The organism is Microbacterium zouquanmingi (assembly GCF_052266675.1).
In the GTDB taxonomy this organism is placed as follows: domain Bacteria; phylum Actinomycetota; class Actinomycetes; order Actinomycetales; family Microbacteriaceae; genus Microbacterium.
This window is the reverse complement of record NZ_JBQPRA010000003.1, coordinates 114,280-171,112: the sequence shown is the minus strand read 5'-3', so window position 1 is coordinate 171,112 and position 56,833 is coordinate 114,280. Positions and strand designations below refer to the sequence as shown.

56 protein-coding genes and 2 tRNA genes (2 of these 58 running past the window's edge) are annotated in these 56,833 nt (G+C 64.3%); 23 read left to right on the top strand and 35 right to left on the bottom strand.

What is annotated here, in order from left to right; genetic code table 11:
* Together ACTU6V_RS08255 and ACTU6V_RS08250 are read left to right on the top strand one after the other, a co-directional pair.
* Positions 1–601: the 3' end of a DEAD/DEAH box helicase gene (locus ACTU6V_RS08255; RefSeq protein WP_443468227.1), read on the top strand. Its footprint begins 1,142 nt before the window's first position; the window shows 601 of its 1,743 coding nt (coding positions 1,143–1,743); its start codon lies off the left edge, out of view; it ends in the stop codon at positions 599–601.
* Positions 602–716: 115 nt separating this feature from the next.
* On the top strand, positions 717–1,817 hold the full coding sequence (locus tag ACTU6V_RS08250) for a VIT1/CCC1 transporter family protein (RefSeq protein WP_443468228.1): 1,101 nt from the start codon (positions 717–719) through the stop codon (positions 1,815–1,817).
* A gap of 416 nt (positions 1,818–2,233) precedes the next feature.
* On the opposite strand, the gene ACTU6V_RS08245 is transcribed toward ACTU6V_RS08250, so the two are convergent.
* Positions 2,234–2,316 (bottom strand) — tRNA-Leu (locus tag ACTU6V_RS08245).
* A 110-nt stretch (positions 2,317–2,426) separates the two neighbouring features.
* Here ACTU6V_RS08245 and ACTU6V_RS08240 point away from each other — a divergent pair.
* Complete coding sequence (locus ACTU6V_RS08240) at positions 2,427–3,722, top strand: M20/M25/M40 family metallo-hydrolase (protein WP_443468229.1); 1,296 nt, start codon at positions 2,427–2,429, stop codon at positions 3,720–3,722.
* Positions 3,723–3,755: 33 nt separating this feature from the next.
* Complete coding sequence (locus ACTU6V_RS08235; protein WP_443468230.1) at positions 3,756–4,583, top strand: undecaprenyl-diphosphate phosphatase; 828 nt, start codon at positions 3,756–3,758, stop codon at positions 4,581–4,583.
* Here the strand turns inward: ACTU6V_RS08235 and ACTU6V_RS08230 are convergent.
* Complete coding sequence (locus ACTU6V_RS08230; RefSeq protein ID WP_443468231.1) at positions 4,580–5,434, bottom strand: PAC2 family protein; 855 nt, start codon at positions 5,432–5,434, stop codon at positions 4,580–4,582. The two genes, ACTU6V_RS08235 and ACTU6V_RS08230, sit on opposite strands and share 4 nt — an antisense overlap.
* Before the next feature lie 92 nt (positions 5,435–5,526).
* On the opposite strand from ACTU6V_RS08230, the gene ACTU6V_RS08225 reads away from it, so the two are divergent.
* The 9 genes from ACTU6V_RS08225 (at position 5,527) to lnt (ending at position 15,349) form a co-directional block, all read left to right on the top strand.
* On the top strand, positions 5,527–6,216 hold the full coding sequence (locus tag ACTU6V_RS08225) for an HAD family hydrolase (RefSeq protein WP_443468232.1): 690 nt from the start codon (positions 5,527–5,529) through the stop codon (positions 6,214–6,216).
* Positions 6,213–7,229, top strand: a complete 1,017-nt coding sequence (locus tag ACTU6V_RS08220) for a tRNA (adenine-N1)-methyltransferase (protein WP_443468233.1) — start codon at positions 6,213–6,215, stop codon at positions 7,227–7,229. Before ACTU6V_RS08225 ends, ACTU6V_RS08220 begins: the two co-directional genes overlap by 4 nt.
* A 10-nt stretch (positions 7,230–7,239) precedes the next feature.
* Positions 7,240–8,214, top strand: a complete 975-nt coding sequence (locus ACTU6V_RS08215) for an FKBP-type peptidyl-prolyl cis-trans isomerase (protein WP_443468234.1) — start codon at positions 7,240–7,242, stop codon at positions 8,212–8,214.
* Positions 8,214–9,203, top strand: a complete 990-nt coding sequence (locus ACTU6V_RS08210) for a helix-turn-helix transcriptional regulator (protein WP_443468235.1) — start codon at positions 8,214–8,216, stop codon at positions 9,201–9,203. Before ACTU6V_RS08215 ends, ACTU6V_RS08210 begins: the two co-directional genes overlap by 1 nt.
* Positions 9,203–10,192 carry a helix-turn-helix transcriptional regulator gene (locus ACTU6V_RS08205; protein ID WP_443468236.1) on the top strand — a complete coding sequence of 330 codons (990 nt, stop codon included), beginning with the start codon at positions 9,203–9,205 and terminating at the stop codon, positions 10,190–10,192. The genes ACTU6V_RS08210 and ACTU6V_RS08205 overlap by 1 nt, the downstream gene beginning before the upstream one ends.
* A 33-nt stretch (positions 10,193–10,225) precedes the next feature.
* Positions 10,226–10,489 (top strand): Sec-independent protein translocase subunit TatA, encoded by a 264-nt coding sequence (tatA, locus tag ACTU6V_RS08200; protein WP_443468237.1) that lies wholly within the window; start codon positions 10,226–10,228, stop codon positions 10,487–10,489.
* Positions 10,490–10,551: 62 nt separating this feature from the next.
* Positions 10,552–11,313 (top strand): twin-arginine translocase subunit TatC, encoded by a 762-nt coding sequence (gene tatC, locus ACTU6V_RS08195; protein WP_443468432.1) that lies wholly within the window; start codon positions 10,552–10,554, stop codon positions 11,311–11,313.
* Positions 11,310–13,784 carry a DEAD/DEAH box helicase gene (locus ACTU6V_RS08190; RefSeq protein ID WP_443475400.1) on the top strand — a complete coding sequence of 825 codons (2,475 nt, stop codon included), beginning with the start codon at positions 11,310–11,312 and terminating at the stop codon, positions 13,782–13,784. The genes tatC and ACTU6V_RS08190 overlap by 4 nt, the downstream gene beginning before the upstream one ends.
* Before the next feature lie 11 nt (positions 13,785–13,795).
* Positions 13,796–15,349: an apolipoprotein N-acyltransferase gene (lnt, locus tag ACTU6V_RS08185; RefSeq protein ID WP_443468239.1), complete on the top strand. Its 1,554-nt coding sequence runs from the start codon at positions 13,796–13,798 to the stop codon at positions 15,347–15,349.
* On the opposite strand, the gene ACTU6V_RS08180 is transcribed toward lnt, so the two are convergent.
* The 4 genes from ACTU6V_RS08180 to ACTU6V_RS08165 form a co-directional block, all read right to left on the bottom strand.
* Complete coding sequence (locus ACTU6V_RS08180) at positions 15,346–15,729, bottom strand: RNA polymerase-binding protein RbpA (RefSeq protein WP_443468240.1); 384 nt, start codon at positions 15,727–15,729, stop codon at positions 15,346–15,348. The two genes, lnt and ACTU6V_RS08180, sit on opposite strands and share 4 nt — an antisense overlap.
* 113 nt (positions 15,730–15,842) lie before the next feature.
* Entirely contained in the window at positions 15,843–16,613 is a 771-nt protein-coding gene (locus ACTU6V_RS08175; protein ID WP_443468241.1) for a glycerophosphodiester phosphodiesterase family protein, read from the bottom strand.
* Positions 16,610–17,542: an SPFH domain-containing protein gene (locus tag ACTU6V_RS08170; RefSeq protein ID WP_417511835.1), complete on the bottom strand. Its 933-nt coding sequence runs from the start codon at positions 17,540–17,542 to the stop codon at positions 16,610–16,612. The genes ACTU6V_RS08175 and ACTU6V_RS08170 overlap by 4 nt, the downstream gene beginning before the upstream one ends.
* A 37-nt stretch (positions 17,543–17,579) precedes the next feature.
* Positions 17,580–18,053, bottom strand: a complete 474-nt coding sequence (locus ACTU6V_RS08165) for an NfeD family protein (protein ID WP_443468242.1) — start codon at positions 18,051–18,053, stop codon at positions 17,580–17,582.
* A gap of 124 nt (positions 18,054–18,177) precedes the next feature.
* On the opposite strand from ACTU6V_RS08165, the gene ACTU6V_RS08160 reads away from it, so the two are divergent.
* On the top strand, positions 18,178–18,942 hold the full coding sequence (locus ACTU6V_RS08160; RefSeq protein WP_443468243.1) for an SDR family oxidoreductase: 765 nt from the start codon (positions 18,178–18,180) through the stop codon (positions 18,940–18,942).
* 60 nt (positions 18,943–19,002) lie between these two features.
* Here the strand turns inward: ACTU6V_RS08160 and ACTU6V_RS08155 are convergent, their stop codons facing one another.
* The gene (locus ACTU6V_RS08155) at positions 19,003–19,593 is read right to left on the bottom strand and encodes an HdeD family acid-resistance protein (protein WP_443475399.1); all 591 of its coding nucleotides are present in this window, start codon (positions 19,591–19,593) and stop codon (positions 19,003–19,005) included.
* A gap of 95 nt (positions 19,594–19,688) precedes the next feature.
* Here ACTU6V_RS08155 and ACTU6V_RS08150 point away from each other — a divergent pair, with 95 nt between their 5' ends.
* The 5 genes from ACTU6V_RS08150 (at position 19,689) to ACTU6V_RS08130 (ending at position 25,462) form a co-directional block, all read left to right on the top strand.
* On the top strand, positions 19,689–22,046 hold the full coding sequence (locus ACTU6V_RS08150) for an ATP-binding cassette domain-containing protein (protein ID WP_443468245.1): 2,358 nt from the start codon (positions 19,689–19,691) through the stop codon (positions 22,044–22,046).
* Between the two features lie 459 nt (positions 22,047–22,505).
* Positions 22,506–23,486, top strand: a complete 981-nt coding sequence (locus ACTU6V_RS08145; protein WP_443475398.1) for a GNAT family N-acetyltransferase — start codon at positions 22,506–22,508, stop codon at positions 23,484–23,486.
* 134 nt (positions 23,487–23,620) lie between these two features.
* The gene (locus tag ACTU6V_RS08140) at positions 23,621–23,980 is read left to right on the top strand and encodes a GntR family transcriptional regulator (RefSeq protein WP_443475397.1); all 360 of its coding nucleotides are present in this window, start codon (positions 23,621–23,623) and stop codon (positions 23,978–23,980) included.
* The gene (locus ACTU6V_RS08135; RefSeq protein ID WP_443475396.1) at positions 23,973–24,824 is read left to right on the top strand and encodes an ABC transporter ATP-binding protein; all 852 of its coding nucleotides are present in this window, start codon (positions 23,973–23,975) and stop codon (positions 24,822–24,824) included. Before ACTU6V_RS08140 ends, ACTU6V_RS08135 begins: the two co-directional genes overlap by 8 nt.
* Positions 24,821–25,462 (top strand): ABC-2 transporter permease, encoded by a 642-nt coding sequence (locus tag ACTU6V_RS08130; protein ID WP_443468249.1) that lies wholly within the window; start codon positions 24,821–24,823, stop codon positions 25,460–25,462. The genes ACTU6V_RS08135 and ACTU6V_RS08130 overlap by 4 nt, the downstream gene beginning before the upstream one ends.
* 158 nt (positions 25,463–25,620) lie before the next feature.
* Here ACTU6V_RS08130 and ACTU6V_RS08125 read toward each other — a convergent pair whose 3' ends face one another.
* Positions 25,621–26,322, bottom strand: coding sequence for a winged helix-turn-helix transcriptional regulator (locus tag ACTU6V_RS08125; protein WP_443475395.1), 702 nt, complete (start codon positions 26,320–26,322; stop codon positions 25,621–25,623).
* A 90-nt stretch (positions 26,323–26,412) separates the two neighbouring features.
* Here ACTU6V_RS08125 and ACTU6V_RS08120 point away from each other — a divergent pair, with 90 nt between their 5' ends.
* Together ACTU6V_RS08120 and ACTU6V_RS08115 are read left to right on the top strand one after the other, a co-directional pair.
* On the top strand, positions 26,413–27,243 hold the full coding sequence (locus ACTU6V_RS08120) for a class I SAM-dependent methyltransferase (protein WP_443475394.1): 831 nt from the start codon (positions 26,413–26,415) through the stop codon (positions 27,241–27,243).
* Between the two features lie 132 nt (positions 27,244–27,375).
* Positions 27,376–28,638 carry an MFS transporter gene (locus ACTU6V_RS08115; protein ID WP_443475565.1) on the top strand — a complete coding sequence of 421 codons (1,263 nt, stop codon included), beginning with the start codon at positions 27,376–27,378 and terminating at the stop codon, positions 28,636–28,638.
* Positions 28,639–28,642: 4 nt separating this feature from the next.
* On the opposite strand, the gene ACTU6V_RS08110 is transcribed toward ACTU6V_RS08115, so the two are convergent.
* From ACTU6V_RS08110 to polA, 8 genes are all read right to left on the bottom strand, one after another.
* Entirely contained in the window at positions 28,643–28,903 is a 261-nt protein-coding gene (locus ACTU6V_RS08110; protein WP_443475393.1) for a DUF6458 family protein, read from the bottom strand.
* Between the two features lie 129 nt (positions 28,904–29,032).
* Positions 29,033–29,776 (bottom strand): formylglycine-generating enzyme family protein, encoded by a 744-nt coding sequence (locus ACTU6V_RS08105; protein WP_443468253.1) that lies wholly within the window; start codon positions 29,774–29,776, stop codon positions 29,033–29,035.
* The gene (yczE, locus tag ACTU6V_RS08100) at positions 29,773–30,399 is read right to left on the bottom strand and encodes a membrane protein YczE (RefSeq protein ID WP_443468254.1); all 627 of its coding nucleotides are present in this window, start codon (positions 30,397–30,399) and stop codon (positions 29,773–29,775) included. The genes ACTU6V_RS08105 and yczE overlap by 4 nt, the downstream gene beginning before the upstream one ends.
* The gene (locus tag ACTU6V_RS08095; protein WP_443475564.1) at positions 30,396–31,139 is read right to left on the bottom strand and encodes an SGNH/GDSL hydrolase family protein; all 744 of its coding nucleotides are present in this window, start codon (positions 31,137–31,139) and stop codon (positions 30,396–30,398) included. The genes yczE and ACTU6V_RS08095 overlap by 4 nt, the downstream gene beginning before the upstream one ends.
* 44 nt (positions 31,140–31,183) lie before the next feature.
* The gene (locus ACTU6V_RS08090; RefSeq protein WP_443468256.1) at positions 31,184–32,533 is read right to left on the bottom strand and encodes an MFS transporter; all 1,350 of its coding nucleotides are present in this window, start codon (positions 32,531–32,533) and stop codon (positions 31,184–31,186) included.
* Positions 32,530–33,555: an LLM class flavin-dependent oxidoreductase gene (locus ACTU6V_RS08085; RefSeq protein ID WP_443475392.1), complete on the bottom strand. Its 1,026-nt coding sequence runs from the start codon at positions 33,553–33,555 to the stop codon at positions 32,530–32,532. Before ACTU6V_RS08085 ends, ACTU6V_RS08090 begins: the two co-directional genes overlap by 4 nt.
* A gap of 6 nt (positions 33,556–33,561) precedes the next feature.
* Entirely contained in the window at positions 33,562–35,235 is a 1,674-nt protein-coding gene (locus ACTU6V_RS08080; protein WP_443475391.1) for a DUF885 domain-containing protein, read from the bottom strand.
* 34 nt (positions 35,236–35,269) lie between these two features.
* Entirely contained in the window at positions 35,270–37,903 is a 2,634-nt protein-coding gene (polA, locus tag ACTU6V_RS08075) for a DNA polymerase I (protein ID WP_443475390.1), read from the bottom strand.
* A gap of 60 nt (positions 37,904–37,963) precedes the next feature.
* On the opposite strand from polA, the gene ACTU6V_RS08070 reads away from it, so the two are divergent.
* A complete protein-coding gene (locus ACTU6V_RS08070) occupies positions 37,964–38,368 on the top strand; it encodes a hotdog fold thioesterase (protein ID WP_443468434.1) in 405 nt (134 codons plus the stop codon).
* A 4-nt stretch (positions 38,369–38,372) separates the two neighbouring features.
* Here ACTU6V_RS08070 and ACTU6V_RS08065 read toward each other — a convergent pair whose 3' ends face one another.
* From ACTU6V_RS08065 to ACTU6V_RS08055, 3 genes are read right to left on the bottom strand one after another with little or no spacing between them, the layout of a single operon-like run.
* The gene (locus tag ACTU6V_RS08065) at positions 38,373–38,585 is read right to left on the bottom strand and encodes a GNAT family N-acetyltransferase (RefSeq protein WP_443475389.1); all 213 of its coding nucleotides are present in this window, start codon (positions 38,583–38,585) and stop codon (positions 38,373–38,375) included.
* Positions 38,585–38,779, bottom strand: coding sequence for a hypothetical protein (locus tag ACTU6V_RS08060; protein ID WP_443468271.1), 195 nt, complete (start codon positions 38,777–38,779; stop codon positions 38,585–38,587). Before ACTU6V_RS08060 ends, ACTU6V_RS08065 begins: the two co-directional genes overlap by 1 nt.
* Positions 38,776–39,396 (bottom strand): ANTAR domain-containing response regulator, encoded by a 621-nt coding sequence (locus ACTU6V_RS08055; protein ID WP_298036184.1) that lies wholly within the window; start codon positions 39,394–39,396, stop codon positions 38,776–38,778. Before ACTU6V_RS08055 ends, ACTU6V_RS08060 begins: the two co-directional genes overlap by 4 nt.
* Before the next feature lie 102 nt (positions 39,397–39,498).
* On the opposite strand from ACTU6V_RS08055, the gene ACTU6V_RS08050 reads away from it, so the two are divergent.
* Positions 39,499–39,584 (top strand) — tRNA-Leu (locus tag ACTU6V_RS08050).
* Between the two features lie 49 nt (positions 39,585–39,633).
* Here ACTU6V_RS08050 and pyk read toward each other — a convergent pair.
* The 16 genes from pyk to fmt form a co-directional block, all read right to left on the bottom strand.
* Positions 39,634–41,082 (bottom strand): pyruvate kinase, encoded by a 1,449-nt coding sequence (gene pyk, locus ACTU6V_RS08045; RefSeq protein WP_443468272.1) that lies wholly within the window; start codon positions 41,080–41,082, stop codon positions 39,634–39,636.
* Positions 41,083–41,147: 65 nt separating this feature from the next.
* On the bottom strand, positions 41,148–42,605 hold the full coding sequence (locus ACTU6V_RS08040) for a glutamate synthase subunit beta (protein WP_443468273.1): 1,458 nt from the start codon (positions 42,603–42,605) through the stop codon (positions 41,148–41,150).
* Complete coding sequence (gene gltB, locus ACTU6V_RS08035; RefSeq protein WP_443468274.1) at positions 42,598–47,166, bottom strand: glutamate synthase large subunit; 4,569 nt, start codon at positions 47,164–47,166, stop codon at positions 42,598–42,600. The genes ACTU6V_RS08040 and gltB overlap by 8 nt, the downstream gene beginning before the upstream one ends.
* A gap of 108 nt (positions 47,167–47,274) precedes the next feature.
* Positions 47,275–48,273, bottom strand: a complete 999-nt coding sequence (gene lgt / locus ACTU6V_RS08030) for a prolipoprotein diacylglyceryl transferase (RefSeq protein ID WP_443468275.1) — start codon at positions 48,271–48,273, stop codon at positions 47,275–47,277.
* Between the two features lie 10 nt (positions 48,274–48,283).
* On the bottom strand, positions 48,284–49,087 hold the full coding sequence (gene trpA, locus ACTU6V_RS08025) for a tryptophan synthase subunit alpha (RefSeq protein ID WP_443468276.1): 804 nt from the start codon (positions 49,085–49,087) through the stop codon (positions 48,284–48,286).
* The gene (gene trpB / locus ACTU6V_RS08020; RefSeq protein WP_443468277.1) at positions 49,084–50,301 is read right to left on the bottom strand and encodes a tryptophan synthase subunit beta; all 1,218 of its coding nucleotides are present in this window, start codon (positions 50,299–50,301) and stop codon (positions 49,084–49,086) included. Before trpB ends, trpA begins: the two co-directional genes overlap by 4 nt.
* Positions 50,298–51,095, bottom strand: a complete 798-nt coding sequence (trpC, locus tag ACTU6V_RS08015; protein WP_443468435.1) for an indole-3-glycerol phosphate synthase TrpC — start codon at positions 51,093–51,095, stop codon at positions 50,298–50,300. Before trpC ends, trpB begins: the two co-directional genes overlap by 4 nt.
* Before the next feature lie 2 nt (positions 51,096–51,097).
* Complete coding sequence (locus ACTU6V_RS08010; protein WP_443468278.1) at positions 51,098–51,328, bottom strand: HGxxPAAW family protein; 231 nt, start codon at positions 51,326–51,328, stop codon at positions 51,098–51,100.
* A gap of 47 nt (positions 51,329–51,375) precedes the next feature.
* Entirely contained in the window at positions 51,376–51,966 is a 591-nt protein-coding gene (locus ACTU6V_RS08005; RefSeq protein ID WP_443468279.1) for a Trp biosynthesis-associated membrane protein, read from the bottom strand.
* On the bottom strand, positions 51,963–52,319 hold the full coding sequence (gene hisI / locus ACTU6V_RS08000; RefSeq protein ID WP_443468280.1) for a phosphoribosyl-AMP cyclohydrolase: 357 nt from the start codon (positions 52,317–52,319) through the stop codon (positions 51,963–51,965). Before hisI ends, ACTU6V_RS08005 begins: the two co-directional genes overlap by 4 nt.
* Positions 52,316–53,077: an imidazole glycerol phosphate synthase subunit HisF gene (gene hisF, locus ACTU6V_RS07995; RefSeq protein WP_443468281.1), complete on the bottom strand. Its 762-nt coding sequence runs from the start codon at positions 53,075–53,077 to the stop codon at positions 52,316–52,318. The genes hisI and hisF overlap by 4 nt, the downstream gene beginning before the upstream one ends.
* On the bottom strand, positions 53,077–53,916 hold the full coding sequence (gene hisG, locus ACTU6V_RS07990) for an ATP phosphoribosyltransferase (RefSeq protein ID WP_443468282.1): 840 nt from the start codon (positions 53,914–53,916) through the stop codon (positions 53,077–53,079). Before hisG ends, hisF begins: the two co-directional genes overlap by 1 nt.
* Before the next feature lie 38 nt (positions 53,917–53,954).
* Complete coding sequence (locus ACTU6V_RS07985) at positions 53,955–54,218, bottom strand: phosphoribosyl-ATP diphosphatase (RefSeq protein ID WP_417511882.1); 264 nt, start codon at positions 54,216–54,218, stop codon at positions 53,955–53,957.
* Positions 54,215–54,895, bottom strand: a complete 681-nt coding sequence (gene rpe, locus ACTU6V_RS07980) for a ribulose-phosphate 3-epimerase (protein WP_443468283.1) — start codon at positions 54,893–54,895, stop codon at positions 54,215–54,217. The genes ACTU6V_RS07985 and rpe overlap by 4 nt, the downstream gene beginning before the upstream one ends.
* Positions 54,896–54,899: 4 nt before the next feature.
* Complete coding sequence (locus tag ACTU6V_RS07975; protein ID WP_443475563.1) at positions 54,900–56,258, bottom strand: RsmB/NOP family class I SAM-dependent RNA methyltransferase; 1,359 nt, start codon at positions 56,256–56,258, stop codon at positions 54,900–54,902.
* A 59-nt stretch (positions 56,259–56,317) separates the two neighbouring features.
* Positions 56,318–56,833, bottom strand: the 3' portion of a protein-coding gene (gene fmt / locus ACTU6V_RS07970) for a methionyl-tRNA formyltransferase (RefSeq protein ID WP_443468285.1). It continues 402 nt past the right edge of the window; only the last 516 of its 918 coding nucleotides appear in the window; the start codon falls outside the window, past its right edge; the stop codon is at positions 56,318–56,320.

The window sequence follows — 56,833 nt, the reverse complement described above, 5'->3', positions numbered from 1 at the left end:
GTTCCTGCCGAACGTCCCCGTGCTGATGGGACTCGCCAACGAGCTCGAGAAGCAGCGTGACCATGCGCTGGATCGTCAGACCAAAGACGATGACGGGCTCGAGGATTCTCTGCTCGAGAGCGCCAACCGCGAGGAAGAAGCATCCGACGCGCTCACTCAGGAGTTCAGCTATCAGGCGATCTCCTCACTCGCGCACTTCGACCGTGTCGTGTTCGAAGGGCAGGAATTCGGGCAGCTCGCAGAACCCGGAACTCCTGAAGAGGAGGAGTTCATCGGCATTCCAGGACTCCTCGAGCCGGAGCACGTGCACGAGCTGCTCATGCAGCGTCAGTCTCGTCAGTCTCGCCTGCGGGAGGCTCGAGAGGCTCAGGCTGGCCCTGAGGCTGTCACGACGCTGCCGCAGCCTCTGCACCGCACGCTTCGGGAGCAGCGTCAGCTGCTGAACAGTCTGGTCGGCCTGTACGCACGCCAGGCAGGTGAACCGCACGGCGCGGTCCACGCCGAGCTCCGCCGCATCTGCGGTGGTCCTGCTGTTGCTCAGGCCACGGTGACCCAGCTGCAGTCGCGGATCGAAGTTCTGCGCAAGCGCGTCCGCTCCTGAATGCAGGGGCTCCTTAGGAACCCCGAAATGCTGACAATCCGAGGCTTTCGCGCGTTCGACGACGAATGCGCAAGTACGGTTGAACTCGCCCGAAACACCCCGAACCGGAGGACTCATGAGCGCGCCGGCCACCCCAGAGCCGACCGAAGCAGATCGACGTCGCTGGGCGCGCTACCTCGTTGAGGAGCGCGCAGAGGGTCTCGTCTACCAGAAGCTCGCCTCCCGCAAGAGCGGTGAGGAGAAGGAGATTCTGCAGAACCTCGCGGACGCCGAACGGCGCCACGAGCAGCACTGGCTCGATCTGCTCGGTGAAGAGCCTTCACGGCTTCCTCGCGCAGGGTTTCGCTCGCGTCTGCTCGGATGGATGGCGGGCCACTTCGGATCGATCTTCGTTCTCGTGCTTGCGCAGAGCGCCGAAGCCAGGTCGCCGTACGAAACCGAGAAGTACGCGACTCCCGCGATGCGCGCCGACGAGAAGATCCACTACGAGGTCGTCCGCGGCCTTGCAGCACGTGGCAGGCGACGGCTTTCCGGCTCATTCCGTGCCGCGGTGTTCGGCGCGAACGACGGCCTGGTGAGCAACCTCGCCCTCGTGCTCGGTATCGGCGCAACTGGCGTCGCACCCGCGTTCGTTCTGTTCAGCGGGATCGCCGGGCTCCTGGCTGGAGCCCTCTCGATGGGAGCGGGGGAGTTCGTCTCGGTGCGATCGCAGCGCGAGCTGCTCGCGTCCACTGAGGCGAATGAGGATGCGGCGATCTCCGCTGGCGACCTGGATATCGACGAGAACGAGCTCGCGCTCGTCTATCGGGCTCGCGGCATGGACCAATCCGAGGCGCTGGCACGCTCTCGCCGCGTTATCGCTGCCGCTCAGGAAGGGGCGCGGCGCAGCGTCACTGGCCCGCTCCGCACGCACGCAAACTCTGCGGATCACGACATCGTCGGCAGCGACTGGACCGCTGCACTTTCAAGCTTCTTCCTGTTTGCTTCCGGAGCGATCATTCCCGTGCTGCCGTGGATCTTCGGACTCGAAGGGCTCACCGCTATTCTCGTGGCCCTTCTGCTGGTCGGCGTCGCGCTGTTGGCGACCGGAGCGATGGTGGGCATTCTCTCTGGCGGTCCGCCGCTGCGGCGCGGTCTCCGGCAGCTGGCGATCGGCTTCGGTGCGGCTGCGATTACCTATGTGCTCGGACTCGCGTTCGGTGTCGGCGCGGTGTGAGCGATGAACTCTGCTGATGGGAGAAGGAATTCGCCGGTGATCTTCGCTATTGAGCCCCGAAATCCTTCTTGCGTAGCGAGGATCCGAGGCCGCGTCGATCCGAGCGGCGATGGTCCGTGATGCTTAGTCGTGACCCTTCCCCCGAATGCGACGACGTGCGTGCTATGTGGTTCACGGCTGGTTAAGAATGGTCGCCACGGAGCATCCGCGGTGCGGCGACGTCCGGATGTGATGCGCCGAGAGCAGCTGCGCAGGTTCGTGTCTTGGCTGACCGGCAAGCAGACTCAGCCCTGCCGGCGCCCCGCCACCCAGATCTCCCACGCGGTGTTCGCCGACGGAATAACCCGCCTATAACCCACCCGAGAAGGTTGTGGAGCACGAAAAAGGCCCCCATCTCTGGGGGCCTTTTCTCTGTGTGCGCGGAGGGGGACTTGAACCCCCACGCCCTTGCGGGCACTACGACCTCAACGTAGCGCGTCTACCATTCCGCCACCCGCGCAGGTGGTGAAGGTCGTTGCCGACCGAAGAGAAACATTACCAGGTTTCCCAAGTGCCTTCGAACCAGAGTGCGTCCCGGGCGTGCCGCCCGCGCTTCGATAGCCTGGAGCCATGTCTGAGCCGCAGCATCCGGAAGTCGTGCGCATCGCACAAGACCTCATCCGCTTCGATACTTCCAACTTCGGTGGGGGCAAGGCGAACGGCGAACGCGAGGCCGCTGAGTATGTCGGCGCCTATCTCGAGAGTCTCGGCCTCAGTGCCTCGTACTACGAACCGATCCCGCGGCGCACCAACGTCATGGCGCGCGTGCAGGGCCGCAACCAGAGCAAGCCCGCCCTCGTCGTGCACGGCCATCTGGATGTGGTTCCTGCGATGGCCGAGGACTGGACCGTCGACCCGTTCGCAGGCGAGGTGCGCGATGGGATGCTCTGGGGACGCGGCGCTGTCGACATGAAGAACATGAATGCGATGATTCTCACGTCGGTCGCCGACATCCTCCGGGCGGGGGAGCAGCCGGAGCGCGACCTGATCCTCGCCTTCTTCGCAGACGAGGAGAACGGCGGAGTCGAAGGCTCAGCACTGGTCGTCGAGAATCGCCCTGACTGGTTCGCCGGCGCCACCGAAGCGATCAGCGAAGTCGGCGGGTACTCGATCACGGTCGATGATCGTCGTGCGTACCTTCTGCAAGTGGGCGAGAAAGCCCTCATCTGGATCCGCCTCGTCGCGAAGGGGCGCGCCGGCCACGGCAGCCGCTTGCACGACGACAATGCCGTTGTGAAGCTCGCAGAGGCCGTCGCAGCGATCGGACGCACGCGCTGGCCGCTTCGCCTCACCCCGACGACGACAGCGCTCCTGCAGGGCTTGAGCGACCTCACAGGACGTTCCGTGGACGACCCGGATGCTCTTGCCGCGGCATCCGGACCCGCCGAAGCGTTCTTGCGCTCCACGTTCCGCACGACGACGAACCCGACCATGCTCACTGCCGGGTACAAGCACAACGTCATTCCGGAGCGAGCCGAAGCGCTGATCGACGTACGCGTCATTCCCGGAACTGAAGACGATGTGCTCGCAGAACTGCAGCAGATCGTCGGCGACGAGATCACGATCGAGACCGTCGTGCGCGACATCGGCATGGAAACGCCCTTCGAAGGGGATCTCGTCGACGCGATGGTCGCCTCGCTGGGCCGGCACGACCCCGGCGTACCCGTGATTCCGTACCTGCTCGGCGCCGGCACTGATAACAAGGCGCTTTCGAAGCTGGGCATCACCGGTTACGGTTTCGCACCGCTCCGGTTGCCGGCTGATCTCGACTTCACAGGAATGTTCCACGGAGTGGACGAGCGCGTGCCCGTAGAATCGCTTGTCTTCGGTCAGCAGGTTCTGACCGATTTGCTGCGCTCGTACTGACGCATCTTCTCCGCACAATTAGAAGGCCCCTTCATGCATCTGCTCGAAGCGCTGTTCCTCGGCATCATCCAGGGACTGACCGAGTTCCTCCCGATCTCCTCGAGTGCGCACCTGCGCATCGTCGGCACCTTCACCGGTTCCGGTGAAGACCCGGGAGCGGCCTTCACCGCGATCACGCAGATCGGCACCGAGGCCGCAGTGGTGGTGTTCTTCTGGCGAGACATCACCCGAATAATCGGGCACTGGTTTCGCTCGCTGACCGGCAAGCTGCCGCGCAATGACCCTGATGCCCGAATGGGGTGGCTGATCATCATCGGCAGCATCCCGATCGTGGTGCTCGGGCTCCTGTTCCAGGATCAGATCGAGACCGTGCTCCGCTCGATGTGGATCGTCGCGATCATGCTGATCGTGTTCGGCATTCTGCTCGGAGTCGCCGACTATGTGGGGGCGAAGCGTCGCAAGCTCGACCAGCTCACCTACCCGCACGGAATCCTCTTCGGCTTCGCGCAGGCTCTTGCGCTGATCCCCGGGGTATCGCGCTCCGGCGGCACGATCACGATGGGACTGTTCCTCGGCTACGAACGTGCCGCTGCGGCGCGTTACGCGTTCCTGCTGGCGATCCCTGCGGTGTTCGGAAGCGGCTTCTACCAGGTGTTCAAGAGCTGGGACGCACCTGACCAGTACTTCACGATGGGTGAGACGGTCGCGGCGACAGGGATCGCGTTCGTCGTGGCGCTCGGTGTGATCGCGTTCTTCATGAGCTGGATCTCCAAGCGGAGCTTCCTGCCGTTCGTGATCTACCGGATCCTGCTCGGCGTCACGCTGCTGATCCTGCTCGGAACCGGAGCGATCGCGGCTTAGCGCTTGTGGTCGCCGGGGCCATCGCCCCGGCGGCGCAGGTAGCGCTCGAACGCCTGAGCGATCGCATCCCCGGATGCTTCGGGCGAATCCCACGTGTCGCGGGTGCGCTCGAGCTGGTGGATGTAGTCCGTCATCTCTTCGTCATCCGCCGCGGCCGCATCGATCGACGCCTCCCAGGCTGCGGCATCTGTGCGCAGTCGGTCACGAGGGATATCGACGCCGGTGAGCTCTTCAAGACGATCCAGCAGCGCCAGGGTGGCCTTCGGGGATGGGGCAGCGGATGCGACGTAGTGCGGCACACTCGCCCAGAGCGTGGCAGTGGGGATCCCCGCCGTTTCAGCGAAGTGCTCGATCACACTGAGAATGCCGACAGGGCCTTCGTACAGCGACCGCTCGAGCTCGAGAGCCTCGCGCACGTCCTCGTTCGCACTCGCGGAGAAGATCGAGATCGGCCTGGTGTGCGGCACGTCTGAGAGCATCGCGCCGAGCAGGATGATCCCGGTGACGTCATCGCGCAGCGCGACATCGATGAATTCGTTCGCGAACGCCTGCCATGTGCGGGCCGGCTCAACTCCGGTGAGCATCCAGAACTCGGGCGTTCCCTCGACAGGCGGGGTGCGCGGACGCCACAGGGCGGCTTCTGGCCATCGCAGCTCGCGGCGGCCGGTGGCGTCCATCTTCGACGCGGGTCGCGTGTACTGATAGTCGAAGTAGAGCTCCGGGTCCACCGAGTGCGCAAGTTCGTAATCACCCATCTCGCGCAGCATCTCGATCGCCCCGCTGGCCGCTTCACCGGCATCGTTCCAGCCGTCGAAGGCGACCACGATGATGCGGTTTCCCAGTGCATCCATCCAGATCTCCTTTCGGTGATGGAACGCAAGTGTCCTACAAGGTTAGTCTCGCACCGGGTCAGTGCGGCACAACGCCCGGATAGCATGGACGGGTGAGTCAAAAGCCCCGCGCGGTCCTCTGGGACATGGATGGAACACTTGTCGACACCGAGCCGTATTGGATGGCTGCGGAGACGGCGCTGGTGGCATCCTTCGGCGGCGAATGGACCCACGAGCAGGCGATGCAGCTTGTCGGCAACGGCCTTCATGAAAGCGCTCGCATCCTGCAGGCAGCCGGAGTCGAGATGCCGGCTGACGACATCGTCAACCGCCTCACTGACGATGTGCGCACCGCTCTGGCGACGCAGGGCGTGCCGTTCCGTCCGGGGGCGCAGGAGCTCCTGCGGTCCTTGAAGGCCGCCGGCATACCCTCCGCACTCGTGACGATGTCCCTGCGGCGCATGGCCCGCAGTGTCGTCGACCTGATCGATTTCGATGCGTTCGAGCACATCGTCGCCGGAGATGATGTCGAGCACCCGAAGCCGCACCCGGACCCCTATCTGAAGGCCGCGGAGCTTTTGGACGTCGATATCGTAGAGGCGTTCGTCATCGAGGACTCCGTCACAGGACTGCGTGCCGGTCTGGCATCCGGAGCCGTCACCGTCGGAGTGCCGCACATGCTCCCGCTCGATGGTGCTGGAGCCCACGAACTGTGGCCCACCCTTGACGGTCGGACAGCAGACGATGTCGTCAGTGCTTTCCGCTCCGTGCGCGCAGGACAGCAAGAAGGAGCATCCCGATGAACGCTTACGCACCCCGGGCGACCGGCCCTTTCCGTGAGGGGGATCGCGTTCAGCTGACGGGCCCGAAGAACCGTCTTCACACGGTCACCCTCGAAGCCGGCGGCGAGATGCATACGCACCACGGCGTACTGTTCCACCGTGATCTGATCGGGCTCCCGGACGGCTCGGTGGTCATCAACAGTTCTGGGCACGAGTACCTCGCGCTGCGCCCGCTGCTGCGGGACTTCGCGATGTCGATGCCGCGTGGTGCGGCGATCGTCTACCCGAAGGATGCCGCGCAGATCGTGATGCAGGCCGACATCTTCCCCGGCGCGACAGTCGTCGAGGCAGGCGTCGGTTCGGGTGCGCTGTCGCTCTCGCTTCTGAGAGCGGTGGGTCCCGAGGGGCGCCTGGTCTCGTTCGAGCGACGAGAGGACTTCTCCGACGTCGCCAGAGCGAATGTCGAGACCTTCTTCGGAAGCGCACCACAGACGTGGGAGATCGTCGTCGGCGATCTGCAGGAGGCGCTGCCCGAGACGATGCCGCCGGGGACGGTGGATCGCGTGGTCCTGGACATGCTCGCGCCCTGGGACGTCATGGATGCTGTGGCCGACGCTCTGACGCCAGGGGGAGTGGTGCTGTGCTACGTGGCAACGGCCACCCAGCTTTCGCGTGTGGCCGAGTACATCCGCGGCATGGAGTGCTTCACCGATCCTGATGCCTCCGAGACGATGGTGCGCGGATGGCACGTCGAAGGTCTCTCCGTGCGCCCCGATCACCGCATGGTCGCGCACACGGGATTCCTGCTGACAGCGCGGCGTCTTGCACCCGGAACCATCGCCCCGGAGGTGAAGCGTCGCGCGTCGAAGTCGAGTTACGGTGACGGAGACGTCGAGGTATGGACGCCGGGGGCCGTCGGCGATCGTGAGATCACTGACAAGAACCTGCGCAAGCGGGTGCGTGAGGCCACCAAGGCCGCAGAGGGTGCGCGTCAGGCCGCCGCGTCGCGCGACGCGGACGCATCAGCGCAATAGACTGGAGCGCGTGCGTAAAACCTCAGCCGCTCTGGCCACTCTCGCTCTTGCCGCCGTCGCTCTGACCGGATGCTCCACCGCGCCTGCGTTCGACGGCGCAGCCTGCGAACGAGCATCGTCCGCGAGCGGAATCGAAGACCTCGCGCACATCACCGGTGACGTCGGCAGCAAACCCGATGTCGAGCTGTTCACCCCGATCGGCGATACCGTGAGCGCCTTCGGCGACGTGACCGTCGGAGATGGTCCGACGCTCACCTCCTCCACGCAGAGCGCAGTCTTCGAGTTCTCGCTGTTCTCAGGCAAGACCGGCAAGCCGATCGCCGGCACCGCCTACGACGAAGCCGCCGCACAGCTGGCCAGCGTCGGGTACTGGGCAGGCACCGTTCCCGCGTTCGGCGCCGCACTGGAATGCGCTACCGAGGGCTCTCGCGTGCTCAGCGTCGTCGCACCTGAAGACTTCGGCGCACAGAACCTCAGTGGCTTCGGCCTGGATCCCGATGAGCCTGTCGTCGCAGTGTTCGACGTCGTCAAGGTCTTCCCGAACCGGGCCGAGGGCTCACTGCAGTACAACGATGCTGCCGGCATGCCCACGGTCGTGCGCGCAGCGGACGGCCGACCGGGCATCATCGTTCCCGACAGTGCTGCACCCACCGACCTGAAGGTCCAGACGCTCATCAAGGGCGATGGAAAGAAGGTCGCCGCGGACGACACGATCCTCGTCAACTACACCGGCGTGCTCTGGGACGACCGCACGGTCTTCGACTCCTCGTGGGACCGGGGCGCTGCGACATTCAACATGGCGGGAGTCATCCCGGGCTTCACCCAGGGACTGACCGGACAGACCATCGGCTCGCAGGTGCTCATCGTCGCGCCGCCGGAGCTCGCTTACGGTGAGCAGGGTAGCGGTTCGGTGCCCGCGAACGCGACGCTCGTGTTCGTCGTCGACATCCTCGCAATCGATCCTCCGGCGTCAGCGCAGCAGTGATGGCAGCCCGGATCCCGCCTGAAGAGCGTCAGACGAATCTCGTCGTGGCGTTGATGGCCACGGAGATCGGGCTCACCAAACAGCAGATCCTCGACAACGTCTCGGGCTATCGCCAGCGAGCCGAGACCGGTGCTCGCGTCGATGCGCTCGAGAAGATGTTCGAGCGTGACAAGGATGAGCTTCGCGCTCTCGGCGTTCCGATCGAGACGATCGGCGACCCCAGCGATCCACACGATCTCCGCGCGGCGCGATATCGGATCCCGAAGGCTGAATACGATCTGCCTGCGGATATCTCGTTCAGCCCCGCGGAACTGGCGGTGCTTCAGCTCGCGGGAAGCGTCTGGAGTGCGGAGTCTGCGTCGGCGGATGCTCAGGCAGGCGTGCGAAAGATCCGCGCTCTCGGCATCGACGGTGATGAGCCGATCATCGGCTTCGCACCTCGCATCACAACCAGAACGAGCAGCTTCGCACCTTTGCAGAAGGCGATCGAAGACTGCCGGGTGGTGAAGTTCGATTACCTCAAGCCTGGCGAGCAGGCTCCGCGCAGGCGCACCATGACGCCACTCGCGCTGCTGGATTTCGAGGCTCGGTGGCACGTGTACGGCATCGATCTGGATGCTGATGGCGAACGCACCTTCCTGCTCAGTCGTATCGTCGGCAACGTTGTCATCACCAAACAGGCCTTCGCGCCGGAACTGCGCGACGGTGCCGGTGAGCGTGCACTGCGCGGGCTCACCGAGGTCGCCGAGCGCAACACGGCTCTGTTGGAGATCACTCCCGGCACCGAGGCGGCCCTGCGGCTCGGCCGTCGAGCGCAACAGGAGAGCCAAGGGTTCAGTGTGCCGTTCGTCGACGTTCACATCTTCGCGGACGAGCTCGCGTCCTACGGCCCTGAGGTGCGTGTCGTTGAGCCTGCGGCCCTACGGGATGCTGTGATCGAACGCCTTTCAGCGATCGCCGAGCGCCATGCAGCGGGAGCGGGGGAGTGATGGCCGAGAAGAATAAGCCGTTGCTGGCGACCGACCGGGTTCGGGCATATCTCACGCTCGTTCCGTATCTTCTTGAGCGCGGACAGGTTTCGCTGGCTGAGGCGGCCGAGGAGTTCGACGTTGCCCCCACTCTGATGCGCGAGATGGTCGAGAAACTCACCGTGATCGGCCTCCCCGGGGACAGCGGATACTGGCAGCAGCCCCATGAGCTGTTCGATATCAACTGGGACCTCCTCGACGACGAGGGCATCATCGAGATCACTAATGATGTCGGACTGAGGCGCGTACCCCGCTTCACCGCTCGTGAAGCCGCTGCGCTACTCGCGGGGCTGCAGATGGTGGCCGCTGTGCCCGTTGTCTCCGACTCCGGACTTGTAGCGGGCCTGCTGGCGAAGCTGTCCCGCGCCTCGGCAGATGTCCCGGCCGACGTGGTGATCGCCCCCGGCGCTGTCGATGAGGTGCGTGACGTGGTCGCAGCCGCGTTGCACGCCAGCGTCGCGGTCTCGTTCCGTTACCAGGCGCCGGATGCCGCGCCGACGACGCGCACCGTCGATCCTGTGCAGGTGCTGATCACCAACGGACAGTGGTACCTGCAGGGCTGGTGCCATCTGCGTGAGGCGATGCGCACCTTCCATCTCGATCGTGTCAGTGACCCTGAGCTCACCAAGATCCCCATCACCCATGCGGATGCGGTTGTCACGGACACCTTCGACTCGGTGGATGAGGACATCGAAGTGATGGTGACGCTCCCTCGCCGTCTCGTGCCCCTGCTGGGCGACTACGCGCACGAAGAGAACACCGAGATCGACGGCGATGTCGCGCGTGTTCGCATCAGGCTTTCGGACCCGCGCGGGATCAAGCGCGTCGCTGGTCGCTTCGGCGGATGCCTTGAGGTGCAGGAGCCTCGGACCGCGCGCGTCGCAACGCGTGAGTGGGCGGAGGCTGGACTCGCTCTGTATCGACAGCCCGAATCGAGCCTCGGCAGGTAGACTGCACAGAGACTTCTATCCCTGGAGGGAACTATGGCTGGATTGACCGGTTGGCACCTGCTCGTACTTGTTCTCGTCATTCTTCTGCTCTTCGGCGCGGCAAAGCTGCCTGCGCTGGCCAAGAGCATGGGCCAGTCCGCGCGCGTCTTCAAGGGCGAGATGAAGGCCATGAAAGATGACGACAGCACCCCCGCGCAGACCTCGCCTGAGGCGGCTCAAGCAACGACCGCACCCGAGGCTGTCACCAAGCCCGTGATCGATGGCGGTAACAGCAACAGCAACAACACCACCGCCTGACCACGGTGACCGCGATCGACAAGCAGTCGGCCGCGGGTGATACACCACGCAGTGAACGCCGGATGTCGCTCGGCGCGCATCTCGTGGAGTTGCGCCGGCGGTTGATGATCTCTGCGGCGGCACTCGTCGTCGCGATGATACTGGGCTTCTTCCTTTCAGACCCTGTGATCTGGTTCATAACCGAGCCGGTTCGGCGTATCGCCGAAGCGCGCGGCGACGACCTGGTCGGACTGACGTTCTCGTCGGTGACCTCCCCCTTCGACCTGCGCATGCGCATCGCGTTCTCGCTCGGGATCTTCATCGCAGCCCCGATCTGGCTGTGGCAGATCTGGGCGTTCATCATGCCCGGGCTCACACGAAAAGAGATGAAGTACACGATCGGTTTCGTCTCCGCTGCCGTGCCGCTCTTCTTCGCAGGTTGTTACGTCGGCGCGCTCGTGGTGCCGCACGTGATCGAGCTGATGGCCACGTTCACACCGGAGGGCGCGAACAACCTCTTCGAGGCCAAGCAGTTCTACGACTTCAGCCTCAAACTCATGCTCGTCGTCGGCGTCTCGTTCGTGCTGCCCGTTTTCCTCGTCGCGTTGAACGTCGCCGGCATCATGAGCGGCCGCGCGATCCTCAAGGGCTGGCGAGTGGCCATCCTCATCGCCACGGTGTTCGCGGCCCTCGCGACTCCGGCAGCCGATGTCGTGAGCATGTTGTTGCTCGCCGGCATCCTCGTCGTGCTGTTCTTCGCAGCGGCTGGCCTGTCCATGCTGTTTGACCGGCGCAAGAACAAGCGCCTTAAGGCCGATGGGCTGTTACCGGACGCGGACATATGAGTTCCCCTGCGGAGCGTTACGCGGCAGCGAATGTTGCCGCGTCCCACCCTGAGACCGCGCGGTTCGCTGCCACGCAGGCATTCGAACTCGATCCATTTCAGGTCGAGGGATGCCACGCGCTCGAACGAGGACACAGTGCCTTGGTCGCGGCGCCCACGGGCGCAGGCAAGACGATCGTCGGCGAGTTCGCGATTCACCTCGCGATGCAGACGCCCTCAGATAAGGCGTTCTACACGACGCCGATGAAGGCCCTGTCGAACCAGAAGTTCCGCGAACTCGTCGAAGTGTACGGTGCCGAGAACGTCGGTCTGCTCACTGGTGACACGAACATCAATGGCAACGCCCGGATCGTCGTCATGACGACCGAAGTCCTGCGGAACATGATCTACGCAGGATCCGCAGCGCTCAATGATCTGCGCTACGTCGTGATGGACGAGGTCCACTACCTTGCAGACCGCTTCCGCGGCGCGGTGTGGGAAGAAGTGATCATCCATCTGCCGCCGAGTGTCCGGCTGGTGTCGCTGAGTGCCACCGTCTCGAACGCGGAGGAGTTCGGCGACTGGCTCGACACAGTCCGAGGCGATACCGAAGTCATCGTCTCGGAGATCCGTCCTGTGCCGCTCGAGCAGCACGTCCTCGTGCGCGATGATCTGCTGCCGCTCTTCGATGACCGTGCCGGCGTCGCCACAGCGACAGTTAATCAGGAGCTGATGCGGATTCGCTCGTTCACCGGCTCCCGCTACGACAGCAACCGGCGCGCGCAGTCCTACAACAGTGCTCGGCAGTCCGGCCGGCAGAGTCCTCGTCCCGAGCGGGGCGGAAGACGCCCCGTGCGCGCCTCGAACGCTCAGCGCATCGAACGGATGGATCGCCCCGACGTCATTCAGCTCCTCGAGCGCACGAATCTTCTGCCGGCGATCTTCTTCATCTTCAGCCGCGTCGGCTGCGACGCTGCGGTGCAACAGGTGCGCCGCTCAGGTATCCGACTCACGAGCGCAGAAGAGCGCCGTGAGATTCGCGAGTACGTCGAGGAGCACACCCGCACGCTTCAGGACGAGGACCTGGGTGTCCTCGGATATTTCGAGTGGGTCGAGAATCTCGAGCGCGGTGTGGCATCGCATCATGCTGGCCTTCTGCCCGCGTTCAAAGAAGTCGTTGAAGAGCTGTTCCGTCGCAAGCTCGTCAGGGTGGTCTTCGCCACGGAGACGCTTGCACTCGGCATCAACATGCCCGCGCGCACGGTGGTGCTCGAGAAGATGGAGAAGTTCAACGGCGAAGCGCGTGTCGCGATCACATCGGGGGAGTACACCCAACTCACCGGTCGTGCCGGTCGTCGCGGTATCGACGTCGAAGGCCATGCTGTCGTGCAGTGGACAGAGGGGATGGATCCTCAGGCTGTTGCGGCTCTCGCGTCCAGGCGCACGTATCCGCTGAACTCCAGCTTCCGTCCGACGTACAACATGGCCGTCAACCTCATCGACATGTTCGGCAGGCCGAGGGCCAGGCAGATTCTCGAGTCGTCCTTCGCGCAGTTCCAGGCCGATCGTGCCGTCGTCGGGCTTGCCCGTCAGGTGCGCGAGGCCGAAGAATCGTTGGACGGCTACGTCAAGGCGATGACGTGTGAGCGCGGCGACTTCTTCGACTATGCAGGCATCCGTCGTGAACTGAGCGATCTCGAGAAGAAGAATCGTCAGGATTCCCACGCGCCGCGGGTCGCACGCGATAAGCGGATGAAGAAGATCCAGTCCTTGCGCATGCGGATGCAGCGGCATGGCTGCCATGGGTGTCCGGATCGTGAAGCACATGCGCGCTGGGCCGAGCGCTATTGGAAGCTCAAGCGTCAGACTGACCGCACGCGCAAGCAGATCGAGAGCCGCACCGGCACGGTCGCGCGCGTGTTCGATCACGTCGTCGAGGTCTTGGCAGCGTTGGACTACGTCACCGGCACCGGCGATGATGTGGCTCTGACGGATGCTGGACGCACGATGCGCCGGATCTACGGCGAACGCGACCTGCTGGTCGCCGAGTCGCTGCGACAGGGACTGTGGAACGGTCTCGATGCTCCCTCGCTGGCGGCGATGGCGTGCTGCCTGGTCTACGAACCGCGCAGGGACGAAGCGAACTCGGGAGAGCGCGGATTGCCGCGTGGTGCCTTCAGGGTCGCGTACGAGAAGACGACCACGCTGTGGTCCGAACTCGATGACCTCGAGCAGGACCACAACCTGCCCGGCTCTGAGCCGCTCGCTGCGGGCCTTGCCGGCGCGATGCATGCCTGGGCACGGGGTGCGCTGCTCGATCGCGTTCTCATCGATGCCGACATGGCCGCCGGCGACTTCGTCCGTTGGGCGAAGCAGACGATCGACCTTCTTGACCAGCTCTCGATCGTGGCTGAGGATCTGACTCTGGCGCGCACGGCACGGCAGGCGCTCGACGGCGTGCGCCGCGGCATCGTGGCCTATTCGGCGATGTGAGAATGGGACGGATGTCCACACCCTCCGCCGAGCCATCGCCGGCTCGTTCCCCTCACCGACCACGTGCGATCCTCCCGCTCTGGCTCGCCGTCGTCTGCGCGGCGCTGGCGGGCTGGCTGATGGATCTCGCCTATCCGTCCGTAAGCGCGTGGGGGCTCGCGTTTCCCTCGGTTGCACTGCTGCTGCTCACTCTCATCGGGCGACGAGCTGGGGGAGCGCTGCTCGTTGGTTTCGTCTACGGCGCGGTGTTCTTCTTCCTTCTCGTCTCGTGGACTTCACGTTATCTCGGCGTCATCCCATGGGCAGCGCTTGCGCTGTTGGAAGCGGCGCTGACGGCGACCGCCGTGATCCTGATCTCTCTTGCGTACCGCTGGCTGCCTCGTGCGTTTCCCGGGCGCGTGGGGCGCCTGGTGGCGCTTCCTGCGACCGTGGCGGCGCTCTGGGTGGCGCTGGAGCTATTCCTCGGTTCGTGGCCGTATACGGGCTTCCCCTGGGCCCGTCTGGGCATGACACAGTCGCAGAGCCCACTGGCGACTCTGACGTCATGGGTGGGAGTGAGCGGACTGAGCTTCCTCATGGTGTTCATCGTCGCGATGCTCATCGAGAGCGCGCGTCTTCGCCTGTGGCAGCATCCGCTTCGGCTGGCGGTCCCTGGCGCGATCATTCTCGTCCTCCTGGTCACCCCGGCGTTCCCGACCTCTTCGGCAGGAACAATGCTCATCGGAGCAGTTCAGGGAAATGGGCCGACCGGCTACTTCGATCATCGCGAGCCGTTCTCGGTGATCCAGGCTCAGACTGACGCGACAGAGCCCCTTTTCGGCCAGGACATGGATCTTCTGGTCTGGCCCGAAGGCGGCATCGACGGTGATCCGTTCCAGACCGACGCGATTGCGCGACGCCTGACTCGTGTCACGAACCGCGTCGATGCACCATTGCTTGCGAATGCGGCCACTGCGCGCGGCGACGAGTACTTCAACACCTCGATGCTCTGGACACAGGACGGGACCGCCGAGCAGTCTCATGACAAGCGGTATCCGGTGCCGTTCGGCGAGTACGTCCCTGATCGAGCGTTCTACTACGCGATCGTTCCCGACCTCATCGGACTGATAGGGCGAGAATACTCGCACGGCATTAACCCGCCCCTGGTGGACGTCGACGGCGTGAAGGTCGGTCTCGCGATCTGCTTCGACGTCATCTACGACGCCGTCATCCGTGAAGGGATCATGGGCGGTGCCGAGGTGCTGGTGTTCCAGACGAACAATGCCGACTTCCGCGGCACGGACGAGAACCTGCAGCAGCTGGCGTTTGCTCGTATGCGGGCGATCGAAACCGGTCGGAGCGTCGTGAACATCTCTACCGTCGGGGCGAGCCAGATGATCGGCCCCGACGGCCGAACCACGGCAGCCCTTGACGCAGATGAGGCCGGGGCGATGCTCGAACAAGTCGAACTTCGCTCCGGCCTCACAGCTGGTGTTCTCATCGGCCCCTGGTTGCAGCAGCTGCTGTTCTGGGGCGGGCTGGGAGCGCTCCTCCTCGGGTGGTGGCGCTCCCGTCAGCGGCGTTAAGCCCCGATCTTCGCCTGATCTGGTGACGGAGCCGCTCCGCGTCGTTCACGGATGAACGCGAGGCGCTCCTCGAGGAGCTCTTCGAGCTCTGCGCGGCTGCGTCGCTCGAGCAGCATGTCCCAGTGGGTACGCGCGACCTTCTCGTCCGTCGGGTCGGGCGTGATGGTCTGGCCGTCCACAAACAGCACAGCTTCAGCACTGCAGGCGCGGCACTCCCACTTCTGCGGTGGCTCGGCATCGGCTGCGAACATCAGCGATGTGATGCTGTCGCACGTTTCACACTTATAAGTCGTCTCGCGGCGTTCCATGAAAACGACGCCCTCTTCGCTCTGTAGGCTCTGGGCGCCGAGTCGGATGCCGCGCAGGCTGCGATCTGCCATTTTGTGGTCCTCTCGTCGTCCTCAGGTATATCGCTTGCGCCTGTGTGCAGGCTCAATGCGGCCGAGTTCACGGAGGTATTCACAGTCGAATCTCAGTCCTGTGTGGTTCGCGCTCAGGAGAGGGTCTCTAGAGCCAGATCGGCCCGGTCGGTGATGATGCCGTCGATGCCGGCTGCGATCAGGCGCTCCATGTCGGCCCGCTCGTTCACGGTCCACACATGAACCTCGACGTCGTGTCGATGCGCGGCGCGAAGCAGCGCCGGGGTGAGTACCCGCACCCGCCCGAAGCGCTCGGGAATCTGGAGGGCGTCGAGACCGCGAAGCATCCGGGCAGGCGAGGTTCGAAGTGCAGAAAGCAGTCGCATCGCGATCATGCTCGTCTGGCCGGCCGATGCCGCGGGCCGTGTCATCGCTCCCGCGTCGAGCGTGGCCTGGATGGCTCTGCGGCGCCGGGCATCCGAAAAGCTCGTCAGCAGAACCCTGTGTGCGTGCGGAGCGATCATCGCGCCCAGGGGAGCGGCCGCGGCATCCGTCTTCACATCGATGTTGAAACGCGTCTCGGGAAACGATTCGAGCATCTCGCTGACGGTCAGCAATCCGCCGTGCAGTGCATAGAGCTCTCGGAGCTCCGCGGTGCGCACTTCGTCGACCCGGCGATCGTCATTCAAGAGTCGGCTGAGGGTCTCATCGTGGATGAGGATCACGTCGCCGTCTGCGGTGACCCGGCAGTCCGTCTCGATGTAGTCGACGCCTGCCGCGTGCGCCGCCGCAAAAGCTGCAGCGGTGTTCTCCCATACGCTGTGCGCCGCGCCGGATGCTGAGGCGAGACCGCGGTGAGCGAAGACTCGAGGCCGTGCAGCCTTCGTGAAAAAGGGGTGTGTCACGCGCCGGGCGTGCCCGTCGGTGGTTGCCCGGAGCCCGTGCGCGGCGTGAAGGCGGTGCCGATGCCCTTCAAGGCTTCGGTCAGCTCACTGGGCACGATCCAGAGCTTGCTGGATGCGCTGTCGGCGATCTTCGGCAGCATCTGCAGGTACTGGTAGGCGAGCAGCTTGTCGTCGGGTGCGCCCTGGTGGATCGACGCGAAGACGTTCTGAATGGCTTCTGCTTCACCCTGTGCGCGCAGCACTGCGGCCTGTTTGTCTCCCTCAGCGCGAAGGATCTCGGCCTGACGAGCACCCTCCGCCTCGAGGATCGCGGACTGCTTCGTTCCCTCTGCAGTCAAGATCGCGGCGCGGCGATCGCGCTCCGCGCGCATCTGCTTCTCCATGGAGTCCTGGATGGACAGGGGCGGGTCGATCGCCTTGAGCTCGACGCGTCCGACGCGGATGCCCCACTTGCCGGTCGCTTCGTCGAGGACGACGCGCAGCTGGCCGTTGATATTGTCGCGGCTGGTGAGCGCCTCTTCGAGGTTCAGCCCACCGACGACGTTACGGAGTGTCGTGGTCGTCAACTGCTCGACGGCTCCGAGGTAGTTCGCGATCTCGTAGGTCGCGGCGCGGGCGTCAGTCACCTGGAAGTAGACGACGGTGTCGATCGATACGACGAGGTTGTCTTCGGTGATCACCGGCTGCGGAGGGAAGGAGACGACCTGCTCGCGCATGTCGATCAACGGGCGGAGCCGGTCGATGAAGGGCACGAGGATGTTCAGACCGGGGGTGAGGGTCTTGTGATAGCGGCCCAGACGCTCGACCACACCAGCGGTGGCCTGCGGGATGATGCGGATGGATCGAGCAACGGTCACCACCACGAAGATGATGACGGCGATCGCGAGGATCCAGCCGATCGCGGTGGGGATGAACGAGGAGTCGTTCACGAGTTCTCCTAGTCGGTTGGGGGCTTCGTCTGTCGAGCTAATCGTGTGCGGGGCGCACGATGGCGGTCGCGCCGTCGATCGTCGCGATCGTCACCGGCGCTCCCTGCGGAATCAGGGCCGCGGTCTCAGCACGCGCCGTCCAGGTGTCGCCGTTGCTGACCTTGACTTGTCCGGAGACCTGAGTGATGTCATCGAGTGCGGTGCCACGCAGCCCGATGAGCGCGTCCACGTTCGATTTCGTCGGATCCTCACCGCGATGCAACCGGCGCAGCAGGGGAGGTCTGATGAACAGGATGAAGAGAGCCGCGGCGACTGCTGCGATGATCAGCTGTGCCCACAGCGGCAGGCCGATGAGTCCAACGACGAGTCCGACGATGCTTCCGAGTGCGAGCATCAAGAAGGTGAAATCGAGCGTGAGCATCTCGATCACGAGGAAGACCGCGATGAGGACGAGCCAGCCGATCCAGGCCCATTCCGTAACGAGCGAGATGAAGACGGATGCGTCATCCATGGCGTCCTCCTTTTGTCGTCAACCTATCACGCGACACCTTCATTCAAAGGTGCGCTCGGCCTCGTTGGTAAAGTGATCAGGCCGCGCATCCCGCGGCGTTTCCCCCGCACGACAAGGAGTCACCGTGACCGACGTTCTGCCCGCAGGTTCCCTCGCTGGAAAGGTCGCGCTGGTCACCGGCTCGTCTCGCGGTATCGGTGCCGACACCGTCCGCTACTTCGCCGAGGCCGGCGCGGATGTCGTCATCAACTTCCGCAATAAGGCGCCACGCGCCGAGAAGCTCGCCGCACAGCTGCGTGAGCTCGGCGGCCGTGCGCTCGTCGTCGGCGCGGATCTCACCGACCCGGCATCCGTCTCGGAGATGTTCGAAAGGGTGCGCGCGGAGTACGGAAAGCTCGACGTCCTGGTCCTGAACGCATCCGGTGGCATGGAGGCCGGCATGGCCGAGGACTACGCGCTCGCTCTCAACCGTGACGCGCAGCTCAGCGTTCTCAACAGCGCCCTTCCGCTGCTTGGTGAGGGATCCCGCGTGGTCTTCGTCACGAGCCACCAGGCGCACTTCATCCGCACGACGCCGACGATGCCCGAGTACGAGCCCGTTGCGCTGTCTAAGCGAGCCGGTGAAGACGCGCTGCGTGAGCTCATTCCTTCGCTCGAGGCGAAGGGCATCGGCTTCACCGTGGTGTCGGGTGACATGATCGAGGGCACGATCACCGCTACGCTCCTCGAGCGCGCGAACCCTGGCGCGATCTCTGCGCGTCGTGAGGACGCGGGGCGTCTCTACAACGTTTCGGAGTTCGCCGCGGAGGTGGCTCAGGCTGCTGTCGATCCGGTTCCCGAAGACAACACGCGCCTGATCGGCGACACGAGCGGATTCGTCGCCGAGTAACCAGCGGATATGGCAGATGCCCCGCCGACCGGCGGGGCATCTGTCACTTGTGTGGGGTGGTCAGACCTTTTCAGCGAGGAGGCCCGCGGCCTGCTTCTCATCGCGCCCGAGCGTGATTGCACGGATGATCTGAATGATTCCGAGCACCACGAGAGTGATGCCGAGGACCCACCACAGAGCGACGGCGGCGAGCAGCGGCGAGAACAGCACGATGACGCCGGCGGCGATGCTGAGGATCGCGTAGATGATCGTCCACGCCTTCGAACCGTCTTTGTTCAGGAGGGTGAGCGAGACGATGCCATCGACGATCCAGCTCACACCGAGGAAGATCGCCGTGACGACCGCAAGGGTGATGGTGGCGGCAGCAAGATTCAGGAATGCCACGACACCGGCAACGATGTAGAGCACGCCGAGCGCAATGAAGCCGACGCGCGCCCAGCCGCTCTTCCTGCCAGAGAAGATTCCGAGCCCGACATAGACAAGGCCGGCAATGATCAAGTACGCGGCGATGATGCCCGTGACGATGATTGCGGTTTTCAGGGGCCAGACCAGCAACACGATTCCGGTGATCAGCGCGATCGCTCCGGAGACTCCCAAAGTGACGCGGATCGACTTGAAGAAGGATCTCACCTCGGTGATCGATTCAGACATGGGAAGCAACTCTCTGTGAGGGGCCTGTGAAAGGTGAGTCCAGAGTAGCGCGCGGAGGGTGTTCGTTGTCGGAAGCCCGTGACAAGATTCTTCACATGACTGAATCGCGTCGTCCTGCTGATGCACACGATCTCATCCAGGTGAGGGGAGCCAGAGAGAACAATCTCAAGAACGTCGATGTCGATATTCCCAAGCGGCGGTTGACCGTGTTCACGGGGGTCTCCGGCTCAGGCAAGAGCTCACTCGTGTTCGATACGATCGCCGCTGAGTCGCGACGCATGATCGACGAGACCTACAGCGCCTTCGTTCAAGGGTTCATGCCTTCGGTCCCGCGACCTGATGTCGACGTCCTCGAGGGGTTGACGACGGCGATCATCGTCGACCAGGAACGCCTCGGCGCGAATCCGCGATCGACCGTGGGGACAGTCACGGATGCCAATGCGATGCTGCGCATTCTGTTCTCGAAGCTCGGCACTCCCTACATCGGTGGACCCACCGCGTTCTCGTTCAACATCCCGACGCAGAAGGCCAGCGGGGTGATGACCGGGCCTGGCGGGGAAAAGAAGATCGTCAAAGATGCGATCTATCTCGGTGGCATGTGTCCGCGTTGCGAGGGTCGGGGGACGGTGTCGGATCTTGACCTCGCGCAGGTCGTCGACGAAACGAAGTCGCTCAACGAGGGCGCGATCATGGTGCCCGGATACACGGCTGACGGGTGGATGGTGAAGGGATTCTCGGAGTCTGGTTTCTATCCTGCAGATAAGCCGATCGAGAACTTCACTGAGAAGCAGCGGCATCTCTTCCTCTATGGCGAGGTCACCAAGGTCAAGATTAGCGGAATCAATATGACCTATGAGGGCTTGATCCCTAAGATCACCAAGTCGATGCTGTCCAAAGACCTCGATGCGCTGCAGCCGCACATCCGTGCGTTCGTGGAGCGCGTAGCATCCTTCACCACCTGCCCGGAGTGCGACGGAACGCGGCTGACAGAGGGCGCACGCTCGTCGAAGATCGACGGAATCAGCATTGCCGATGCGTGCCGGATGCAGGTGACGGACCTCGCGACGTGGGCGGGCACCCTCAGCCTCCCGCAGGCCGGGCCGCTCCTCGACGCGCTCAAGGCCAATCTCGACGCGTTCGTGACGTTGGGACTCGGGTACCTGAGTCTGGATCGTCCGTCAGGAACCCTGAGCGGGGGAGAGGCGCAACGGATCAAGATGCTGCGGCATCTCGGTTCATCGCTGACTGATGTCACCTACGTGTTCGACGAGCCGACGATCGGCCTGCACCCGCACGATATCCAGCGGATGAACTCGCTGCTTCTGAAACTGCGCGACAAGGGCAACACGGTGCTCGTGGTCGAGCACAAGCCCGAGACGATCGAGATCGGCGATCATGTGGTCGACCTCGGTCCCGCAGCCGGAAGCGGGGGAGGGGAGATCTGCTTTGAAGGCACGGTCGACGGGCTCCGTGCCAGTGGCTCGATAACGGGGCGGCATCTCGACGATCGGGCGTCGCTGAAAGCATCCTTCAGAACGCACAACGGAGCGATCGAGATCCACGGGGCGTCTACGAACAATCTCAAGAATGTCGACGTCGACATTCCCAAGGGAGTCCTGACAGTTGTGACCGGCGTTGCGGGGTCAGGAAAGAGTTCGCTGATCCACGGGTCGGTGTCGATGCGCGAGGGCGTGGTGTCGATCGACCAGAGCGCGATCAAGGGGTCGCGTCGCAGCAATCCGGCGACATACACCGGAATGCTCGAACCGATCCGCAAGGCGTTTGCCAAGGCAAATGGCGTGAAGCCGGCGCTGTTCAGCGCGAATTCCGAGGGAGCCTGCCCATCGTGCAAGGGAGCGGGCGTCATCATCACCGAACTCGGGTTCATGGACACGATTGAGACGCCCTGCGAGGACTGCGGTGGCAAGCGGTTCCAGGCGGCGGTGCTCCAGTACAAGATCGGCGGTAAGGACATCACGGAGGTCCTCGACCTTCCAGTCTCCGAGGCCCGCGAGTTCTTCGCACAGCCCGACTCGAAGATTCCTGCGGCGGTCGCGATCCTGGAACGTCTCGACGACGTCGGGCTCGGCTACCTTTCGCTCGGCCAGCCGTTGTCGACCCTGTCGGGTGGCGAGCGTCAGCGCGTCAAGCTCGCGATTCAGATGGGGGGTCAGGGCGATATCTACGTGCTGGATGAGCCGACCTCGGGGCTGCACCTGGCGGACGTCGACAAGATCCTCGGCCTGCTCGACCGGCTCGTGGACGCAGGGAAGACGGTCATCGTCATCGAGCACCATCAGGCGGTTATGGCCCATGGCGACTGGATCATCGACGTAGGTCCCGGCGCCGGGCACGACGGCGGTCGCGTGGTGTTCGAAGGCACTCCGGGCGATCTTGTTGCGGCGAAGTCGACGCTGACGGGTGAGTACCTCGCGGAGTATGTGGGCCGCTGAGAGGGACTGCTCTATGGGACGAACACGATCCGCTCTGCGGACGTCGCGTCCCATTCCGGAGCCACCCGCGCGAGCGGTACCGGCTGAGCGCTTCCACGAGTGCGGGGAGCTCGCCGAGCATCTCCTGCACGGTCACAATGACCAGCAGAAACAGCTACTCGAGCCGGTACGACCGCTACAAACGAGTTAGCCGATAATGCACATTATGTCAGGTTAGATCTGGAAGCCACTCTCCCTGAGGGATAGATGCCGGTCTCATTAGTCATGTCAGTTACCTCATCGGTCTTGTCAGCCTCCGGAAATGTGGTCCACATCTCGTCGACTTGTCAGTAGTGGTCGCGTCGATGGGTGAAGACCAATCTGCCCTGGCGCGTTGTTCTCCAGGGGCACATGAATCTCCGATCGCCCCCCTGCCAGCCCCCCGAGCATCGCTCCATGGCGTTGATAGGCTCTCCCCCGATGACGACGCCTGCTGTAGACACAACCGAAGCCGCTGCAAGATGGACCTCTTCACAGATCAAGGACTGGTCGCCGAGGTGGCGGGAGAACTTGGCAGAGTGGTTGGAGCCAGGCCTCGCACTCGTGGGAGATGCCGAATGGGGCGGGCAATTCCGCGACATGGTTCAACTTCCGATCCAGGATCCGCTGGCGTGGGCGAACAGGCGAGTTGAGCTGGCGGATGGCCATTGGGCGATCGTAGGTATTCGGTTCCGTGGGCAAGACATCGAAAAGCCCTTCGTTGACGTCCTTGCGACATCTCTGGCGCCGAATCCAGAAGGGATCGTGGCGCTCAGTGCAGTTATGCCGCACTTCGATGATTTTTCGCCCCTGTGCTTCCGTGTGAACCTGCCTTCCGTTGACGAACGATTTCTGGCGCTTGAAGATTCTGTCGTGGATGCGGGGCACGCGACACCGGATCTACTGATCGTCGCGCGACCAGTAGTGGAGATGCTTGCTCAGTCGCTCGCCCACCGGCATGACGATGTCACCCTCGAATGGTGTGCCCCTGAACGAGCAGCGCAACGTGTCGCCGCAATCTACGCAGAGCTCACCCCGTCACGACCTCAGCTCGATCAGTGGGCCACACCAGCCGATGCCGACGCGCTGGAGGATGCAGCTGAAGAAGGTCTCCTCTTCGACATCTTGGTGGACGGCACCTCAGCGGGCATCGTCGCCGCCGCACGCGAAGATGCCTACGGATTCACTGGTTTTTGCGTGCAGGAGATCGCGATCGACTCAGCACATCGTGGACAGCGGATAGGCATCGCTGCGCTACAACGGCTGTGCCGGGCGGTTCCTGCGAACCCTAATGATCTGCTGTGGGGCCACATCCACCCCGACAACGTCCCATCCCTGCGCAATGCGCAGGAAAGCGGACGAAAGGTCGTGACGGCTCACGTATGGGTCACCCCGAGTGGGTACCCAGGAATGCCTGGATAGCCAGGGCGCTCACCGGCTCACGCCGCGTAGCGGTGCCCGGGGATCCGCAGATCATGATTCGCATCCTCGCCAAAGGTGGTCTACTGTTCTTAATCACCAGAACAGTTGGGAGTGCGATGCGAGTTGTGGTGTCGATGGCCTCGGCTACACCGATCTACGAGCAGATCAGAAGGCAGGTGCGCTCATCGATCCTTTCGGGCGAGGTGCACCCAGGGCAGACCCTGCCGTCGCTGCGGCAACTCGCCGCAGACCTCCGCGTGAGCGTCATCACCGTTACCCGCGCATACAACGACCTCGTGGCGGAGGGCCTCGTGCACAGTCAGCACGGTCGCGGCTTCGTGGTCTTGGACGTCGCACCCGATATCGCATCTGCCGCGCTGCGCGCACGGGTGGATAACACGCTGCGCGAGGTCGTCATCGCCGCTCGACAAGCCCGATTGAGTCTGACCGACATCCACAACCATCTCGATGAGATCTGGAGGAAAGATGACTGATTACGTGGCGAAGATCACGGACCTGCACGTACGACGGCCGACCTTCGAAGTCGACGGCGTCTCACTCACGCTTTCTCGCGGCACCGTCGTCGGCCTCGTTGGCCCCAACGGGGCTGGGAAGACCACGGTCATTCGCGCCCTGCTCGGCCTGTTGATTCCCGAATCGGGTGGGGTCGAGGTCTTCGGGCATCCTGCGGGCGCACCGCATGCGCTCGAGCGCACCGGCATCGTCCTCGATCATCCGACCGCTGCCCCGGAGTGGCGCGTGAACTCACTCGGGCGGCGTCTCGCACCGTTCTACCCACGGTGGAACAGCGAACGGTTCAGTCAGTTGCTCGACCGGCTCTCGGTGCCTCCGGGTCAACGCGTTGGCGACCTGTCGCGAGGGCAAGGTGTGAAGTTCTCGTTAGCCGTGGCGCTCGCACAGTCGCCTGAGCTGCTGATCCTCGACGAGCCGTCCAGCGGCCTCGATCCAGCCAGTCGCCGAATCATCGGGGACCTCATCCGTGAGTTCATGCTCGACCCGTCCCACACGGTGTTGCTCTCGACCCACATCACGACAGAGCTCGACAGCCTCGCCGATGAGCTCGTCGTCCTCGTCGATGGTCGCATCGCCTATCAGGGCGCGCTCCTCGACGCCGTTGAGGAGTTCGCGATGGCCCGGGGTTCCGGCCCCGCGCCCACGGCTCCCTTCATCAGTCTGGAACGCTCAGGCGACCAATGGTCCGCGCTGATCCGACTGTCTGACTCTGCAGCATTCGGCCAGGAGGTGATCATCGATTCGGCAAGCATCGACGACATCGTTATCCACCTCGCGTCCCAGCGACGGGAGGTCGCCGCATGATCGCCGCATTCACTCGACTGGACCTGTCCTCCTGGTTCCCCCGCACGCAGACGACCCTCACCTTGCTCTTCGTCGTCGCGGTGGGCGTGCTGCTTCCCGTACCAGGGATGGCGATCATCGCATCGGCTCTCGTCACATCATTGATGGTGTCGGCGCCGTTCCTCGGCGATGAGCGGGGGCGCTTGGACACTCTCTACGGAGTGCTGCCGGTTTCTCGCAGCACCGTTGTGATCGGACGCACAGTGTCGATCATCGCCTATTACCTCGTGGCAGCAGCGCTGGCAACAGCGGTCACCGTCATAAGCGCGATGGTACGGGGTGGGCAGACCGACACTGAAGTGCTGCTCATCGCCCACACCGTCGCGCTGGCGTTCGTTGGGCTGTCGATGGCACTGCAGCTCCCCGTCCTCTTTCGTATCGGCTACACGCGGGGTCGCCTGATGGCTTACACCCCGGCGTTCGCCGTGGCGGGCATCGCTTGGCTTCTGCAGACGACAGGCACACTCGCTCCCGTTCAGGAGGCTTTCGAACGAGTCCCCGTCGCGGCGATTGGCGGAGGCGGTGCACTGATCGGCATCCTCGGGATCATCTGCGCGATCATCGTCTCCGCGCGGCTCTATCGCACCCGGGAGCTGTGACGGCGCCCTCGCCCAGGTTTCTTCAGCGACGTTCATCAATCACTGACATCAGCCCAGACAGAAGCCCAGCAGGACGTCGCGAGTGGCAGCGGGGCGCCGCGTGGGCCTTCACGGGCGATGCGCCTCGTCTTGGTACTACCGCGATTCGAGTCCAGACGTCACGAGCCGATCACTCCGACGGATCCGATGACGCGTGGCACCGCGGCATATCCTGGTCGAATGAACCAGGACGGGAGCGCATCGCTCAGGTCGCTCGGTCCGAGTATCCGCGCGTCGTCCGAGCCCAATAGAGCCGTCCATTCGACGTCGCCGCGCCAATATCGCGTCAACGAACGCAGCGAACAGCGCACATCGATCGCGATCTCGTATCCGGGGTCTGCATCGCACACGTCCGCCACTCCGTTATGAATCACCAGCCACCATTGACGCTGGCCAGGGCGAGCGTCAGGAAACTGGAGTGCGATGACGGTGCGCGTCAAAGGGGCGGTCGCGCGATCCAGGTTGCGGTGCATGTCCCAGAGGAGAAGCTTCGGGTCGAGGTCGGCGTCGCCCAGCTCCCCGATCCACCGGATGCCCCACATGGAGAGCTGCTCGACGACGGGATGCAACTCTTCGCCGGCCCGGGTCAGCGCGTACCGCACGTCGGCGCCATCGCGCACGCGCTCGATCAGACCTGCGTGCTGCAACTGATCCAGTCGGTGCGACAGCAGCGTCGGCGACATCCGTGGAAGACCACGACGCAGTTCATTGAAATGCGTCGCGCCGAGCAGGAACTCGCGGAGCATCAGCATCGTCCAGCGCTCGTCCAGCAGCTCCATCGCCTTGGCGACAGGGCAGAACTGGTAGTACGGCGCGCCCACGCAACAAACGATAGACCTGGTACAGATCTGATACTAGAGCGGTCACGACCGCCTTCGTAGCGTGAGGAGCATCACAACAAGGAGGACATCATGGAGATCACAACCGCAGAGACTCAAGCCGACGCCAACCTCGCCTTGAAAGCGAAGCACAGGGCGGTATGGGCGCTCGGCGACTACGCCGCCGTCGCCAGAGAAGTGATTCCCGAGCTCGGGCACGTGCTCGTCGCATCCGCCGGGGTCGCTCGTGGGGATCAGGTGCTCGATATCGCGGCGGGAACAGGCAACGCAGCACTCAAAGCAGCTCGCGCCGGCGCATCCGTCGTCGCAAGTGACTTGACGCCGGAACTGCTCGAAGTCGGACGAAGCGAGGCTGAGACGGAAGGCATCGAGCTGGTGTTCGAGCGAGCGGATGCCGAGGCGCTCCCCTACCCGGACGCATCCTTCGACGTCGTGGTCTCCTGCGTGGGCGTCATGTTCGCTCCGCACCATGCGCAGGCAGCGCGCGAACTCACGCGAGTTCTGCGCCCGGGCGGGCGTCTCGCATTGATCAACTGGACGCCGGAAGGATTCATCGGTCAGCTGTTCCGCACACTCAAGGCCTTCGTGCCCGCCCCACCTGCCGGCGTGCAACCGCCACCGCTGTGGGGCGACGAAGGCTATGTTCGCGAACTGCTCGGGAACCGGGTGACGGATCTCACGCTCGAGAGACGTGAGCTGCGCGTTGATCGATTCGCGACAGTCGATGAGTTCCGTGACTTCTTCCGTGATCTGTATGGGCCGACTGCTGCTGCGTATCGCGAGGCAGCGCTGAACGGGCGCACTGCCGAGCTCGACACTGCGATGCGCGCTCTCGCCGAGCAGCACCTCGACGACGGTGCAATGGCGTGGGAGTATCTGCTCGTCACAGCCCGCGGCGTGTGAGTGCCGTGGCCCAAGGCGGTGCGGCGACACCCCGCGCGTAAACTGAGGCGCGTGCGCGCCACTCCCTCCTCCCCTGGTTCCACAGTCGGGTCGAGGGCATGGCTGATTTGGATCGTCGGCGTCGCCGCCTACATGCTCGCGGTCGCCAACCGCACCTCTCTCGGCGCCGTAGGCGTGGATGCGGCAGAGAGATTCCATGCGGATGCCGCGACGCTCTCCCTCTTCGCCGTCGTGCAGCTCGCGGTGTACGGCGGAATGCAGATCCCGATCGGGGTATTCCTCGACAAGTACGGTGCGCGACCGATCATCACCCTCGGGATGGTGCTCATGGCCGCAGGACAGCTGATCATGGCCATCTCCCCGAGCATCGGGATCGCGATCCTCGCGCGCGTCCTGCTCGGTGCGGGCGACGCCATGGTCTTTCCCGCGGTGCTGCGTTTGATCGCGACCTGGTTCCCTGCGCAGCGCGGCCCGCTGATGGTGCAACTGACCGGGGTGATCGGTCAGGCCGGTCAGCTGATCGCGCTGATCCCGGTCGCGGCGCTCTTGCACGCCACGACGTGGACCATCACGTTCGGCAGCATCGCCGGCCTCGGCATCCTGTTCGCGATCCTCGTCTTCGCCCTTATTCGCAACCGACCGCCTGAGATCGACGAGGACGTGACGGTCAACACTGACACCGGCGTCGTGCACGTGGTCACGTCGACGATCGATTCCGGCGTGGGCATCCGTGCGGCGTGGGAGCACCCTGGCACGCGCCTCGCGTTCTGGTCGCATTTCGCAACACCGTTCGCGGGTACGGCCTTCGTCCTCCTTTGGGGAATGCCGTTCTTGACGGCGGGTGAGGGCCTCTCCCCCACTGCGGCGGCAACACTGATCTCGGTATATGTCGCTGTCGGAATGTGTCTCGGCCCCATCCTCGGCGAGCTCTCGCGCCGCAATCCGAACCAACGATCCGTCGCACTCGTGCTGCCGACGATCGGCGTTCAGATGCTCGCGTGGATTGCCGTCATCGTCTACCCTGGCCCAGCACCGCTGTGGCTTCTATATGTCCTCGCGATAGCTCTCGCCACAGGTGGTCCGGCATCTATGATCGCCTTCGATCACGCACGCACGCATAATCCGGCCCACCGGTTGAGCACGGCAACAGGGCTGACGAATGCCGGCGGCTTCATCGCCGCCCTCACCGCAGTATTCCTGATCGGGCTTGTGCTCGATCTGCAGGGTGCAGGAACCCCCGACACCTACTCGCGTGAGGCGTTCCGTCTTGCGTTCCTCACGCAGGTGCCGCTCTGGCTGCTCGGCGTCGTCTTCATCCTCATTGAGCGCAAGCGCACCAGAATCCGGATGGGGCTCGACCCGGAACCGGTGCGCCGCTCACGGTCACGTAGATGAGCGCCTAGAGCGATGTGTCGTCCGGTGCGCTCGTCGACCGGCGAGTCGTCTGCGTGCCAGCCCCGGGGTCGACGGAGGTACGCGTGACGGAGTTCGTCTGCCGACGTCGAGCGACGAGGATCAGACCGATGATGAAGACGACGGCGCCTGCACCCATCAGGATGTATCCGATCAGGTCCAGGTTCACCCAGGACACCTCGATGTTGATTGCGAATGCAAGGATCGCGCCGATCACGAACAGGGCGATTCCGGTACCTATGCTCATCGTCATCCCTTCCAGTGCCGCAGGTCGGCACTCATCCAGGGTCGCAACCCTGCGAGACCTCGATGATCGCAGTAATTCGAATGCTCAGCAACGGGTTGACATGACAGGGCCCTCGGCACTGCTGTGCGGTCAGCGGCGCGGTGTCCACCCTGACGGCAGCCGACCGCTGCCCGACGCTCGCTCTTGATCGGCTGCCGCCGACCATCCCTGCGCAGCGTCCACGCTGTCGAAGCCACCTCGCGCCAGCCGCATCCCGACATCCTCATGGTGCATCCGGGGCGCTCCCCCGCGTCGGACAGACGCACGGACGCTCCAGGCGTCGTCGGCGTATCCCCCACCCCGGAAGACCCGGTACTCGTCGTAGCGGGCAGGATCCAGAAGATCCCAGCACCACTCCCACACGTTGCCGAGCGTGTCGAACAGCCCGTGGAGATTCGGGAGCTTCCCTCCGATGTTCTGTGGGGAGGTCACCCCGTCAGCCGCAGTCCACGCGACTTCGGTGAGCGGGCCATAGTGGGGTCCCACAGAACCTGCACGACACGCGTACTCCCACTCTGCTTCCGTCGGCAGGCGATAGCCGTCGCTGTCGACACGCCAGGCGATCTGCTCTCCATCGAACGAGTAGGCCGAATCCAGACCCTCCCACTCGGATGCTGCGTTGCAGAAACGGATGGCACGCAGCCAACTGAGACCCGTCGCGGGCCTGCGAGGATGCTGGCCGGCGACCCCGAGGATCTCCGAGAACTGCTCCTCGGCGACCGGATACACGCCGATCTCGAATGGTTCGAGATCGACAGTCCGACGCGTCTTTCGACGTGCGTCGCTGAGAGTGACGCTTCCGCCCGGGAGACGGGCCATCTCGATATCGGTCATTCCTCCTGCGCTTTCGCACCCTCTGGCAGTTTCACGTCGAAGATGCGCATGAAGAACTGACAGAGCGGACCGACGAGCAACGCGAATGCGAGGGTTCCGATCCCGACGTTGCCGCCCAGAGCCCAGCCGATTGCCACCACGATGATCTCAAGGCCGGTGCGTACGAGCCAGATCGGCCGCCCAGTGCGGGCATGGAGACCTGTCATCAGTCCATCACGCGGGCCGGGACCGAAGCGCGCGCCGATGTACAGCCCCGTCGCAGCAGCCAAGACGAAGAGTCCGATGACGAAGAACCCGATCCGCAGCCACAGCGGCTGATTGACAGGGATGAGCAGGAGCCCGACGTCGGCAGAAGGGCCAACCAGCAGAGCATTCAGAATCGTACCCACGCCGTATCTCTGACGCAGTGGCAACCACAGGATGAGCACCACCACGCTCGTCAGAATGGTGATGACGCCGAATGACAGCGGCACGTGCAACGCGATCCCCTGTGAAAGCACATCCCATGGCGCAGCACCGATCTCACCGCGCACCATGAAGGCGATGCCGATCCCGTACAGGAACAGGCCGATCAGCAGCTGCACGATCCGGCGTGGAAGCCGCCGACCGCGCACGGAGCTCACTGAGGCGCCCGTTCCACCCACGTCGGATACTTCGCGGCACGCCCATCTCCCGACGATGTGCGAGTGATGCGCCGCCTCATCCACGGACCAACATGTTGACGGTAGTACGCGAGACCCGCTGGGCCATTCGAAGCAGAACTCGGCGCCCACCACACGGCTGGTGGCTCGTAGCCCAGCGCATGCAGCACCCGCGCTGCCACGCGGTGGTGTCCGTTCGTGTTCATGTGCAGCCGGTCTTCAGACCAATAGGCGCCGGCAGACAGCTCGCGGTCGGGCCAGTTCAATGCGCGGACCACGTCATCACGGTCCGCGATTCGGCGCAGCACTGCGGCCGAGAGCTCGTCACCGCGACGCTGAATCAGCGACCCCATCGGAAGCTGGCCCGCGGGGTTCGCACCGGAGAGCAGAATCACGCGGACGCCCTGCTCATCACAGCGCCGCATCACTCGTGAAAAGGTATCGGCGATGTGCTCCACGTTCGTACGTGGGCGGAGCATGTCATTGCCGCCGCCGTTGAACGACAAGTGTGTCGGTCTCAGTGCGAGTGCCGGCTCCAGCTGCTCTTCGATGATGGGCCAGGCGAGCTTGCCGCGGATTGCGAAGTTCGCATACTGGATCGGATGGCCTGCGGCGTCCGCCCAGCCCTGCGCTGCGATATCTGCCCAGCCGCGCACTCGTCCATCGGGCAGCTCATCGCCCACCCCTTCGGTGAACGAGTCCCCGATCGCTACGAACCTCACATCAGCCACTCACTCAGCCTATTGCCGTCGTGCGGCCTGTGACGTCATCGGTCATCGAGAGACTGGCCGCGTCGATCGACCAGGCCCCACGCGGCCACGGCCGCGACGATGAAGAAGAGTGCGAAGACCACGAAGAGCATCGGGGCTCCGCCGAGCCCGAGAACGACGGGAACGAGCAACGGCGCGATGATCGATGCGATCCGCCCGACACCCGCGGCCCACCCCGATCCCGTGCCGCGCATCGAGGTCGGATAGATCTCCGGTGTGACCGCGTAGAGCGCACCCCATGCGCCGAGGTTGAAGAAGGACAGCGCCATGCCGGATCCGATGATCGCCGCATCCCCGCTCGCTGTGCCGAAGAACACCGCCGAGACAGCGGAGCCGACGAGGAAGACCGAGAGCGTGGCCCGGCGCCCCCACACTTCGATGAGCCAGGCGGCCACCGCGTAGCCTGGCAGCTGAGCGAGCGTGATCACCAACGTGAAGCCGAAGGATCGGACAAGATCGTACCCCGCATCCACGAGAATGCTGGGGATCCAGATGAACGCCCCGTAATAGGCGAAGTTGACGCAGAACCACACCAGCCACAGGCACAGGGTTCGCGTGCGGAACTCAGCCGACCAGAGCTTTTGCAACCGAGCACTCGCCGTGATGGCGAGCATCCGCCCCGGCGAGTCGGGGATCTTGGTGGGTGGCGTCACAACCCCGGCATCCGCTTCGAACTTCTCGATGATGCGCTCGGCTTCACCCATCCGTCCCCGTGATGCGAGCCAACGCGGCGACTCCGGCAGACCCCAGCGAACCACGAGAGCGTACACCGCGGGTATCGCGCCGAGCGCGAACGCCCAGCGCCACCCGTCGTCAGAGAGAGGGATGACGAAGTAGCCGATCAGCGCTGCTGCCGTCCAGCCGACTGCCCAGAAGGCCTCAAGGATCACGATCAGCCGTCCGCGGATCCGCGCCGGTGCGAACTCGCTCACGTACGTCGATGCCACCGGGAGCTCGGCGCCGAGCCCGAGACCGACGAAGAACCTCAGCACCAGCAGAATCGCCACCCCGCCGACCAGGGCACTTGCGCCGGTGGCCGCGCCGTAGATCAGAAGGGTGATGGCGAAGACCTGACGCCGCCCGAACCGGTCCGCGAGCAGGCCGCCGAGACTGGCGCCGAGCGCCATCCCGATGAATCCCACGGACGCGATCCACCCGCTCTCTGCCTTGCTGATATCCCACTGCTGGGTGAGCGCGGCGAGGATGAACGAGATGAGACCGACATCCATCGCATCCAGTGCCCACCCGAGCCCTGACCCCGTCAGCAGGCGCGCGTGCCGCCGAGTGAACGGCAGATCATCGAGGCGAGCAGCGAGATTCGCTCTGCTGGGCAACGGGCCGGTCATGACAGCAGCGCACGAACACGCGGGATGACCTCGGTGCCGTAGAGCTCGATGCTCTGCATCATCTGATCATGACCGAGTGTGCCCGTGGCGTACTTCAGATCAAATCGGCTGATGCCGAGTGTGCGGATGGTGTCGGCGATCTTGTTCGCCACCCGTTCGGGAGCGCCGGAGTAGATCGCGCCGGCGGGGCCGACGTCGTTCTGGAATCGTGCGCGGCTGTAGGTCGGCCAGCCGCGCTCTCTTCCGATGGTGTTGTTCATCGCTTCGAACCCGCTGTACGCGGCATCCCACGCCTCTTCGTCGGTGCGTGCGATGTGGCCGGGCGAGTGAACGGCGATCGGATGCTGCGGTGTCCCGAACGTCGAAGTCGCACGGTGATACAGCTCGACGAGCGGCACAAAACGCTCGGCAGGTCCGCCGATGATCGCCAGCATCAGACCCAGACCGTGGCGCGCCACGCGCACGACGGACTCCGGGCTGCCGCCGACGCCCACCCAGGTGCGCAGCCCCGCCTCGGTCTTGGGGAAGACGTCTGCATTCTCCAGGTCTGCCCGCATCGTTCCAGACCAGGTCACCGGCTGCTCCTTCAAGAGCTCGACGAAGAGTTCGAGCTTCTCCTCGAAGAGCGCTTCATAGTCACGCAGCTCGAATCCGAACAGCGGGAAGGACTCCGTGAACGAACCCCGGCCGAGCACAACTTCTGCGCGCCCCGATGAGAGCGCATCGAGGGTCGAGAAGCGCTCGAACACTCGAACCGGATCATCCGACGAGAGCACCGTCACGGCGGTGCCGAGGCGGATGCGCTCGGTACGCGCGGCGATCGCGGCCAACACCATCTCAGGAGCTGACACCGCGAACTCGACGCGATGATGCTCCCCCACGCCGAAGAAATCGACGCCGACGCTGTCCGCGAGTTCTGCTTGCGCGACGATGTTGCGGATCGTCTGGGCAGCTGTCAGAAGCTCCCCATCGGCGCCGCGGGTGATGTCGCCGAAGGTGTCGAGACCGAATTCAAGATTCATGGCGCCCTACTTCACCAGGGCAGAGCGGAGGGTGTCGAGGCCGACCCCTCCAAGGTCCAGCGCGCGCTTATGGAACTCCTTGATGTCGAAGGCCTCGCCCTGCTCTGCACGGCAGGCATCGCGGACCTGCTCCCAGATCCGCTGACCCACCTTGTACGAAGGCGCCTGCCCCGGCCACCCGAGGTAGCGATTGACCTCGAACTGCACGAACTCGTCCGACATATTGACGTTCTGGCGCATGAAGTCCAGCGCATAGTCGGCGTCCCATACTCCGGTGCCGTCCAGACGGCCCTTGCCGAGATGCACGCCGATGTCGAGCACGACACGGGCGGCGCGCATGCGCTGACCGTCGAGCATGCCCAAGCGATCGGCGGGGTCATCGAGATAGCCGAGTTGCTGCATGAGCCGTTCGGCGTAGAGCGCCCAGCCTTCGGCATGTCCTGACGTGCCTGCGAGCAGACGCCGCCAGGAGTTCAGCTCCGAGCGGTTGTAGACCGCTTGCGCGATCTGCAGATGATGTCCAGGGACACCTTCGTGATAGACCGTCGTCAGCTCGCGCCACGTGTCGAACTCGGTGACGCCTTCTGGTACCGACCACCACATCCGACCTGGACGGGAGAAATCATCGGTTGGCCCGGTGTAATAGATCCCGCCCTCCTGGGTGGGAGCGATCATGCACTCGATCGTGCGGATCTTCTCCGGGATGTCGAAGTGCGTGGCGGCCAGTTCTGCCACAGCGCGGTCGCTGGTCTCCTGCATCCATTTCTGGAGCGCTTCGGTGCCGTAGAGCTTGTGTGCGGGGTCTGCTTCGAGATGGGCGACGGCCTCTTCAACGGTCGAGCCGGGAAGAATCTCGTTCGCGATGGCGGTCTGCTCGGTCACCATGCGGGCGAGCTCCTCGCGTCCCCACTCATAGGTCTCGTCGAGATCGATCTTTGCGCCGAGGAATCGCCGGGAGTGCAGCGCGTACACATCGCGGCCCACCGCGTCGATATCGGATGCTGCTGGTGCCAGCGTTCCGGTCAGGAACGCGCGCAGCTCGTCGTATGCCTCTCTCGCCGCAGTCGTGCCTCGGGCGAGGTCGCGCGTCAGCGATTCCGGGATCGCTCCATCGTCGAGCGAAGCACCGTTCGCGAAGGACGCGAAGAAGCCGTCGTCGGCGGCATAGCGCAGGATCTGACCGGCAACCTCGGTGACCTGGCGACGTGCGGGCACGACGCCGCGCGCGAGGCCTTCACGGAGTGTCGCGGTATACCCGCTCAGGGCGTCAGGGATCGCCGAAAGTCGCTTCGCGATGGTCTCCCAATCCGCGACGGTGGAAGTGGGCATGAGGTCGTATACCTGACGCACATCCTGGGCAGCGGACTCGATGACATTGAGGTCACGAAGGTGCCACTGCGCATCGTCGAACTCGACCTCCAGATCGAGTTCACTCAACAGATCTGTCTTGGTGACGTCGTCGACGGCATCAGTCGGGTCGAGTGCGGCCAGGTCGCGCCGGGCCTTGCGCACCGCGGCGATATACCGCTCGTGTCCTTCTGGGCTCAGATCCGAGTAGCGGTCATTACCGGCATCCCGGCCGATGTACGTGCCGAGAGTCGGATTGAGATCTGTCAGCGTGTCGACCCAGTCTTCGGCAACCTTGTCGATCGCGGTGGGTGTGCGCGGGGTATCCGTCATGATGATCAGCGTAGCCGCGCACACGCCGTCGTGGTCAGTGAGCGGCTTCGTTCCAATCGTGTCCGCGGCCGACCTGCACATCGAGTGGAACCGAGAGATCGGCGGCGCCGTTCATGCGGGTGCGCACGATCTGCTCTGTGGCATCCCACTCCCCTGGTGCGACCTCGAGAACGAGTTCGTCGTGGATCTGCAGCAGCACGCGTGAGCGCAGCGCGGCGGCGTTGAGGTCAGCGTGGATGCGGAACAGTGCGATCTTCATGACATCGGCGGCGCTGCCCTGGATGGGAGCGTTGAGCGCTGCGCGTTCGGCATTCTCTCGGAGAACGCGGTTGGGGCTCGAGAGATCGGGGAATGGCCTGCGTCGCCCGAAGATCGTCTCGGTGTAACCCACCTCTTTCGCCTTGATGACGGACGCCCGGAGGTAGTCGCGCACCGCGCCGAAGCGAGCGAAGTACTCGAGCATGAGCTGCTTCGCTTCAGACTGTTCGATGCGCAGCTGCTTTGACAAGCCGAAGGCGCTGAGGCCGTAGACCAGGCCGTACGACATCGCCTTGACCTTCGTGCGCATGGCGGAAGTGACATCGGCGGGTTCGACTCCGAAGACGCGCGAACCGACGAAGCGGTGCAGGTCTTCGCCGCTGTTGAACGCCTCGATGAGCCCCTCGTCGCCTGACAGATGCGCCATGATGCGCATCTCGATCTGCGAGTAGTCCGCAGTCAACAGGGTCTCGTACCCTTCGCCGACCTCGAACGCACTGCGGATGCGGCGCGACTCCTCGGTGCGTACGGGGATGTTCTGCAGGTTCGGGTCGGTGCTGGAGAGCCGTCCGGTCTGGCTGCCTGTCTGCACGTACGTCGTGTGGATGCGGTGGTCATCTTTGATCGCCGTGTCGAGTGACTCAATGATCTGACGCAGCTTCGTCGCCTCACGGTGCTGCAGGAGCAAGTCGAGGAACGGATGCGGGTTGCTCTCCTGAAGATCGGCGAGAACGGCGGCATCTGTTGAGTACCCGGTCTTCGTCTTGCGTGTCTTCGGCAGCTGCAGGTCTTCGAAAAGCACTTCCTGCAGCTGTTTCGGTGAGCCGAGGTTGAACTCTCGTCCTACGAGCGCGAACGCTTCGGTGGCGATGCCATCGGTGCGCGTGGAGAGCTCAGCGGAGAAGGTCGACAGCACCTCGTGGGATACGGCCACACCAGCGAGCTCCATGTCGGCGAGCGTCGTGAGGGTCGGCAGTTCGATATCGACGAGGACGGATGCCACAGACTCGGGCAGATCGTCACGCAACGCCGCAGCAGTGCGCAGCGTGAACCACGCCTCTTGAGAGGGCGTAGCGCCATCAGTCTCTGGGACGAGCTGCGACGGGTCGGAAACAGGGAGCTTCTCGCCGAGGTAGCGATCCACGAGGTGCGAGAGCGTCTTATCGGGAAGACTCGGACGCAGCAGCCAACCCGCGAGCAGCGTGTCGTACGCAAGCCCCCCGAGCCGGACATCTGCCCTGAGCAGGGCTTTGACCTGCGCCTTTGCATCATTGAGCACCTTGGGGCTGTCGGACTCCAACCAGGGGCGCAGCGCTGCAGCAGCGTCTGCTGACCAGTCGGTCTCGCGCAGGTCAGTGAGGTTGGCGAACCCGATGCGGGTCACCTCACCCCCGTGGCTGACAACAGTCAGCGCGAGCTCCCCGTCTTGCGTGTCGAGCCACTCGGCGAGTTCTGCGACGCTGCCCTCTATCGGCACGGGCAGGTCGATGGTCGGCTCGGCGGATGCCGCTTCTTCTTCGCCGCCGATCGCGTCGAAGACCCGCGGAAGCAGAGTGCGGAACTCGAGGCGCGCGAAGATATCGCGGATCGCCTGCACATCAGGAGGTGAGACGGCGAGACCGGCCGGAGCCAGAGGAAGTTCGACATCAGTGAGCAGCCGGTTGAGTCGACGGTTGCGGCGCACATCTTCGAGGTGATCGCGCAGATTTCCGCCGACGACGCCCTTGATCTCTTCGGCGCGGGCCAGAAGGTCATCGAGAGTGCCGAACTGCGTCAACCACTTGACCGCGGTCTTCTCCCCCACCTTCGGAACGCCGGGGAGGTTGTCGCTCGTCTCACCGACGAGGGCCGCGATATCGGGGTACTGCTCCGGCCGAACGCCATAGCGCTCCTGCACAGTATTCGGATCGTAGCGCTTGAGCTGCGAGACCCCCTGAACGGAGGGATACAGCAGCGTCACCTTGTCGTTCACAAGTTGGATCGTGTCGCGGTCACCCGAGACGACGAGCACTTCATAGCCTTCTTCGGAGCCCTGGTGCGCGAGAGTTGCGAGGATATCGTCGGCCTCCACGCCTTCTTTGGTGAGCACTGGGATCGACATGGCGGACAGGCACTCCTGCAGAAGCGGAATCTGCCCGCGGAACTCCTGCGGAGTCTCGGAACGTGTCGCCTTGTACTCCGGGTACTCGTCCGTGCGGAACGAGTGACGCGACGTGTCGAAGGCAATCGCGAGGTGCGAGGGCTTCTCAGCCTTGATCAGATTCACGAGCATCGACAAGAAGCCGTAGATCGCGTTGGTGTGCTGGTGGTCCTTCGTCGTGAAGTTCTCGACAGGAAGTGCGAAGAACGCACGGTATGCGAGCGAATGGCCGTCGACGACCATGAGGGTAGGCTTTGCGGTGTCCGTCACTCTCACAGCCTAACGAGGACGGCAGACACTCGCTGAGGAGGATCCGTGACCGAAACCCAAATGACCGGACTGGAGTGGGTGGGCCAGCGCGGGATGGGCGCACTGGCCGAGAAGATGGGGATCGAATTCCTGGAGTTCTCGGTTGAGCGCACCGTCGCAAGGATGCCGGTCGAGGGCAACACACAGCCTGTCGGGCTTCTGCACGGGGGCGCATACGTCGTGCTCGGTGAATCGCTCGGATCGATGTCCGCGAATCTGGCAGCGGGTCCCACCAAACTCGCTGTCGGTCTGGACATCAATGCAACGCACACCCGCTCTGCGACGTCGGGTTTCGTCACCGGCGTGTGCACCCCGATTCACCTGGGTCGAAGCGTGATGGTGCACGAGATCGTCGTCACCGACGATCAGGATCGGCGGTGCTCCACCATCCGCATCACGAACCTGGTGAAGGACGCGCCCGCCTGACAGATCAGGCGCCTCTGAGGATGCGCTGGAACAGATAGTGGTCCTGCCACTCCCCCGCGATTCTCAGATACTTCGGTGCCATCCCGATGCGCTCAAAGCCATTGGCTGCCAGTACGCGTTGTGACGCAGCGTTGTGCAGTAGCGTCGCCGCCTGCAGGCGGTGAAGTTCTAGAACGGCTGCCGCGTGCTCGATCGCTGATGAGATTGCACGCGTCATCAGCCCTCAGCATCCCGATCAGTGAGGAGCGAAGCGACAAGTCTCTCCTGCTCGCTCCCAGTGAAGAATGCCTGATCTCGGAGGGGATCCCACGGCGCAAGATGCACGCGATTCCGGATGAAGGACGCGGCGAGAGCCACGCCGTCACCTGGTTCGAGCGGTCGGAGGCGGATGCCGCCTCCGAGATCGGTCACGCCTTCTTGGGCGCGAGCTGCTCGATGATCGCCTTGGCGACGTCCTGCATCGTGAGGCGACGGTCCATTGATGCCTTCTGGATCCAGCGGAATGCCTCGGGCTCGCTGAGGCCCATCTTCTCGTTGAGGAGGCCCTTGGCGCGGTCGACCAGCTTGCGGGTCTCGAAGCGCTCGACCATGTCGGCGACCTCAGCTTCGAGCGTGATGATCTGCTCATGGCGGGCCAGTGCGATCTCGATCGCAGGCAGCAGGTCGTTCGGCGTGAACGGCTTGACGACATAAGCCAGTGCGCCAGCCTCGCTTGCGCGCTCGACGAGCTCCTTCTGGCTGAAGGCGGTCAGCAGCACCACCGGAGCGATGTTCGCCTTGTGCAGGCGCTCCGCGGCGCTGATTCCGTCGAGCTGCGGCATCTTGACGTCCATGATGACGAGGTCAGGACGAAGCTCGGTGGCAAGAGCAACAGCCGTTTCGCCGTCACCTGCCTCACCGACGACATCGAAGCCGTTGTCGCGGAGGATCTCAACGATGTCGAGTCGGATCAGCGATTCGTCCTCAGCGACGACAACGCGTCGGGGGGCGGATGCCGTGGGCTGCTCAGACAGTTCTTGCTCGGTCACAGTACCCATTCTAGGGGACGCCCGGTGAGTGCCCGCCGCACACGCCCGTGGTCGCACGGAACAAGCTCCACACTGCGCTAAAGTCGTAGACGCGACATCCGCGCCGGCGTGGCGGAATGGTAGACGCGGAGCACTCAAAATGCTTTGTCCGAAAGGACGTGTGGGTTCGAGTCCCACCGCCGGCACCAATGCGAAGAGGACCACCCCGATGGGGTGGTCCTCTTCGTATTTCGACTTCTACGCGCCGGCCTTGTAGATCGGAGCTGCGCCGTTGACGGCATCCCCGACCTTGTGCACGCGGATATCGTTCGTCGAGCCGACGATGCCGGGAGGGGAACCGGAGATCACGACGACCTTGTCCCCTTCCTTCGCGAGGTCGTTCTTGAGTAGATACTCATCGACCTGCAGGAACATCATGTCGGTGTGCTGGACGGACTCGACCAGTGTCGAGCGGATGCCCCACGTGAGTGCCATGCGGCGGCGAATGCCGGGCTCAGGCGTGAACGCGAGCATCGGAATGCGCGAGCGCAGTCGCGACAGACGACGTGCGCTGTCACCGGACTGCGTGAACACGCAGAGGAACTTCGCGTCGACGAACTCGGCGACCTCGAGGGCTGCGAGAGTGATCGCGCCACCCTGCGTGCGCGGTTTGGTCGTCAGTGGCGCAATTCGTTCGAGTCCGTGCTCTTCTGTGGACTCCACGATGCGCGCCATGGTCTCGACGACCACGATCGGGTACTCCCCCACGCTCGTCTCACCAGAGAGCATCACAGCGTCTGCGCCATCAAGCACAGCGTTCGCGACGTCGGAGGTCTCAGCGCGCGTCGGGACAGGGCTCGAGATCATCGACTCGAGCATCTGCGTTGCGACGATGACCGGCTTCGCGTTGCGGCGGGCGAGCTCGACGGCGCGCTTCTGCACGATCGGCACGGCTTCCAGCGGCAGCTCGACACCCAGGTCGCCACGGGCGACCATGATGCCGTCGAAGGCATCGACGATCTCTTCCAGCGCGTCGACGGCCTGCGGCTTCTCGATCTTGGCGATGACAGGGACCTTCACCCCCTCTTCGGCCATGATCTCGTGCACCCGCGTGACGTCTTCCGCGTTGCGCACGAACGACAGCGCGATGAGGTCGGCGCCGGTGCGCAGACCCCAGCGAAGGTCGTCCTCGTCCTTCTGACTCAGGGCCGGAACGTTCACGGCGACGCCGGGCAGGTTGATGCCCTTGTTGTTCGACACCGCGCCGGCGACGATCACCCGCGTGGTGACGACGGTTCCGTCGGTCTCGACGACCTCGACGCGCACCTTGCCGTCGTCGATCAACAGGAAATCACCGGGCTTGACGTCCTGAGGCAGACCCTTGAACGTTGTGCCACAGATCTCGCGGTTACCGACGATGTCCTCGATGGTGATCTTGAAGATGTCACCTTCGGCGAGCTCGTAAGGGCCCGCCTCGAACTTGCCGAGGCGGATCTTCGGGCCCTGCAAGTCCACGAGGATGGCGACTGCCTTGCCCGCGTCATCCGCAGCACGGCGTACGTTCGCGTAGTTCGCGTCGTGGACGGTGTAGTCGCCGTGGCTGAGGTTCAGTCTGGCAACGTCAACCCCAGCCTCGATGATGGCTCGGACATTCTCATAGCTGGATGTTGCCGGGCCCAGCGTGGCGACGATCTTCGCGCGTCTCAATAGAATTCTCCAGGGTAAGAGGATGGGGGAATTATGGCGACGTTGCCGCCGCCAGCCTACGCGGCCTACAGACCGATTGCGAGATCAGACGGTCGCACCGGCGCTGGCAGGACTGATTCTCCCATAAGGTAACGGTCCACGCTTGCCGCCGCCGCGCGTCCTTCCGCGATGGCCCACACGATGAGCGACTGCCCACGGCCGGCGTCACCGGCGATGAAGACACCAGGGATGGTTGATTCGTAGGAATCTTCTCGAACGAATGCACCGTGCTCGGTGATCTGCGGATGCAGCTCGTCAGTGAAGGTGTCTGTTTCGGGGCCCGTGAACCCCATGGCAATCAGCACGAGGTCCGCGGGGATCTCGCGCTCTGTGCCACTCTTGGGCACGCGACGTCCGTCGAGGTACTCAGTCTCAGCGACACGCAGTGTGCGCACCTCTCCGGCTTCATTCGCGAGGAACTCGACGGTGGAGGCCAAATACTTCCGTTCGCCGCCCTCTTCGTGAGCAGACTGGACCTCGAAGAGGGTCGGCATCATCGGCCAGGGCTGGTGATCGGGGCGCTCATCGCTCGGCTGCTTGCCGATTGCGAGATTGGTGACGCTGAGAGCGCCCTGGCGGTGCGCCGTTCCGATGCAGTCCGCTCCGGTGTCACCACCACCGATCACGATGACATGCTTGCCTTCAGCGGTGATCTGGTTCGCGACCGCGTCGCCCGCGCCTGCGCGGTTCGATTCGACCAGGTACTCCATTGCGAAGTGCACACCGTCGAGATCACGCCCGGGAATGGCGAGATCGCGCGGCACGGTGGCACCGGTGGCGATGACGACGCCATCGTAACGCGCGCGCAGCTCTGCCCAAGTGATATCTTTGCCGATCTCGATGCCAGCGCGGAACCGGGTTCCCTCCTCCTGCATCTGACGAAGACGAGACTCGACGTGACTCTTCTCCATCTTGAAGTCCGGGATGCCGTAGCGAAGCAGGCCACCGATGCGGTCGTCACGCTCGAACACGGCAACTGTATGGCCGGCACGCGTGAGCTGCTGCGCTGCGGCGAGCCCTGCGGGGCCCGATCCGACGACCGCGACGGTCTTGCCCGTCAGACGCTCAGGAGGCTGCGGCTCGACCCAGCCCTTCGCGAAGGCCTCGTCGATGATCGAGACCTCGATCTGCTTGATGGTGACAGCGGGCTGGTTGATGCCCAGCACGCACGCACTCTCGCACGGGGCGGGGCACAGCCGGCCGGTGAACTCCGGGAAGTTGTTGGTCGCGTGGAGCCGCTCGATCGCCGAACGGTCCTCGCCGCGCCAGGTCAGATCGTTCCACTCCGGAATCAGGTTGCCCAGCGGGCACCCGGCGTGGCAGAACGGAACACCGCAGTCCATGCATCGACCGGCCTGACGACGGAGCACGTTCTTATCGCCGGGTTCGTAGACCTCTTTCCAGTCCATGATGCGAACCGGAACAGGACGGCGTGCGGGCAGCTCACGCTCCGTCACCTTCAAAAAGCCCTTGGGATCAGCCACCGGTCACCTCCAGGATGCGGTTCCAGACGGACTCGCCGTCCGGATCGATGCCAGAGGCCTCTGCCTCCTGGCGCATGGTCTGTACAGCTGCGAAGTCCCGCGGCAGCACCTTTGTGAACTGGGATGCCGCAGAGTCGAAGTCAGACAGCATTCGCTCGGCGAGCGGCGAGTCGGTGCGTTCGGCATGTTCGATGAGAAGACCGCGGAGCACTTCGAGATCCGCACGGTCCAGCGGCTCGAGACGCAGCTCGCCGCTGGCGCGCCCCTCCCGGTTCACCTTGTCAGGTGAGAGCCCGTGCACATATGCGACTCCGCCGGACATACCTGCACCGAGGTTTCGCCCGGTGGTGCCGAGAATCACGGCGAGCCCGCCTGTCATGTACTCGAGGGCGTGGTCTCCGACCCCCTCGACGATCGCAGTCGCACCCGAATTCCGTACCAGGAAGCGTTCGCCCACGACGCCCGAGATGAACATCGTTCCGGACGTGGCCCCGTAGCCGATCACGTTCCCGGCGATCACGTTCTGGTGCGGTGCGATGTGCGCCTCGCGCGAGGGTCGAACGACGATATCGCCGCCGGAGAGCCCCTTGCCGACGTAGTCGTTGGCGTCGCCCTCCAGCCGCAGAGTGATGCCGCGCGGCATGAATGCTCCGAGCGACTGCCCGGCAGTGCCGTGCAGCGTGATGTCGATCGTTCCAGGCGCCAGTCCTTCCGCCCCGAAACGAGCAGTGACTTCGTGCCCCAGCATCGTGCCGACGGCGCGTTCGGTGTTGCGGATCGGCAGCTCGATGAACACCGGATCCTGCGCGTGCAGAGCATCCTGCGACATCTCGATGAGCTGAACATCGAAGTGCCGATCGAGCTCGTGTTCCTGTGCGCGCCCATGCCTGCGCGGTTCGGATGCCGGGAACTGGGGGCCCTCGAGGATCGGCGAGAGGTCGAGCCCCTCGGTCTTCCAATGCGCGATCGCGTTGTTCGCCTCGATGAGGTCGGCGCGGCCGATGATCTCGTCGAGAGAGCGGAACCCGAGTTCGGCGAGAATCTCGCGCACCTCTTCGGCGATGAACTCCATGAAGTTGACGACGAACTCCGGCTTGCCGGCGAATCGCTCGCGCAGGACGGGGTTCTGAGTCGCAACGCCGACTGGGCAGGTGTCGAGGTGGCACACGCGCATCATTATGCAGCCGCTGACGACGAGCGGTGCGGTCGCGAAGCCGAATTCCTCGGCCCCCAGCAACGCGCCGATGATGACGTCGCGGCCGGTCTTGAGCTGACCATCTACCTGCACGACGACCCGATCGCGCATGCCGTTGAGCATGAGCGTCTGCTGCGTTTCCGCGAGCCCCAATTCCCACGGCGTGCCGGCGTGCTTGAGGGAGTTCAGCGGGCTGGCTCCCGTTCCACCGTCATGACCGGAAACCAGAATGACGTCGCTGAGCGCCTTCGCGACTCCCGCCGACACCGCGCCGATGCCCGACTGGCTGACGAGCTTGGTGTGGATGCGGGCATTCGGATTTGCACGCTTGAGGTCGAAGATCAGCTGCTTGAGGTCTTCGATGGAATAGATGTCGTGATGCGGTGGAGGCGAGATGAGTCCGACGCCCGCCGTCGCATGCCGGGTCCTGGCCACCCAAGGGTAGACCTTCGCCGGCGGCAGCTGACCGCCCTCACCGGGCTTGGCCCCCTGCGCGAGCTTGATCTGAATGTCGTCAGACTCGGTCAGATACAGGCTGGTGACACCGAAGCGGCCGGAAGCGACCTGCTTGATCGCGCTGCGTCGCTCCGGGTCGAGCAGGCGATCGACGTCTTCGCCGCCCTCCCCCGTGTTCGATTTGCCGCCGATGCGGTTCATCGCGATCGCCAGGGTCTCGTGGGCTTCGCGTGAGATCGAACCGTAGCTCATCGCGCCGGTGGAGAAGCGCTTCACGATTGCGCTGACGGGTTCGACCTCATCGATCGGCACTGCGGGGCGCGTGCCCTTGCGCAGCGAGAACAGTCCGCGCAGGGTCTTGAGCTCTGCTGCCTGATCGTCGACGAGCTTCGTGTACTCGCGGAAGATGTCGTAGCGGCGGTTGCGCGTCGAGTGCTGCAGCTTGAAGACCGTCTCCGGGCTGAACAGGTGCGGTGAACCGTCACGGCGCCACTGGTACTCGCCACCAGTCCACAGCCGTTCGTGGGCTCGCGCCGCTGCATCCTCCGGGTAGGCGTAATCGTGACGTGCCTGGTTCTCGGCGAAGACGTCCTCGATGCCGATGCCACCGAGCTTCGTCTCGGTACCGGTGAAGTACGCGTCGACGAAGTCCTGGCTGAGTCCGACGGCCTCGAAGACCTGAGCGCCCGCATAGGACGGCACCGTTGAGATGCCCATCTTGGACATGATTTTCAGTACACCCTTGCCGAGCGCATAGATGAGGTTGCGCACGGCCTTCTCAGTCGTCACATCGACGATGAAGCCGGTGCGCACCAGGTGCTCCACGGTTTCCATGGCGAGATACGGGTTGACTGCCGAAGCGCCATAGCCGATCAGCGTGGCGACATGGTGAACTTCTCGCACGTCTCCGGCTTCGACCAGCAGGCCGACCTTCATTCGATTCTCGCGACGGATGAGGTGGTGATGGATCGCCGACACCATGAGCAGCGAAGGGATCGGCACGAGATCCTTGTTCGAGTCCCGGTCAGAGAGGATGATGAACTCCGCACCGTTCTCGATCGCCTGATCCGCCTCGGCGCACATCTCGTCGAGACGCGCTTGCATCGTGTGCGCGCCGGCATCGAAGTGGTAGAGCCCACTGATCGTGACGGCCGAGCGCCCAGGCAGCGCCTTGTCGATGTGGCGGATCTTTGCGAGCTCGTCGTTGTCGATCACCGGGAAGTCGATGGCCACGGTTCGGGTGTGCTCCGGGCCCCAGCTGAGCAGATTCCGCTCAGGACCGAGCGATGAGCGAAGACTCGTGACAACCTCTTCGCGGATCGAGTCCAGCGGTGGGTTCGTCACCTGGGCGAACTGCTGGGTGAAGTAGTCGAACAGCAGCCGCGGACGGTCGCTCAGGACGGCGATGGGTGTGTCAGAGCCCATGGCGCCGAGCGGCTCGGCACCGGTCTGTCCCATCGGCCGCAGGAGAATGCGAATCTCCTCTTCGGTGTACCCGAAAGTGCGCTGTCGGCGGGTGATCGATGCTGGCGGATGAACGATGTGCTCGCGCTCAGGAAGATCAGCCAGGCGCACAGCACCCTGATCGAGCCATTCTTGCCACGGGTGCAGCGTGGCCAGCTCGTGTTTGATCTCTTCGTCTTCGACGATGCGGTGAGCGGCGGTGTCGACGAGGAACATCTTGCCGGGCTGGAGACGACCGCGGCGTTTGATGCGCTCCGGCTCAAACTCAAGCACACCTGTTTCCGAACCGATGACGACGAGTCCGTCGGTCGTCTCCGTCCAACGCCCGGGGCGGAGGCCATTGCGGTCGAGGGTCGCACCGACGAGCGTTCCATCGGTGAAGATCAGCGCGGCGGGGCCGTCCCAGGGCTCCATCTGGTTGGAGTGGTACTCGTAGAACGACCGCAGCTCTGGCGAGATATCGGTCTGCTTCTCATATGCCTCGGGAACCATCATCATGATGGCGTGCGGCAGACTGCGCCCGGTGAGGGTAAGGAGCTCCAGTACCTCGTCGAAGGACGCTGAGTCGCTGGCGCCGGGAGTGCAGATCGGCAGAAGCGGGTGGATGTCTCCGAGCAGCTCTGACTCGAGCTGGGACTGCCGTGCCTGCATCCAGTTGCGGTTGCCGCCGACCGTGTTGATCTCTCCGTTGTGCGCCAGCATCCGCAGGGGTTGCGCGAGAGGCCAGGACGGGAACGTGTTGGTGGAGTAACGGGAGTGGACGACTGCGAGCTCAGAGGCGAAGCGCTCGTCCTGCAGGTCAGGGTAGAACGGCTCGAGTTGGAGAGTCGTGACCATGCCCTTGTAGCCGAGCGTCCTGCTCGACAGCGACACGAAGTAGGCGCCCAGCTCGTGCCCGGCACGCTTGCGGAGGCGATACGCGACGCGATCCAGCGCAATGCCCGACAGCGCGGCCGAAGAGCCTGCCGATGTGACGAAGAACTGTTCGAAGGCGGGGCGGGCTTCATCGGCAAGCTTGCCGAGGTTCTCGTTGGCGGTGGGGACCACGCGCCAACCGAGCACGTCGAGGCCCTCTTCGCGAGCGATTTTCTCGATGCCGGCCTTCTGCGCGCGGCGATCAGATGCCTGCAGCGGGAGGAAGGCGAGCCCGGCGGCGTATTCGCCGGCATCGGGCAGTTCGAAATCTGTGACTTCGCGGAGGAAGCCATCTGGCATCTGGGTGAGGATGCCCGCACCATCTCCGGTGCCGGCGTCAGAGCCGATCGCACCGCGGTGCTCGAGGTTGCGCAGCGCGTGAAGCGCCAGCGCGATTATGTCGTGTCCTGCAGTACCCCGGAGGGTGGCGACCATGGCCAGGCCGCAGGCATCCTTTTCGAATGCCGGGTTGTACAGGCCCTGCTTCGGGGGGTAGGCGCCGGATGCGCCGTAAGGAGGCTGGAAGTACATCTGTTACCGTCCTCAGGTAATCAGGTGACACCGGGGACGCCGTCGGCCCACTCGTTCAGTGCAATGGATGCCTCGCTCGACGAGGAGGCCTATCGGGGGTCCCTCGCCCTAGGAGGCAGTGCTTGTGGCCGTTGCTCCAGCAGTGACTTCGGCGGGAGGCTCACTCACGTCAACGAAGTCATCGAGGTCGTGTTGCGATTCTACATCAGCGCTGATCTTGCGCTCGCGCCCTGGCACATACGGGCTCGGCTCCTGGCCGGTGTGGCGACGCGTCTGAACCACGAGGATGACAAGACCTACGACAATGCCGACAATCGATGCCCACACGTTGCTGCGCAGACCCAGGATGATCTCACTCGGGTCGATGCGGATCGACTCCCAGACCACGCGTCCAGCGCTGTACCAGATCAGGTAGATCGCGAAGAGCTTGCCCCACTGCAGACTCAGCCGTCGGCCGATCCACAGCAGGAATACGACCCCGAGCAGGTTCCAAATCACTTCGTAGAGGAAGGTCGGGTGGAACAGCGTGCCCTCGGCGAGTCCCGGAGGGAAGGCCGAGTTGTCAGACTCGATCTCGAGGCCCCACGGAAGATCAGTCGGCAGACCGAAGAGCTCATGGTTGAACCAGTTGCCGAAGCGTCCCATCGCCTGAGCGAGCAGAATTCCTGGCGCCAGCGCGTCGGCGAAGGTCCAGAACCTGATGCCGGTCCACTTGCACCCCAGGTAGGCGCCCACAGCGCCACCGAGTAGCGCGCCGAAGATCGCGATTCCGCCCTCCCAGATCGCCCACACCGAGCCGGGCTCGAAGGGGTTCCACGTGTTCTTGCCCTCGCCGAAGTAGAAGTTCGGGTGCGTCAGCACATGGAAGATGCGCGCGCCGATGATCGCGAGCGGTACAGCGAGGATCGCGATGTCGATGACGACCCATGGCTCCGCACCGCGCTTGGTGAGACGGCGGTTCGTGATCAGTGTCGCGACGATGATGCCGGCAATGATGCACAGCGCATAGAAGTGAATGCGCACGGGTCCGAGGTCGAAATAGCTGACGTCAGGGCTCGGGATGCTGGTGAGCACGCCGCTGAGGGCAGAGTGAAGCGCGAGGGGCATGAGTGCGATTCTAGTTCTCGTGTGAGCGGACTGCAGACGGCGTGCCTGCAGCGAGGGTACGTGTGATCTCGGCGAGAGCCTCAAGGCCCCCATCGCGAAGCGCACGAACCAGAGCGGTGCCGACGATAGCACCGTCGGCGTAGCCGACGACATCGCTGATCTGATCAGCACTGGAAATACCGATGCCGACGCACGCGTGCTTGGCGCCGTGGTCGCGCAGACGCGCCACCAGGGTTCGTGCCGCCTTGTCGAGTTCGGCGCGCTCCCCCGTGATACCCATGGTCGAGACCGTGTAGATGAATCCGGTCGACGACTTCACCACCAGATCAAGGCGCTCATCAGTCGACGTGGGAGCCGCCAGGAAGATGCGGTCAAGCCCGGTGCGCTCGCTCGCGGCGATCCATTCCTCGGCAGCATCAGGCGTGATGTCGGGTGTGATGAGCCCGGCCCCGCCTGCGGCGAGCAGATCATCCGCGTAGCGATCGACCCCATACTGCATGACCGGATTCCAGTACGTCATGACTACAACGGGGACATCAGTTGCTGCGGTGATCTCGCGGATCGCGGTGAACAGATCGCGCATCTTGAAGCCATTCGCAAGCGCTGCCTGGGTTGCTTCCTGGATGACGAGACCATCCATGACGGGGTCGCTGTACGGAGGGCCGAGTTCAATGATGTCGGCGCCGTTCTCAGCGAGTGTGATGGCTGCCTGGATGCTGGTCTGAAGGTCAGGAAAACCCACTGGCAGATAGCCGATGAGAGCCCCTCGGCCCGCATCCTTCGCCTTCTGGATTGCATCGTCGATGCGGCTCATCGGGGCTCCTCCGTGGACTTTTCGTCGTAAAGACGGAAGTAGGTGGCGGCGGTCTCCATGTCTTTATCGCCCCGGCCGGAGAGGCAGATGGCGATCACAGCATCCGGCCCCAATTCCTTGCCGATCCCAATGGCGCCCGCCAGAGCGTGAGCGGATTCGATGGCGGGGATGATGCCCTCGGTGCGGCTGAGCAGACGGAGCGCCTGCATCGCCTCGTCATCAGTGGCCGGAATGTACTTCGCGCGCCCGATGTCAGAGAGCCAGGAGTGCTCGGGGCCCACACCCGGGTAATCGAGGCCCGCGGAGATCGAGTGCGACTCGATCGTCTGCCCGTCATCGTCCTGCAGAACGTAGGTCTTCGCGCCGTGCAGCACGCCGGGGCGCCCGCGTTCGATGGATGCCGCGTGCCGCTCGGTGTCGACGCCGTCACCTGCTGCTTCGACGCCGTAGAGCTTCACGCTCTCGTCGTCCAGGAAGGCATCGAACATGCCGATCGCGTTCGAGCCGCCGCCGACGCAGGCGACGACAGCATCAGGGAGGCGACCTGTCTCGTCGAGCAGTTGCTGACGTGCCTCTTCGCCGATGATCTTCTGGAAGTCGCGCACCATAGCCGGGAACGGATGCGGACCAGCCGCCGTGCCGAAGATGTAGTTGGTGGTCTCAACCGAGGCGACCCAGTCGCGGTACGCGTCATTGATCGCGTCTTTGAGCGTGCGGGAGCCCGTCGTCACGGGGACGACCTCGGCACCGAGCAGACGCATGCGCGCGACGTTGAGAGCCTGGCGCTCGGTGTCGACCTCGCCCATGTAGATCGTGCAGTCCAAGCCGAACAGTGCGGCTGCTGTTGCGGTGGCGACGCCGTGCTGCCCCGCGCCGGTCTCGGCGATGACGCGGGTCTTGCCCAGGCGCTTGGTGAGCAGGGCCTGACCGAGCACGTTGTTGATCTTGTGACTGCCGGTGTGGTTGAGGTCTTCACGCTTGAGGAACACACGCGCTCCCCCGGCATGCTCTGCGAAGCGAGGCACTTCAGTGAGCGCGGAAGGTCGACCGGCGTACGAACTCAGCAGATGCGCGAGCTCGGAACGGAACGCGGGGTCGGCGATGGCCTGCTCGTAAGCCGCAGTGAGCTCGTCGATCGCGGCGATGAGCGACTCGGGCATGTACCGCCCGCCGAACTCGCCGAAGAACGGCCCTGACTGCTCACGAAGGCTCATCGGGCTGCGTTCCCCTCGAAATCTCCTGCTGAGAGGAATGACTGCAGGGTGGAGACAGGGTCGCCCGTGACGAGTGCCTCGCCGATGAGAACGACATCGGCACCCGCTTCGCGGTAGTGGGTGACATCAGCGGGTTCGAGGACCGCGGATTCTGCGATCTTGATCACGTCTGCGGGAATGCGATCGACGAGAGTCCCGAAGAGGTCGCGATCGAGCTCGAAGGTCGAGAGATTGCGGGCGTTCACACCGATGAGCGATGCTCCGAGGTCGATTGCGACGTCGAGCTCTTCTGCAGAGTGCGTCTCAACCAGAGGTGTCATGCCGAAATCGAGGATCAGCGAGTACAGTTCGCACAGCGCCTTGCGCTCGAGGCCCGCGACGATCAGCAGAGCGAGGTCTGCGCCAGCAGCGCGCGCCTCGGCGACCTGGTACGGCGTCGCGATGAAGTCCTTGCGCAACACGGGAAGAGAGACGCGCTCAGTGACGGCCTCGAGGTCGGCCAGCGAGCCGCCGAAACGACGCTCCTCCGTGAGGACACTGATGGCAGATGCACCACCGGTCTCGTACAGAGATGCCTGGTGCGCTGGGTCCGGGATCGCAGCGAGCGCACCCCGAGAAGGGCTGGCCCGCTTGACCTCGGCGATGATCTTCACACGTGATGCCGGTGCGAGTGCCGAGAGTGCATCGAGCGCTGCCGGGCACTCACTTGCCGCGCGCTCGACCTCTGCGAGCGAACGTGTGAGAGCGCGACGCTCGGCGTCTTCGACTGCGCCGGCCGTGAGGTCGGCGAGCACCATCAGTGGCCCTTCGGCGTGTACTTGGGTCCGTTGACGCCGTAACCGGCCTTGGCAAGGATCACGCCGAGCAGCAGCCCGACCACGATGATGCCGACTGATGCCCACACGAACACAGGCTGATCGAAGCAGAAAGCGATGGTGCCGGCGGCGACGCCGATCAGCATGACCACTACAGCGGTCCAGGCCGCAGGCGAGTGTCCGTGGCCGGGGTCGGCGATCGGGTTGGTCATGTTCTCCTCCGAGGCGGTCGTGGGTGGTTCAGTTCAGTCTATCGGTGTCATCGCGTGGGGTCGGAGCCACGCGACAGGTCGTCCCAGGAATCGATGGCATCGACTGGGCCGTCTTGCTCGTCGGGGAATGACTGATCCCTCTGGAACCGACGACCGCCGCGCTTCCACCGGTGTGCGGTGAGCAGAACGAAAATCGCGGTGACGATCAGGATCACCCAGCCGATCAGCGCAATCGTGGGCCAAGCGGATGGCTCGATAGCGGCGATCATGTCGGTCACTGTCGCCGTGCCCGCAAGGCCCGTGGTCTCAGTGACGGTCGGAGCGACAGCCGATACGGGCAAGGTGAAGAGGATCTCCCCGGTCCACCAGGTGAGAAGGACGCCTCCGAGCAGCGCGAGGCTTGCGAACACGTAGCGGAGCACCACTCCCACGAGGGTCAGCGCGGCGCCGATGGCCAGGATTGCGAGGCTCAACGGCGCGAGGAGTGCCATCGCATCAGCACCGGGCACGAGGATCGGCTCTGCGGCATCCGCTCGCGTCACGGTCAACCACGTCTGGGTGGACGAGATGATGCCGATGCCGCCGGCGAGCAGCAGACCGATGGCGGACACGCTGCGTCCGCGTTGTGCGATGCTCATTCGGTCACGCCATCGACCGCTTCGAGATCCGTCGCGTCGAAGCAGGTGCGTGTCCCGGTGTGGCAGGCGGGCCCCGTCTGGTCGACGAGCAGCAGAATGGCATCGCCGTCGCAGTCCAGACGCGCCTCATGAATTCGCTGGATGTTGCCAGAGGTATCGCCCTTGCGCCAGTACTCCCCACGAGAGCGGGACCAGTACGTCACCCGACCCGTGGTCAGGGTGCGGCGCAGCGCTTCCTCATCGAGCCAGGCGAGCATCAGCACTTCGTGGGTGTCCCACTGCTGCACGATCGCCGGTGCAAGGCCGTCGGAGTTCCAGACGACCTGGGCAATCCGCGTATCGATGTCGCTCACCTGACCAGAATCCCTTCTGCACGCATGGCGTCCTTCACATCCGCGACGGTCAGAGCGCCGGAGTGGAACACACTCGCAGCGAGCACGGCGTCAGCGCCCGCCTTGATGGCCGGGGCGAAGTCGGCAGCCGTGCCCGCACCGCCGGAAGCGATCACCGGGACCGACGAGACTTCACGCATCACGCGCACCAGTTCGAGGTCGAAACCGTCGCGTGTGCCGTCGGCGTCGATGGAGTTCACGAGCAGCTCCCCCGCACCGCGCTCGATGGCCTCACGCGCCCACTCCAGGGCATCGAGAGTAGTCTGCGTTCGCCCGCCGTGCGTCGTGACGACGAAACCGGATGCCGTCGCAGGTGCGCGCTTGACATCCAAGGAGAGCACGAGCACCTGCGCACCGAAGCGGTCGGCGATCTCACCTATGAGATCCGGGCGCGCGATTGCGGCGGAGTTCACGCCCACTTTGTCGGCGCCGACACCCTGCAGGCGCGCGACGTCTTCCACGCTGCGCACTCCGCCACCGACGGTGAGAGGGACGAACACGTTCTCGGCGGTGCGCTGCACCACGTCGTACGTCGTAGAACGATCATCGACAGTGGCGGTGACATCGAGGAAGGTGATCTCGTCAGCGCCTTGAGCGGCGTAGTGAGAAGCAAGTTCGACAGGGTCGCCCATATCGCGGAGGTTCTCGAAGTTGACGCCCTTCACGACGCGGCCGGCTGCGACGTCGAGACACGGAATGACGCGACTTGTGAGTGTCATCAGAGCCGCGCAGCTTCGATCGCCGTGACGAGCAGGGCCCGCGCACCCAGCGCGTACAGATCGTCCATCACCTTGTTGATGCCCTTGCGCGGCAACATGACGCGAACGGCCACCCACGTTGGGTCCTGCAGCGGCGAGATCGTCGGCGACTCCTCGCCCGGCGTGATCTCTGTCGCCTCGTCGACCTTGTCTGCGGGGAGGTCGTAGTCCAGAAGAACGTAACGTTGGGCGACGATGACACCGCGCAAGCGCCGAAGCAGCTTCTCGGTGCCGTCCACATCGCCAGGACGGCTGATCAGCACAGCCTCTGATTCGATGATCACCGGGCCGAAGATCTCCAGCCCCGCCTGGCGCAGCGTAGTGCCCGTCTCGACGACGTCGGCGATGGCGTCTGCCACGCCCAGCTGTACAGCGGATTCAACCGCGCCATCCAGCGGCACCAGCGTTGCCTCGACACCCTGTTCCCGAAGGAACGCGTCGACGAGACCGGGATATGCCGAGGCGATGCGGACGCCAGCAAGGTCGTCGATCGTGGAGAACTTGCCGGCGGGAGCAGCGAAGCGGAAGGTCGAGCGGGCGAAGCCGAGGGCTTCGATCTCGCGAGCCTGCTGCGGAACATCACGCAGCAGATCACGGCCGGTGACGCCGACGTCGAGCGCACCCGATGCCACGTAGGTGGCGATGTCGCGGGGACGCAGGAAGAAGAACTCGACGTCATTCGCTTCATCGATGACGTGCAGAGTCTTGGAATCTCGGCGGCCGGCGTAGCCGGCCTCGGCGAGCATCTCGGCGGCGGTCTCGGCGAGCGAGCCTTTATTGGGAACAGCAATGCGCAACATTAGAGAACTTTCAGATCAGAGGAACGAGTCGGAGCGCTTCAGAGATGTCGATAGACGTCTTCGAGACTCAGACCCTTCGCCAGCATCATGACCTGAAGGTGGTACAGAAGCTGCGAGATCTCCTCCGCGGCCTCAGCATCCGACTCGTATTCCGCAGCCATCCACACCTCGGCGGCCTCTTCAACGATCTTCTTGCCGATCGTGTGCACGCCGGCATCGAGTTCTGCAATGGTGCGAGACCCCTCTGGGCGGGTCTCGGCCTTGGCGCTGAGCTCAGCGAACAGCTCGTCGAAAGTCTTCACGATTCAAGGCTAGCGGCTCGAGCGCGCTCTCGAAGCCCTGCGATGGCTGCCTCGACATCCTGTGCGCCGTATACGGCCGATCCTGCGACGAACGTGTCGGCACCGGCCTCTGCGGCCTCGGCGATCGTTGCGTCCGAGATGCCGCCGTCGACCTGGAACCAGGTTGCGGAGCCGCGGCGCCGGGCCTCGGCGACGAGGGCGCTCAGCTTCGGCATCGTCTCTGACATGAAGCCCTGTCCGCCGAAGCCCGGCTCGACCGTCATGACGAGCACCTGGTCGAACTCGTCGAGGATCTCGTAGAGGCGCTCACCCGCGGTTCCCGGCTTGATCGCGATCCCCGCCCGCGCACCGATATCGCGGAGCTTTCGAGCAAGTGCAACGGGGTCAGAGGCCGCCTCAAGGTGGAACGTCACGCTGGCCGCGCCGATCTCGGCATATTCGGGAGCCCACCGATCGGGGTCGGTGATCATGAGGTGCACATCGAGTGGGATGGGGCTGGTCGCCTGGACGCGTTCGACCATCTGCGGACCGAAGGTGAGGTTGGGGACGAAGTGGTTGTCCATGACATCGACGTGCACGAAGTCGGCGGTCGCGATGCGCGCGAGGTCGGCCTGCATGTTCACGAAGTCAGCCGAAAGGATGCTGGGGTTGATGCGTGGTGCGTCAGGAAGACTCATGAGGTCACTCTCCAGTCGGTTTGCGCTGCAGGAGCGCGAGGAACATGGCGTCGGTGCCGTGGCGGTGCGGCCACAGCTGCACGTGTCCGGCGTCGTTGGACGCGAGGTCGATCGGACTCTTCACGACGCCTGACAACACGGCCGCGGCATCCAGCTCGATGACATCGTCGCGCGTGCGGATGACCTCGGAGACGATGCCTGAAGTCTCTGCAAGGTGCGGCGAGCATGTGACATACGCGACGATGCCGCCGGGGGTGAGCGCATCCAGCGCGCCAGAAAGCAGCTGCGCTTGAAGCGGGGCGAGCTCGGCGACATCAGCCGGGGATTTTCGCCACCGGGCTTCAGGACGACGACGGAGTGCACCGAGACCCGTGCACGGCGCGTCGACGAGGATGCGATCGAAACGGCCAGGATTCGCGGCGGTGAGTTCGCGCCCGTCCTGCTCATGCACGACGACCTCGCCGGGAACGGCCTTGAGGGCGCCACGCACGAGGCCCGCCCTTGCCGGGATGACCTCATTGGCTTCGAGCGAGACGTCATGCTGGTGGGCGATCGCGGCGAGGAGAGCGGCTTTGCCCCCGGGCCCGGCACACAGGTCGAGCCAGTGCTCGCCTGTTCGGATCGGTGCCGCCGCGGCCAGAGCCAGGGCGACCAGCTGCGAGCCCTCGTCCTGCACACGGATGGTTCCGCCTGAACCGCTGATGACACGGTGCGGGTCGCCACCGGGCGACCCGAATGCCGTCGGTGCGTAGGGGCGCAGCGGTTCTGCGGGCTCCGCGAGCCCCGGCAGGGCGACCAAGGTCACCTCTGGCGACACGTTGTCGGCTTCGAGGAGCGACTCGAGCTCATCGGCGCGTCCTTCTGCCGTGAGAGACCTGCGCAGCGCACGGATGATCCACACCGGATGCGCGGTTCGCAGCCCGAGGCGCTCGTCGTCCGAGCGGGCGCCGTTCTCGATCCGCTCCTGCCACTCGCCGGGAGTGTCGCGAGAGATGCTCCTGAGCACCGCGTTCGTGAAGCCCGCAGGCCCCCGCCCGACCTCAGCGGCGACGAGATTCACGGACTCGTTGACCGCGGCGTGGGAGGCGACACGCGTAGCGAGCAGCTGGTGCGTGGCCAGCCGAAGCGCATCGAGCACCGCGGGGTCGATCTCTTCGATCGTGCGACCGGCGGCAGAGGCGATGATGGCGTCGTATGTGCCGCGGCGGCGCAGCGTGCCATAGGTGAGTTCAGTGGCAAGCCCTGCATCCTGCGGGCTGAGAGAGGCCGCGGTGATCGCGGAAGGCAGAACGAGGTTGGCGTAAGCGTCCGATTCGCTCACCGCACGCAATACGTCGTATGCAACGCGACGCGCTGGTTGCACGTGCCGCGTCGGTGCCGAACCGCCCCGCTCGCGGCGGGCGGGGCGACCAGTCTGACCGTTCACTCGCCGGCCCGCATCGTGTCATCGGCACGGAGACCGCGCCACCAATCAGTGGCGTTCATCGCCTGCTTTCCTGCGGGTTGAACTCGAGTGACAGCGAGCGGCTGCGTCCCGGTGCCAATCAGCAACGCCGTCTTCGTCGGGGCTATCCCGCCCGGTGCCACAGCGCTCTCGTCAGAGCGCGACGCCTCAAGGATCTTCACCTGCAGTCCGCCGATGCTCGTGTGGGCTCCCGGCTCCGGGGTGACACCGCGGAACCTTGCGAAGACCTGCTCGAGCGGCTGATTCCAGTCGAGAGCACCGTCGGCGAACTCCAGCTTCGCAGCCGAGGTGGGCTCCCCCTGCTGCGCAATCGCGACGGCGGTGCCGTCAGCGATACCTCGGACGACGTCTGCCATCAGCCCCGCACCATCGTGAGCGAGCACGTCCAGCGCAACATCGGCCGTGGCATCGGGGGCGACATCGACCGTCCGTGCAGCGAAGACATCACCTGCATCGAGCGCGGGCACGAGCTG

Bases quoted from the DNA above. Each gene is read 5' to 3' on its own strand.
- ACTU6V_RS08250 (WP_443468228.1), top strand. From the start codon at position 717: ATGAGCGCGCCGGCCACCCCAGAGCCGACCGAAGCAGATCGACGTCGC.
- ACTU6V_RS08240 (WP_443468229.1), top strand. From the start codon at position 2,427: ATGTCTGAGCCGCAGCATCCGGAAGTCGTGCGCATCGCACAAGACCTC.
- ACTU6V_RS08235 (WP_443468230.1), top strand. From the start codon at position 3,756: ATGCATCTGCTCGAAGCGCTGTTCCTCGGCATCATCCAGGGACTGACC.
- ACTU6V_RS08230 (WP_443468231.1), bottom strand. From the start codon at position 5,434: ATGGATGCACTGGGAAACCGCATCATCGTGGTCGCCTTCGACGGCTGG.
- ACTU6V_RS08220 (WP_443468233.1), top strand. From the start codon at position 6,213: ATGAACGCTTACGCACCCCGGGCGACCGGCCCTTTCCGTGAGGGGGAT.
- ACTU6V_RS08210 (WP_443468235.1), top strand. From the start codon at position 8,214: ATGGCAGCCCGGATCCCGCCTGAAGAGCGTCAGACGAATCTCGTCGTG.
- ACTU6V_RS08205 (WP_443468236.1), top strand. From the start codon at position 9,203: ATGGCCGAGAAGAATAAGCCGTTGCTGGCGACCGACCGGGTTCGGGCA.
- tatA (WP_443468237.1), top strand. From the start codon at position 10,226: ATGGCTGGATTGACCGGTTGGCACCTGCTCGTACTTGTTCTCGTCATT.
- tatC (WP_443468432.1), top strand. From the start codon at position 10,552: ATGTCGCTCGGCGCGCATCTCGTGGAGTTGCGCCGGCGGTTGATGATC.
- ACTU6V_RS08190 (WP_443475400.1), top strand. From the start codon at position 11,310: ATGAGTTCCCCTGCGGAGCGTTACGCGGCAGCGAATGTTGCCGCGTCC.
- lnt (WP_443468239.1), top strand. From the start codon at position 13,796: ATGTCCACACCCTCCGCCGAGCCATCGCCGGCTCGTTCCCCTCACCGA.
- ACTU6V_RS08180 (WP_443468240.1), bottom strand. From the start codon at position 15,729: ATGGCAGATCGCAGCCTGCGCGGCATCCGACTCGGCGCCCAGAGCCTA.
- ACTU6V_RS08165 (WP_443468242.1), bottom strand. From the start codon at position 18,053: ATGGATGACGCATCCGTCTTCATCTCGCTCGTTACGGAATGGGCCTGG.
- ACTU6V_RS08155 (WP_443475399.1), bottom strand. From the start codon at position 19,593: ATGTCTGAATCGATCACCGAGGTGAGATCCTTCTTCAAGTCGATCCGC.
- ACTU6V_RS08150 (WP_443468245.1), top strand. From the start codon at position 19,689: ATGACTGAATCGCGTCGTCCTGCTGATGCACACGATCTCATCCAGGTG.
- ACTU6V_RS08145 (WP_443475398.1), top strand. From the start codon at position 22,506: ATGACGACGCCTGCTGTAGACACAACCGAAGCCGCTGCAAGATGGACC.
- ACTU6V_RS08140 (WP_443475397.1), top strand. From the start codon at position 23,621: ATGGCCTCGGCTACACCGATCTACGAGCAGATCAGAAGGCAGGTGCGC.
- ACTU6V_RS08135 (WP_443475396.1), top strand. From the start codon at position 23,973: ATGACTGATTACGTGGCGAAGATCACGGACCTGCACGTACGACGGCCG.
- ACTU6V_RS08130 (WP_443468249.1), top strand. From the start codon at position 24,821: ATGATCGCCGCATTCACTCGACTGGACCTGTCCTCCTGGTTCCCCCGC.
- ACTU6V_RS08120 (WP_443475394.1), top strand. From the start codon at position 26,413: ATGGAGATCACAACCGCAGAGACTCAAGCCGACGCCAACCTCGCCTTG.
- ACTU6V_RS08115 (WP_443475565.1), top strand. From the start codon at position 27,376: ATGCTCGCGGTCGCCAACCGCACCTCTCTCGGCGCCGTAGGCGTGGAT.
- ACTU6V_RS08110 (WP_443475393.1), bottom strand. From the start codon at position 28,903: ATGAGCATAGGTACCGGAATCGCCCTGTTCGTGATCGGCGCGATCCTT.
- ACTU6V_RS08105 (WP_443468253.1), bottom strand. From the start codon at position 29,776: ATGACCGATATCGAGATGGCCCGTCTCCCGGGCGGAAGCGTCACTCTC.
- ACTU6V_RS08090 (WP_443468256.1), bottom strand. From the start codon at position 32,533: ATGACCGGCCCGTTGCCCAGCAGAGCGAATCTCGCTGCTCGCCTCGAT.
- ACTU6V_RS08085 (WP_443475392.1), bottom strand. From the start codon at position 33,555: ATGAATCTTGAATTCGGTCTCGACACCTTCGGCGACATCACCCGCGGC.
- ACTU6V_RS08080 (WP_443475391.1), bottom strand. From the start codon at position 35,235: ATGACGGATACCCCGCGCACACCCACCGCGATCGACAAGGTTGCCGAA.
- ACTU6V_RS08070 (WP_443468434.1), top strand. From the start codon at position 37,964: ATGACCGGACTGGAGTGGGTGGGCCAGCGCGGGATGGGCGCACTGGCC.
- ACTU6V_RS08065 (WP_443475389.1), bottom strand. From the start codon at position 38,585: ATGACGCGTGCAATCTCATCAGCGATCGAGCACGCGGCAGCCGTTCTA.
- gltB (WP_443468274.1), bottom strand. From the start codon at position 47,166: ATGTACTTCCAGCCTCCTTACGGCGCATCCGGCGCCTACCCCCCGAAG.
- lgt (WP_443468275.1), bottom strand. From the start codon at position 48,273: ATGCCCCTCGCGCTTCACTCTGCCCTCAGCGGCGTGCTCACCAGCATC.
- trpA (WP_443468276.1), bottom strand. From the start codon at position 49,087: ATGAGCCGCATCGACGATGCAATCCAGAAGGCGAAGGATGCGGGCCGA.
- trpB (WP_443468277.1), bottom strand. From the start codon at position 50,301: ATGAGCCTTCGTGAGCAGTCAGGGCCGTTCTTCGGCGAGTTCGGCGGG.
- ACTU6V_RS08010 (WP_443468278.1), bottom strand. From the start codon at position 51,328: ATGACCAACCCGATCGCCGACCCCGGCCACGGACACTCGCCTGCGGCC.
- ACTU6V_RS08005 (WP_443468279.1), bottom strand. From the start codon at position 51,966: ATGAGCATCGCACAACGCGGACGCAGCGTGTCCGCCATCGGTCTGCTG.
- hisF (WP_443468281.1), bottom strand. From the start codon at position 53,077: ATGACACTCACAAGTCGCGTCATTCCGTGTCTCGACGTCGCAGCCGGC.
- hisG (WP_443468282.1), bottom strand. From the start codon at position 53,916: ATGTTGCGCATTGCTGTTCCCAATAAAGGCTCGCTCGCCGAGACCGCC.
- rpe (WP_443468283.1), bottom strand. From the start codon at position 54,895: ATGAGTCTTCCTGACGCACCACGCATCAACCCCAGCATCCTTTCGGCT.